The 56,867-nt window shown below is 66.7% G+C and carries 50 protein-coding genes and 1 pseudogene (2 of these 51 running past the window's edge); 24 read left to right on the top strand and 27 right to left on the bottom strand.

The genetic code is table 11. From position 1 onward, the window contains the following. The 4 genes from BMX96_RS06105 to BMX96_RS06090 form a co-directional block, all read left to right on the top strand. Window positions 1–1,573, top strand: the 3' portion of a protein-coding gene (locus BMX96_RS06105) for an Ldh family oxidoreductase (RefSeq protein ID WP_091844697.1). It extends 191 nt beyond the left edge of the window; 1,573 of the gene's 1,764 nt are visible here — the last part of the coding sequence; the start codon falls outside the window, past its left edge; its stop codon occupies window positions 1,571–1,573. A 31-nt stretch (window positions 1,574–1,604) separates the two neighbouring features. Then, entirely contained in the window at window positions 1,605–2,597 is a 993-nt protein-coding gene (locus BMX96_RS06100) for a sialic acid TRAP transporter substrate-binding protein SiaP (RefSeq protein ID WP_091844696.1), read from the top strand. Between the two features lie 94 nt (window positions 2,598–2,691). Next, entirely contained in the window at window positions 2,692–3,255 is a 564-nt protein-coding gene (locus BMX96_RS06095) for a TRAP transporter small permease (RefSeq protein ID WP_091844695.1), read from the top strand. A gap of 3 nt (window positions 3,256–3,258) precedes the next feature. Continuing rightward, a complete protein-coding gene (locus BMX96_RS06090; RefSeq protein WP_091844694.1) occupies window positions 3,259–4,536 on the top strand; it encodes a TRAP transporter large permease in 1,278 nt (425 codons plus the stop codon). A gap of 14 nt (window positions 4,537–4,550) precedes the next feature. Here BMX96_RS06090 and BMX96_RS06085 read toward each other — a convergent pair whose 3' ends face one another. Next, entirely contained in the window at window positions 4,551–5,318 is a 768-nt protein-coding gene (locus tag BMX96_RS06085) for an SDR family oxidoreductase (RefSeq protein ID WP_091844693.1), read from the bottom strand. A gap of 69 nt (window positions 5,319–5,387) precedes the next feature. On the opposite strand from BMX96_RS06085, the gene BMX96_RS06080 reads away from it, so the two are divergent. Then, complete coding sequence (locus BMX96_RS06080; protein ID WP_091844692.1) at window positions 5,388–6,317, top strand: 3,5-dioxohexanoate:acetyl-CoA acetone transferase; 930 nt, start codon at window positions 5,388–5,390, stop codon at window positions 6,315–6,317. Window positions 6,318–6,331: 14 nt separating this feature from the next. Here the strand turns inward: BMX96_RS06080 and BMX96_RS06075 are convergent, their stop codons facing one another. Continuing rightward, window positions 6,332–7,351 (bottom strand): four-carbon acid sugar kinase family protein, encoded by a 1,020-nt coding sequence (locus tag BMX96_RS06075; RefSeq protein WP_091844691.1) that lies wholly within the window; start codon window positions 7,349–7,351, stop codon window positions 6,332–6,334. Between the two features lie 95 nt (window positions 7,352–7,446). Between BMX96_RS06075 and pdxA the strand changes: the two genes are divergently transcribed. Together pdxA and BMX96_RS06065 are read left to right on the top strand one after the other, a co-directional pair. Next, window positions 7,447–8,418, top strand: a complete 972-nt coding sequence (pdxA, locus tag BMX96_RS06070) for a 4-hydroxythreonine-4-phosphate dehydrogenase PdxA (protein WP_091844690.1) — start codon at window positions 7,447–7,449, stop codon at window positions 8,416–8,418. Between the two features lie 109 nt (window positions 8,419–8,527). Further along, window positions 8,528–9,808, top strand: coding sequence for an MFS transporter (locus BMX96_RS06065; protein ID WP_091844689.1), 1,281 nt, complete (start codon window positions 8,528–8,530; stop codon window positions 9,806–9,808). A gap of 55 nt (window positions 9,809–9,863) precedes the next feature. On the opposite strand, the gene BMX96_RS06060 is transcribed toward BMX96_RS06065, so the two are convergent. Genes BMX96_RS06060 through BMX96_RS06050 form a run of 3 tightly spaced genes read right to left on the bottom strand, consistent with a single transcriptional unit; the run spans window position 9,864 to window position 14,219 of the window. Then, window positions 9,864–11,921, bottom strand: a complete 2,058-nt coding sequence (locus BMX96_RS06060) for an NADH:flavin oxidoreductase (RefSeq protein ID WP_091844688.1) — start codon at window positions 11,919–11,921, stop codon at window positions 9,864–9,866. After that, window positions 11,918–12,985: an FAD-binding oxidoreductase gene (locus BMX96_RS06055; protein ID WP_091844687.1), complete on the bottom strand. Its 1,068-nt coding sequence runs from the start codon at window positions 12,983–12,985 to the stop codon at window positions 11,918–11,920. Before BMX96_RS06055 ends, BMX96_RS06060 begins: the two co-directional genes overlap by 4 nt. A 4-nt stretch (window positions 12,986–12,989) precedes the next feature. Beyond that, window positions 12,990–14,219 (bottom strand): aromatic ring-hydroxylating oxygenase subunit alpha, encoded by a 1,230-nt coding sequence (locus BMX96_RS06050; protein WP_091844686.1) that lies wholly within the window; start codon window positions 14,217–14,219, stop codon window positions 12,990–12,992. Between the two features lie 145 nt (window positions 14,220–14,364). On the opposite strand from BMX96_RS06050, the gene BMX96_RS06045 reads away from it, so the two are divergent. Then, entirely contained in the window at window positions 14,365–15,246 is an 882-nt protein-coding gene (locus BMX96_RS06045; protein ID WP_073128633.1) for a LysR family transcriptional regulator, read from the top strand. A 171-nt stretch (window positions 15,247–15,417) separates the two neighbouring features. Next, entirely contained in the window at window positions 15,418–17,649 is a 2,232-nt protein-coding gene (locus tag BMX96_RS06040; RefSeq protein ID WP_091844685.1) for a calcium-binding protein, read from the top strand. A gap of 102 nt (window positions 17,650–17,751) precedes the next feature. On the opposite strand, the gene BMX96_RS19255 is transcribed toward BMX96_RS06040, so the two are convergent. Then, window positions 17,752–18,396: a response regulator gene (locus BMX96_RS19255; RefSeq protein ID WP_139209989.1), complete on the bottom strand. Its 645-nt coding sequence runs from the start codon at window positions 18,394–18,396 to the stop codon at window positions 17,752–17,754. Window positions 18,397–18,413: 17 nt separating this feature from the next. Between BMX96_RS19255 and BMX96_RS06030 the strand changes: the two genes are divergently transcribed. Then, entirely contained in the window at window positions 18,414–20,480 is a 2,067-nt protein-coding gene (locus tag BMX96_RS06030; RefSeq protein ID WP_175481668.1) for a sensor histidine kinase, read from the top strand. A 52-nt stretch (window positions 20,481–20,532) separates the two neighbouring features. Here the strand turns inward: BMX96_RS06030 and ligD are convergent, their stop codons facing one another. From ligD to BMX96_RS06005, 5 genes are all read right to left on the bottom strand, one after another. Next, a complete protein-coding gene (ligD, locus tag BMX96_RS06025; RefSeq protein ID WP_091844683.1) occupies window positions 20,533–23,007 on the bottom strand; it encodes a DNA ligase D in 2,475 nt (824 codons plus the stop codon). After that, the gene (gene ku, locus BMX96_RS06020) at window positions 23,007–23,858 is read right to left on the bottom strand and encodes a non-homologous end joining protein Ku (protein ID WP_091844682.1); all 852 of its coding nucleotides are present in this window, start codon (window positions 23,856–23,858) and stop codon (window positions 23,007–23,009) included. Before ku ends, ligD begins: the two co-directional genes overlap by 1 nt. A gap of 76 nt (window positions 23,859–23,934) precedes the next feature. Continuing rightward, the gene (locus tag BMX96_RS06015; protein ID WP_091844681.1) at window positions 23,935–24,672 is read right to left on the bottom strand and encodes a maleate cis-trans isomerase family protein; all 738 of its coding nucleotides are present in this window, start codon (window positions 24,670–24,672) and stop codon (window positions 23,935–23,937) included. Next, on the bottom strand, window positions 24,669–25,835 hold the full coding sequence (locus BMX96_RS06010; RefSeq protein WP_091844680.1) for a M24 family metallopeptidase: 1,167 nt from the start codon (window positions 25,833–25,835) through the stop codon (window positions 24,669–24,671). Before BMX96_RS06010 ends, BMX96_RS06015 begins: the two co-directional genes overlap by 4 nt. Beyond that, the gene (locus BMX96_RS06005) at window positions 25,828–26,874 is read right to left on the bottom strand and encodes a pyridoxal-phosphate dependent enzyme (RefSeq protein WP_091844679.1); all 1,047 of its coding nucleotides are present in this window, start codon (window positions 26,872–26,874) and stop codon (window positions 25,828–25,830) included. Before BMX96_RS06005 ends, BMX96_RS06010 begins: the two co-directional genes overlap by 8 nt. A 209-nt stretch (window positions 26,875–27,083) precedes the next feature. Between BMX96_RS06005 and BMX96_RS19900 the strand changes: the two genes are divergently transcribed. The 6 genes from BMX96_RS19900 to BMX96_RS05980 all read left to right on the top strand — a co-directional run bounded on the left by BMX96_RS19900 (window position 27,084) and on the right by BMX96_RS05980 (window position 30,384). Next, a complete protein-coding gene (locus BMX96_RS19900; protein ID WP_091844678.1) occupies window positions 27,084–28,391 on the top strand; it encodes an SH3 domain-containing protein in 1,308 nt (435 codons plus the stop codon). Window positions 28,392–28,436: 45 nt separating this feature from the next. Continuing rightward, window positions 28,437–28,775: a hypothetical protein gene (locus BMX96_RS05995; protein WP_091844677.1), complete on the top strand. Its 339-nt coding sequence runs from the start codon at window positions 28,437–28,439 to the stop codon at window positions 28,773–28,775. Between the two features lie 43 nt (window positions 28,776–28,818). Then, on the top strand, window positions 28,819–29,121 hold the full coding sequence (locus BMX96_RS19245; RefSeq protein WP_139209986.1) for a hypothetical protein: 303 nt from the start codon (window positions 28,819–28,821) through the stop codon (window positions 29,119–29,121). An 8-nt stretch (window positions 29,122–29,129) separates the two neighbouring features. After that, on the top strand, window positions 29,130–29,420 hold the full coding sequence (locus tag BMX96_RS05990) for a hypothetical protein (RefSeq protein WP_091844676.1): 291 nt from the start codon (window positions 29,130–29,132) through the stop codon (window positions 29,418–29,420). A gap of 7 nt (window positions 29,421–29,427) precedes the next feature. Next, window positions 29,428–29,613, top strand: a complete 186-nt coding sequence (locus BMX96_RS05985; protein WP_091844675.1) for a hypothetical protein — start codon at window positions 29,428–29,430, stop codon at window positions 29,611–29,613. A gap of 120 nt (window positions 29,614–29,733) precedes the next feature. After that, a complete protein-coding gene (locus BMX96_RS05980; protein WP_091844674.1) occupies window positions 29,734–30,384 on the top strand; it encodes a class I SAM-dependent DNA methyltransferase in 651 nt (216 codons plus the stop codon). 52 nt (window positions 30,385–30,436) lie between these two features. On the opposite strand, the gene BMX96_RS05975 is transcribed toward BMX96_RS05980, so the two are convergent. The 4 genes from BMX96_RS05975 to BMX96_RS05960 all read right to left on the bottom strand — a co-directional run bounded on the left by BMX96_RS05975 (window position 30,437) and on the right by BMX96_RS05960 (window position 34,804). Beyond that, on the bottom strand, window positions 30,437–30,724 hold the full coding sequence (locus tag BMX96_RS05975; protein ID WP_091844673.1) for a DUF1330 domain-containing protein: 288 nt from the start codon (window positions 30,722–30,724) through the stop codon (window positions 30,437–30,439). 139 nt (window positions 30,725–30,863) lie between these two features. After that, window positions 30,864–32,918 carry a galactose oxidase-like domain-containing protein gene (locus BMX96_RS05970; protein WP_091844672.1) on the bottom strand — a complete coding sequence of 685 codons (2,055 nt, stop codon included), beginning with the start codon at window positions 32,916–32,918 and terminating at the stop codon, window positions 30,864–30,866. A gap of 313 nt (window positions 32,919–33,231) precedes the next feature. Next, window positions 33,232–33,966: a transcriptional regulator NanR gene (nanR, locus tag BMX96_RS05965; protein ID WP_091844671.1), complete on the bottom strand. Its 735-nt coding sequence runs from the start codon at window positions 33,964–33,966 to the stop codon at window positions 33,232–33,234. Window positions 33,967–33,979: 13 nt separating this feature from the next. After that, a complete protein-coding gene (locus BMX96_RS05960) occupies window positions 33,980–34,804 on the bottom strand; it encodes a phosphogluconate dehydrogenase C-terminal domain-containing protein (protein WP_091844670.1) in 825 nt (274 codons plus the stop codon). A 90-nt stretch (window positions 34,805–34,894) separates the two neighbouring features. Between BMX96_RS05960 and BMX96_RS05955 the strand changes: the two genes are divergently transcribed. Next, window positions 34,895–36,151: a ribulose-bisphosphate carboxylase large subunit family protein gene (locus BMX96_RS05955; protein WP_091844669.1), complete on the top strand. Its 1,257-nt coding sequence runs from the start codon at window positions 34,895–34,897 to the stop codon at window positions 36,149–36,151. Next, window positions 36,151–37,464, top strand: a complete 1,314-nt coding sequence (locus BMX96_RS05950; RefSeq protein ID WP_091844668.1) for a four-carbon acid sugar kinase family protein — start codon at window positions 36,151–36,153, stop codon at window positions 37,462–37,464. The genes BMX96_RS05955 and BMX96_RS05950 overlap by 1 nt, the downstream gene beginning before the upstream one ends. On the opposite strand, the gene BMX96_RS05945 is transcribed toward BMX96_RS05950, so the two are convergent. Both BMX96_RS05945 and BMX96_RS05940 read right to left on the bottom strand, forming a co-directional pair. Then, complete coding sequence (locus BMX96_RS05945) at window positions 37,433–38,605, bottom strand: MFS transporter (RefSeq protein ID WP_236736982.1); 1,173 nt, start codon at window positions 38,603–38,605, stop codon at window positions 37,433–37,435. The two genes, BMX96_RS05950 and BMX96_RS05945, sit on opposite strands and share 32 nt — an antisense overlap. Next, window positions 38,602–39,009 carry an ester cyclase gene (locus BMX96_RS05940; protein ID WP_407944653.1) on the bottom strand — a complete coding sequence of 136 codons (408 nt, stop codon included), beginning with the start codon at window positions 39,007–39,009 and terminating at the stop codon, window positions 38,602–38,604. Before BMX96_RS05940 ends, BMX96_RS05945 begins: the two co-directional genes overlap by 4 nt. A 186-nt stretch (window positions 39,010–39,195) precedes the next feature. Between BMX96_RS05940 and BMX96_RS05935 the strand changes: the two genes are divergently transcribed. Then, on the top strand, window positions 39,196–39,999 hold the full coding sequence (locus BMX96_RS05935; protein ID WP_091844666.1) for a LuxR C-terminal-related transcriptional regulator: 804 nt from the start codon (window positions 39,196–39,198) through the stop codon (window positions 39,997–39,999). 173 nt (window positions 40,000–40,172) lie between these two features. On the opposite strand, the gene BMX96_RS05930 is transcribed toward BMX96_RS05935, so the two are convergent. Both BMX96_RS05930 and BMX96_RS19585 read right to left on the bottom strand, forming a co-directional pair. Beyond that, window positions 40,173–42,314: an esterase-like activity of phytase family protein gene (locus BMX96_RS05930; protein WP_091844665.1), complete on the bottom strand. Its 2,142-nt coding sequence runs from the start codon at window positions 42,312–42,314 to the stop codon at window positions 40,173–40,175. Window positions 42,315–42,439: 125 nt separating this feature from the next. After that, window positions 42,440–42,604: a hypothetical protein gene (locus BMX96_RS19585; protein WP_175481653.1), complete on the bottom strand. Its 165-nt coding sequence runs from the start codon at window positions 42,602–42,604 to the stop codon at window positions 42,440–42,442. Between the two features lie 9 nt (window positions 42,605–42,613). On the opposite strand from BMX96_RS19585, the pseudogene BMX96_RS20170 reads away from it, so the two are divergent. Then, window positions 42,614–42,729: pseudogene (locus tag BMX96_RS20170) on the top strand (IS3 family transposase); the annotation flags it as partial. Window positions 42,730–42,795: 66 nt separating this feature from the next. On the opposite strand, the gene BMX96_RS05925 reads toward BMX96_RS20170, so the two are convergent. From BMX96_RS05925 to BMX96_RS05895, 7 genes are all read right to left on the bottom strand, one after another. Then, window positions 42,796–44,223: an FAD-binding oxidoreductase gene (locus BMX96_RS05925; protein ID WP_091844850.1), complete on the bottom strand. Its 1,428-nt coding sequence runs from the start codon at window positions 44,221–44,223 to the stop codon at window positions 42,796–42,798. Between the two features lie 18 nt (window positions 44,224–44,241). Continuing rightward, window positions 44,242–45,411 carry a mandelate racemase/muconate lactonizing enzyme family protein gene (locus BMX96_RS05920; protein ID WP_091844664.1) on the bottom strand — a complete coding sequence of 390 codons (1,170 nt, stop codon included), beginning with the start codon at window positions 45,409–45,411 and terminating at the stop codon, window positions 44,242–44,244. 18 nt (window positions 45,412–45,429) lie between these two features. Beyond that, window positions 45,430–46,506, bottom strand: a complete 1,077-nt coding sequence (locus BMX96_RS05915) for a tartrate dehydrogenase (RefSeq protein ID WP_091844663.1) — start codon at window positions 46,504–46,506, stop codon at window positions 45,430–45,432. Between the two features lie 57 nt (window positions 46,507–46,563). Then, entirely contained in the window at window positions 46,564–47,049 is a 486-nt protein-coding gene (locus BMX96_RS19895; protein WP_091844662.1) for a tripartite tricarboxylate transporter TctB family protein, read from the bottom strand. Further along, complete coding sequence (locus BMX96_RS05905) at window positions 47,039–48,568, bottom strand: tripartite tricarboxylate transporter permease (RefSeq protein ID WP_091844661.1); 1,530 nt, start codon at window positions 48,566–48,568, stop codon at window positions 47,039–47,041. The genes BMX96_RS19895 and BMX96_RS05905 overlap by 11 nt, the downstream gene beginning before the upstream one ends. 60 nt (window positions 48,569–48,628) lie before the next feature. Continuing rightward, entirely contained in the window at window positions 48,629–49,588 is a 960-nt protein-coding gene (locus tag BMX96_RS05900; protein WP_091844660.1) for a Bug family tripartite tricarboxylate transporter substrate binding protein, read from the bottom strand. Between the two features lie 456 nt (window positions 49,589–50,044). Beyond that, window positions 50,045–51,061: a LysR substrate-binding domain-containing protein gene (locus BMX96_RS05895; RefSeq protein ID WP_091844659.1), complete on the bottom strand. Its 1,017-nt coding sequence runs from the start codon at window positions 51,059–51,061 to the stop codon at window positions 50,045–50,047. Between the two features lie 140 nt (window positions 51,062–51,201). Between BMX96_RS05895 and BMX96_RS05890 the strand changes: the two genes are divergently transcribed. From BMX96_RS05890 to BMX96_RS05875, 4 genes are all read left to right on the top strand, one after another. Further along, window positions 51,202–52,173, top strand: a complete 972-nt coding sequence (locus BMX96_RS05890; RefSeq protein ID WP_091844658.1) for a tripartite tricarboxylate transporter substrate binding protein — start codon at window positions 51,202–51,204, stop codon at window positions 52,171–52,173. 79 nt (window positions 52,174–52,252) lie between these two features. Continuing rightward, the gene (locus tag BMX96_RS05885) at window positions 52,253–52,726 is read left to right on the top strand and encodes a tripartite tricarboxylate transporter TctB family protein (RefSeq protein ID WP_091844657.1); all 474 of its coding nucleotides are present in this window, start codon (window positions 52,253–52,255) and stop codon (window positions 52,724–52,726) included. 7 nt (window positions 52,727–52,733) lie between these two features. Further along, window positions 52,734–54,245 carry a tripartite tricarboxylate transporter permease gene (locus BMX96_RS05880; protein WP_091844656.1) on the top strand — a complete coding sequence of 504 codons (1,512 nt, stop codon included), beginning with the start codon at window positions 52,734–52,736 and terminating at the stop codon, window positions 54,243–54,245. 33 nt (window positions 54,246–54,278) lie between these two features. Then, window positions 54,279–55,223, top strand: coding sequence for a 2-hydroxyacid dehydrogenase (locus BMX96_RS05875; protein WP_091844655.1), 945 nt, complete (start codon window positions 54,279–54,281; stop codon window positions 55,221–55,223). Between the two features lie 354 nt (window positions 55,224–55,577). On the opposite strand, the gene BMX96_RS05870 is transcribed toward BMX96_RS05875, so the two are convergent. Then, a protein-coding gene (locus tag BMX96_RS05870; protein ID WP_091844849.1) for a mechanosensitive ion channel family protein crosses the window boundary here: on the bottom strand, window positions 55,578–56,867 show its 3' portion. 39 nt of this gene lie beyond the right edge of the window; the window shows 1,290 of its 1,329 coding nt (coding positions 40–1,329); the start codon falls outside the window, past its right edge — the gene reads right to left on this strand; its stop codon occupies window positions 55,578–55,580.

The raw sequence follows: 56,867 nt of genomic DNA, 5'->3' as shown, positions 1-56,867 counted from the left end.
CGAGGGGCTCGTGGTGATGTCGCCCAACCGGTCGGCCCGCGTGATGCAGTTGAGCGCGGGGGACATGGGCGATCTCGCTCACCTGCGCGAGATGCTCGAGGTCGACGGGCTGCGCATGGCGATGGCGTCCGACGCCGCCGGGTTGGCCGCCGCGCTCGATGCCCAGGTCCAGGCCGGTGCCGCCGCGCTCGAGGCTGACGATATCGAGGCGTTCAGCCGGTCGGACAACGAATTCCACCTCGAGATCTTCCGCCACTGCGGCAACCGCTACCTGGAACAGACATTCATTCAGTTCGCGCCGCGCATCCAGGCCATGCGTACCCGCCTGGCCCGCGAGCGCGACCGCATCCGGACGTCGCACGCCACCCACACCGCCATCGTCGCCGCCGTGCAGGCGGGCGAATTGGAGCGCGCCATAGACCTGCTGCGCGATCACGTGCGCGACAATGCGGATGCTTATACCGATTTCTGCTCCGCGAGCCGCGAGGTCGGCGCTCCGCCCCGCGTCAGCTTGGCCGAGATGGAACGCTTCGCCCGCGCCGCGCTGGAGAAAGTGGGCGCCGACGCCGCCACGACGGAATCGGTCGTGCGCGCGCTGGCCCACGCGTCGGGCCTGGGCGTCGACACCCACGGCTACCGGCTGCTGCCCCATTACCTGCGAGGCTTCGCCGGGGGGCGGCTGAACACCACACCCAAGCTGAGCTTTCCGCGCGGAACCGGCGGGGCCGCGGTGCTGGACGCCGACGATGCCCACGGGGCGCGCGCCGGGTATGCCGCGGTCGATCGCGCCATCGAACTGGCCCGCGAATACGGTGTCGGGGCCGTCGCCATCCGCGCGTCGTCGCATTTCGGGGCCGCCGGTGCCTATGCAACCGCCATCGCCGAGGCCGGCATGGCGGGGCTGGCCGTGTGCAATTCGGATGCCTTCGTCCGCCTGCATGGCGGGGCCGAGCGGTTCCACGGCACCAATCCGATCGCCTTCGCCGCACCGACCGGACCGGGTCAGGAGCCTTGGCTCCTGGACATGGCGACGAGCGCGATCCCCTACAACAAGGTGCTGCTGTCGCGGTCGCTGAACAAGGCCCTGCCCGAGGGCACGGCCTCGGACGCGAACGGCGTTGACACCACCGCGCCCGGTATCGCCGAGATGCTGGCCCCGCTCGGGGCGGCCTTCGGCTACAAGGGCGCCGGGCTTGCGGGGATCTCAGAAATCCTGTCGTCGGCCCTGTCGGACGCGCCGCTCAGCCGCGAAATCGCGCCGATGGTCTCGGACGACATGTCGACGCCGCGCGGTCTCGGCGCCTTTGTCCTGGCCATCGATCCCGACGCCTTCATGGGGCGCGACGTGTTCCAGCGGGTCGTGTCACGCTACCGCGCCGCCATCCGCGCGTCGGACGCGGCGCCGGGGCAGTCGGTCATGGCCGCCGGCGACCGCGAATGGGAGGAGGGCCGTCGCCGCCGCGCGCACGGGATCACGCTGGACCCGACCACGATCAAGGAGCTGGCGGAGTTTGCCGCCACGCACGAAATCGCCCCGCTCGGACTCGATGAAGACGTCGGCCGGGCGGATTAGAACGGTCATTGAACAAAAGGGAGAGAGATTAATGACCAAGACCACCATGAGAATTGCACTGGCGGCCACCACCGCCATCGGAGTTGCCGCACCGGCCTTCGCGCAGGATGCGGACCGCGTCCTGAAGTGGGCCCACGTCTACGAGGCGAGCGAGCCCTATCACACCTGCGCCGTCGAGGCCGGCGACAAGCTGGCCGAGCAGACCGACAACCGCCTGGGCATCGAGGTCTTCCCGGCCTCGTCCCTGGGCAAGGAAGTCGACATCAACGAAGGACTTGGCCTGGGCACCGTGGACATCATCTGGACGGGCCAGCTCTTCGCCGGCCGGTCCTACGGGCCGATCGCCATCGGCGGCGCGCCGTTCATGTTCCGCGACTACGATCACTGGGATGCCTACCGCAACAGCGACCTGTTCCAGGAGATGCTGAACGGCTACGAAGAGGCGACGGGCAACCACCCGGTCACGCTGGCCTACTACGGCGCCCGGCACACGACCTCGAACGGGCCGATCCAGACGCCCGCGGACATGGAAGGCATGAAGTTGCGCGTGCCGAATGCGCCGCTCTACATGATGTTCCCGCGCGCGGTCGACGCCAACCCCACGCCCATCGCCTTCGCCGAGGTCTACCTCGCGCTTCAGCAGGGCACGGTGGACGGGCAGGAGAACCCGCTTCCGACGATCCAGGCCAAGAAGTTCTACGAGGTCCAGACGGATATCAACCTGACCGGCCATATCGTCGACAGCCTTTTGGGCATCGTCGGCGGGCCGACCTGGGGTAGCCTCGACGAGGCCGACCAGGAAACGCTGGCCACGATCATCGAGGAAACCTCGGACTGCGTGACAAGCCAGATCCGCGACGCCGAGGCCGAGTTGGCCGATTGGTTCCGCGAGCAGGGCGTGAACGTGAACGAGGTCGACATCACGCCCTTCCGCGAGGCGGTGATGGAGATGCACAACGGCGACATGGCGACCTGGGACCAGGAAACCTACGATCGCCTGCAAGCTATCGGCGCCGACAGCTAAGCTGTTCGCATAGGCGAAGGATGCGCGCGCGGCCCGGGGTCGCGCGCGCATCCCGCATGACAGCACCGACGCCACGCCAGCCAGGGGGACCGCGATGACCGACAAGCGCGACACGGACGAGCCCGAAGCCATCGTCTTCGAGGAGGACGAGATCAATCTCGATGACATTGCCTGGCTCGATTACCTGGTGCTGGTCATCTTCTGGGTGCTGGCCTTCGTCGTCTTCCTGCAGTTCTTCACCCGCTACGTGCTGAACGACTCGCTGGGCTGGACCGAGGAGATCGCACGCTTCCTGCTGATCGCCGTGACCTTCACCGGCTCGATGCTGGCCGCGCGCAAGAACAGCCATATCGCGGTCGAATTCTTCTACCGCTGGATCCCGCGGTCGCTGCGCCGCGTGGCGCAACTCGTCATCGACCTCATAACCACCGCGGCCTTCGCCGGGATGACCTGGCTCTGTATCCAGCTGGCGGGGCGGACGAACCAGCTGATGGTGTCCATCGAGGTCCCGAAATCCACCGTCTATTACTACGTCGCGGCATGCTTCCTCGGCATGACCCTGTTCGCGGCCTGGAACACCTGGCGCCACCTTCGCGACGGAACCAGCCGATTGATCGACCCCGACGCCCACGAAGACGCAACCCTGGGAGCCGATTGAGCCATGACCATCGGAATCATGTTCGTCATCCTGTTCGGCCTGCTGGTCATCGGCGTGCCGGTCGCCGTCGCGCTGGCCGGAGCCTCGGCGATCTTCATCCTGTCGGGCACGGTGCCGCCGATGGTGGTGGCGCACCGCGTCATCAACGGCGTGGACAGCTTCCCGTTGCTGGCGGTGCCGTTCTTCATCCTCGCCGGCAACCTGATGAACACCGCCGGCATCACCGAACGGATCTTCAACTTCGCGCTCGCCCTGGTGGGCTGGATGCGCGGCGGCCTGGGCCACGTGAACGTGGGCGCCTCGGTGATCTTCGCCGGCATGTCCGGCGCCGCGGTGGCGGATGCCGGGGGCCTCGGCTCGATCGAGATCAAGGCCATGCGCGATGCGGGCTACGATCCCGGGTTCTCCGTCGGCATCACGGCGGCGTCCTCGACCATCGGGCCGATCATTCCGCCGTCCCTGCCCATGGTGATCTATGGCGTCGTCTCGGGCGCCTCGATCGGGCAGCTGTTCGCGGCGGGCTTCATCCCGGGCCTCGTCATGGCGCTCAGCCTGATGCTGATGATCTTCTTCTTCGCTGGCCGCTACGGTTTCCAGCGCGACCAGCCCTTCGCCTGGGGCGTGCTGGCGATCACCTTCAAGCGCGCGTTCCTGTCGCTGCTGACGCCGGTCATCATCGTGGGCGGCATCCTGTCGGGCGCGTTCACCCCGACCGAAGCCGCCGTGGCCGCCTGCGCCTATGCCATGTTCCTGGGCCTGATCGTCTATCGCACGCTGACGCTGAAGCGGTTCCTGCGCGTGAGCTTCGACACCATCGAGACGACGGCGGTGGTGCTGTTCGTCGTCGCGGGCGCGGCGATCTTCGCCTGGATCCTGACATCGAACCGGGTGCCCGAAATGGCGGCGTCGCTGCTCTTGGGCGTGTCGGACCGGCCCTGGGTGATCCTGCTGATGATCAACCTGGTGCTGCTGGTGGTGGGCTGCTTCATGGAAACGGTGGCGGCCATCACCATCCTGACGCCCGTGCTGCTGCCGGTCGCGGTCGAACTGGGGATCGACCCGGTGCATTTCGGGGTCATCATGGTGCTGAACCTGATGCTGGGCCTGCTGACCCCGCCGGTGGGCATGGTGCTATACGTGCTCAGCCGGGTGTCGGGCGTGCCGTTCGAACGCTGTGTCGTTGCGACGTCGCCCTTCCTGATCCCGCTGGTGGCCTGCCTGCTGCTGATGACCTTCGTGCCTGCCATCGCCATGTGGCTGCCGACGCTGATCTACCGATAGGCGCAGTGCCGGGGTCAGGTCAGCATCTGCGTGTCGCCGCAAACCGAAATGGCCTGCCCCGACACCGCCCGGCCCAGCGGGCTGGCGAGATACAGCGCCTGATGGGCGATATCCTCGGGCGCGACATAGGCGCCGGTGGAGGTATAGCGCAGGGCGTCGGCCTCGACCTCGGCAAAGCTGCGGCCCTGCCGCTCGGCCTTCTGGGTCAGGACGCGCACCTGCCGGTCACCCGACACGATGCCCGGCAGGATCGCGTTGGCGCGCACCCCGTCCGGGCCCATCTCGATGGCCAGCGACTTGGTGAAGCCGATCACGCCCCACTTGGCCGCCGCGTAGGGTGTGCGCAGGCCAAACCCCAGCCGTCCCGCCAGGGACGAGATGTTGACGATGCTCGCGTTGTCGCTGGCCCGCAGCGCGGCGGCGGCGTGGCGGGTGGCGCGGAACTGGCTGGTCAGGCAGATCTCGATCGTGGCGGCCCAGTCGGCATCGTCGATTTCGTCCACCGGCGCGGTCGGCCCGGCGATGCCGGCGTTGTTCACCAGCGTGTCCAGCCCGCCCATGGCCGCGATGGCGCCCGAGACGAAGGCCTCGATCTGGACCGCGTCGCCCATGTCGGCGCGCGTGCCGGTGATGCCATCGGGCAGGGCGTCCAGCGCCGCCTGGTCGATGTCGCAGACATGCACCACCGCGCCCGCGTCGGCGAAGGCCCGCGCGGTGGCCAGGCCGATGCCCGCCGCGCCACCCGTCACGATCACCCGTGCGCCCGTCATTCCCCAGTCCATCTTCAATTCCTTCCCTGATTTCCATCCCTTCCTAGCGCGCCGCGCGACCGAACCGAAAGAGGACAGCCCATGCCAAGCTCCCGCAAAGTCATCCTGACCTGCGCCGTGACCGGCGCGATCCACACGCCCTCGATGTCCGACGCGCTGCCCGTCACCGCGCACGAGATCGCCGAGGCGGCGCTGGGCGCGGCCGAGGCGGGCGCGTCGATCGTCCACTTGCACGCCCGCGACCCCGAGGACGGCCGCCCCGACCAGACGCCCGAGGCCTTCGCCCCCTTCCTTCAGGTCATCAAGCAACGCAGCGACGTGGTCGTGAACATCACCACCGGCGGCGCGCCCACCATGAGCGTCGAGGAACGGATGCAACCCGCCGCCACCCACGCGCCGGAACTCGCGTCGCTGAACATGGGGTCGATGAATTTCGGCCTGTTTCCGATGCTGGGGCGGTTTCCCGACCTCAAGCACCAGTGGGAGCGGGACTACCTGGGCAACAAGGACATCCTGTTCAACAACACCTTCGGCCAGATCGAGAAGATCATCACCACGCTGTCGGAGAACGGCACCCGGTTCGAGTTCGAATGCTACGACACCGCGCATCTGTATAACCTGAAGTATTTCCTTGATGCGGGGCTGGTGAAGCCGCCGCTATTCATCCAGACGGTGTTCGGGCTGATGGGCGGGATCGGCGCCCATCCCGACGACGTGGCGCACATGAAGCGCACGGCCGACCGGCTGTTCGGCGACGACTGGCGCTGGTCGGTGCTGGGCGCGGGGCGCAACCAGATGAACATCGCCGCCATGGCCGCCGCGCAGGGCGGGCACGTGCGCGTCGGGCTCGAGGATTCACTCTGGATCGGACCGGGCGAGGCGGCCACGTCCAACGCCCAGCAGGTCGCCAAGGCGCGGCGGCTGATCGAGACGCTGGGGCTCGAGGTCGCCACCCCGGACGAGGCGCGCGCGTTGCTGGACCTGAAGGGCGCCGACCGGGTCGGGTTTTGACCGGCGCTCGTGCCCTAGGCGCCGCGCGCGATCCGTCGCAGCAGGTCGGATTCGCCGAAGCCGCCGGACTTGGTGGCGATCTGCAACGTGCCCCATGGCACGTGGGCCTCGCTGACGGGCACGCCGGGGGCGAGTTCAGCGCGGACTTGCAGCACGCCGATGCCCAGCCGGTCGAGGATTGCCTGCGCCGTCTCGCCCCCGGTGGCGAGAAGCCCGTCGGGCCGGGTGGCGCGCAAGTGGTCTGCGACCGCGTCGGCGAAATCGCGTGCGGCATCCTCCGGCGTCCGGCCCGCGCGGCTCTCGGTCATCTGGAAGACGGTGGTCCCGCCGGCGGGGACGTCCCCGGTCGCCCGCCCGTCGGGCAATGCGGTTATGGGCAGCAAGACGCGCAGCGCCTCGACCTGGTCAACGGTGATCGGGTCGCGCGAGCCGACGGCGAAGACCAGCGGATGCGCCAGTTGCCCGTTTACCGGATCGAGCGGACCGAACAGCCGCCGCGCCAGGGCAAAGCACAGGCCCCGCGCCCCCACCCACAGCACGCGGCCCTCCGCGGCGACGCAGGTGTCCAACTGCGCGTCCGTCGTGGCCTCGGGGATCGTCACCGGCCGGTCGAACAGCGGCGCCAGCGCGATGGGCGCGTCGATGCCGTCGCCCGTCACGGCGCCTTCCTTCTGGATCCGCCCCATCTGCGGAACGGCGGGCAGTGCGACGATCCGCTCGGGTGCCATGGCGTCGGCCAGCGCGGCGCATTCGACGCCGACATGGCCCTTGAGCCGCGAGTCCACTTTCTTGATCACGACCGGCACCGCACCCAGATCGAGCCGGTCGGTGCAAGCCCGCATCCGCGCCCGCGCGGTTTCGGCGTCGCCCTCGCGGCAGGCCAGGTTGACCGACAGCACATCCGGCGCACGCTCCAGCGCCTCGGGAATGCGGGCCACGTCGCGGGCCACAACCACGCTGCGCCCGCCACCGGTGAAGGCGACGGCGCTGTCCAGCGCTCCGGTCAGGTCGTCGGCGATGATGAGAACTTGCACGCGAACCTCGGCACTCGGACGCCGTTGATGCTATGCGCCGGTCCGGGCGGGCGCAACGCCCACACCGGGACCGCCAAGACGAAAGGAAAGACCCAATGACTGCTCCGATCCTGCTGACCATGGGCGATCCCGCCGGTGTCGGCCCCGAGATCACCGTCAAGGCGCTGGCCGAGCGCGACCCGAACCTCCGCCGGCGCGTGGCCGTCATCGGGGACCGCGACGTGCTGGTTCGCGCGGCCGAGGTTTCGGGCGTCGATCTGCCGGTGATCGATGTCGGGGCGGAGGGCGACGGCCTGCAGGTCGATCACCTCGCGACCGACGGTCTGCCCGGCCGGTTCGGTGTCCAGGACCCGGCCTGCGGCGAGGCGTGCTTCCGCTACATCTCGCGCGCCGTGGACCTGGCGCTGGAAGATCCGGCGCGCTGCATCGTGACCGCGCCCATCAACAAGGCGGCGCTGAACGCGGCGGGTCACCACTATGACGGGCACACGGGGATGCTGGCGCATCTGACCGGCTCCAAGTCGTCCTGGATGCTGCTGGCGTCGGAAAAGCTGAGCGTGCTGCACGTCTCGACCCATGTCTCCCTGCGCGAGGCCATCGGGCGGGCCACGACGGAAAGGGTGCTCGAGACGATCCGCATCGGGAATGCGCACCTCAAGAAGATGGGCAACCCCGAGCCGCGCATCGCCGTGGCGGGCATCAATCCCCATTGCGGCGAGGGGGGGCTTTTCGGCAACGAGGATGACGAGGCCATCGCCCCCGCCGTCGCCGCCGCAAGGGACGAGGGTATCGCCGTCGAAGGGCCGGTGCCCGCCGACACGGTCTACCACCGGGCCTATCGTGGTGCCTTCGACCTGGTCATCGCGCAGTACCACGACCAGGGGCACATCCCGATCAAGCTGGTGGCCTTCGATACGGCGGTGAACGTGTCGCTGGGGCTGCCGATCAACCGCTGTTCGGTGGACCACGGCACCGCCTTCGACATCGCGGGGACCGGGAAGGCGGATCACGGCAACATGCTGTCGGCGCTCGACTACGCCGAGAAAATCATCTCGGCCGGGCGCTGACCGGATCGGCAGTGAAGGCCGGCCGGGCCTTTGCCCGCCGCGCCAAGCCGTGTAGGGGTTCCCCGTGACCCGCCCTGACCCGTAAACCGACACGCGCCACGGTGCCGCCATGATCCGAAGCCTGTTCTCGCTTGCCGCCCTGCTGATGGGCTCTGCCTTTCTTCTGTTTGCCGGTGGTCTGAACAGCCTGATCCTGCCCATCCGGGGCGAGGCCGAGGGCTTTACCGCCGCATCGCTGGGTCTGCTCGGCACGGGCTGGGCGCTGGGCTATGTCGTCGGGTGCCTGCGAACGCCGACGCTGGTGGCGCGGGTGGGGCACATCCGGGCCTTCGGCGCCATGTGCGCCATCGCGGCCATCGCGGTGCTGTTGTCGCTGATCCTGATCACGCCGTGGGTCTGGATCCCGGTGCGCGCGCTGTCGGGCTTCTGTTTCGCGGGCGCCGCGATGATCGTGGAAAGCTGGCTGAACGAACGCACCGATGCGTCGTCGCGCGGGCGGGTGTTCGGAGTCTACACGATGGTGAACCTGGCCGCGACGACGGCGGGCCAGCTGATCCTGACGCTGGGCGACGCGACCGGCTACGTGTTCTTCGCGCTGGCGGCCATCGTCTACTGCATGGCGCTGCTGCCCACGGCGATCAGCGCGACGACCACGCCAGCGCCGCTGACCCAGGTGTCCCTGAACCTTCGCGCGTTGTGGCGCAATTCGCCCATCGCCGTCTTCGCGGTCATGATGGTCGGGGTGTCGAACGCGTCCTTCGGCACGCTGGCCGCCGTTTATGCCGCGCGCATCGGCATGAGCCTGAGCGAGATCGCGTTGTTCGCCAGCATCCCGATCCTGGCCGGGGCGGTGTCGCAGATTCCCGTGGGGATCGCGTCGGACCGCTTCGACCGCCGCAAGGTCCTGATTGGCGTCAGCCTGCTGGCCCTGGTCGCCGACGGTCTTTTCATCGCGCTGGGATCCATGGGGCCGCCGGTGGTGATGGCGCTGGCCGCGCTGTTCGGAGCGACCGTCTTCGCCATGTATCCGGTCATCGTGGCCCATGCCAACGACCACGCAGAACCGGGATCGTTCATCCAGGTCAGCGGCGGGCTGTTGCTGGTCTTCGGGATCGGCTCGATCTTCGGTCCGACGGTGGCGGGTTTCGCCATGACGTCGTTCGGGGCGGCCACCCTGTTCGCGGTCACCGGGGGCGCCCACGCGCTGCTGATCGCCTTCGCCATCCTCCGCATCGCCACCGCGCCCGCCGTCAGCCCCGAGAACAAGACCCGCATCCGCGCCAGGCTGCTGGCGCGGGGATCCACGCCCGAGACCCTGGCCATGGCCGCCAACCAGAAGGAATTCGATGCCCGGGACAAGGCCGCCGCGCCAGATTCGGCACCGGGCTAGGTCAGGGTTGCACCATCCGGTGGAAAGGTCGGCCCACCGGGGCGTGCCGCCGCCATCAGAGCGACCGTATCAACCGTAGCGCGTCGTAGATCGCGGCGTGCGTGTTGCGGGCGGCAACCGCGTCGCCGATGCGGAACAGCTTGTAGCGTCCGTCGGGGTTTCGCGTCACGGTCTGCGGGCGGCCGGCGATCAGCGCCTCGTGGTCCACCTCGCCACGGTTGCTAGAGCCCTCGCGCAGGTCGAAATACAGGTCGTCCAGCGGCCGGGTGCCGTGGTTGACCACGACCTGGTCGACGCGACGCTCGCGGGTGAAGGCGCCGTAGTCGCTGCCCAGCGTGGCGACCAGATGGTTGCCGTCGCGCCTCACGGCATCCACGCGCCAGGTGGGCGTGAAGGTCACGTCGTGGTCCTGCAGGATCCGCAGCGACGGCGTCAGCGACATCGCCATGACCTCGGAGACGATGGTGCGGTCGCGGGTCACGATCTCGACCCGCGCGCCGGTCCTGGCGATGCGCTCGGCGGCCTGCAGGGCCGGGTAGTCGCCCGCGTCGTCGTAGATCAGGACATTCTCGCCGGGCGCCACGTCGCCCGACAGGATGTCCCAGGCCGAGACGACCAGGTCGTCGCCGGTCTCCAGCACCTCGGTATGGGGCAGGCCGCCCGTGGCGATGATGACGGCGTCGGGGCCATCGGCCAGCACGTCCTCGGGGGCGGCGAAGCTGTTGTAGTGGAACCGCACGCCTGCGCGGTCGCACTCGGACACGCGCCAGTCGACGATCTGGATCATCTCGCGCCGCCGCTCGGTCTGCGCGGTCAGGCGGATCTGGCCGCCCGGCTGGTTCGCGGCCTCGTGCACCACGACGTCGTGCCCGCGCGCCGCCGCGACGCGCGCGGCCTCGAGCCCGGCGGGACCGGCGCCGATGACCATGACCTTGCGGGGCGTCTCGGCCCTGGCGATTTCGTGCGGCTGTTCCAGCTCGCGCCCCGTGGAGGGGTTGTGCACGCACAGGGCCATGCCGCCTTGGTAGATCCGGTCGAGGCAGTAGTTCGCGCCGACGCAGGGGCGGATGCGCGCCTCGTCCCCGCGCTGGATCTTGGCGACGATATGGGGGTCGGCCATGTGCGCGCGGGTCATGCCGACAAGGTCCAGCTTGCCCGACCCGATGGCGTGGCGTGCGGTGGCGACATCCTGGATCTTTGCCGCGTGGAAGGTCGGGAAGGCCGTGGCCTTGCGGATCTCGCCCGCGAAATCCAGGTGCGGCGCCGACCGCATCCCCTGCACCGGGATCACGTCGGTCAGGCCCGCGTCGGTGTCGATATGGCCCTTCACCACGTTCAGGAAATCCACCAGCCCGCTGTCTTTCAGGCGGCGCGAGATCTCGAGGCCGTCCTCGTTGGTCAGCCCGCCCGCCAAGTCCTCGTCGCCCGTGTAGCGCACGCCGACGATGAAATCGGGGCCGCAGGCCTCGCGGATCTTGCGCAGCACGTCGAAGGTGAAGCGCAGGCGGTTGTCCAGCGACGGCCCGCCGTAGGGCCCGTCGAGATCGTTGGTGAGCGGCGACCAGAACTGGTCCATCAGGTGGCCGTAGGCCTGCAGCTCGATCCCGTCGAGGCCCGCGGCCTGCATCCGTTGCGCGGCCGAGGCATAGTCGGCAACGAGGCGGGCGATGTCCCAGTCCTCGGCCTTCTTAGGGAAGGCCTTGTGCGACGGCTCGCGCTCGTGCCCCGGTGACACCACGGGCAGCCAGTCGCCCTTGTCCCAGCGCGTCCGGCGGCCGAGATGGGTAAGCTGGATCATCACCGCGCAGCCGTGGTCGTGGCATTCGTCGGTGAGCGCCTTCATCCAGTCCACGACCTCGTCCTTCCAGGCGAGGATGTTGTTGAAGACCGGCGGGCTGTCGCGCGACACGCTGGCCGACCCGGCGGTCATGGTCAGGCCGACGCCCGCACGCGCCCGCTCCACATGGTAGGCGCGGTAGCGCTCCTTCGGCATGCCGTCCTCGGGATAGGCCGGTTCATGCGACGAGATCATCAGCCGGTTCTTCAGGGTCAGGTGCTTCAGCTGGTAGGGCTGGAAAAGCGGATCCTGCGCGGTGGACGTTTGCGTGTTCATGCCTCGATCTTCACCTTGCCGATGGGGTTGGAGCAGCAGGCGAGGATGTATCCCGCCGCGATGTCGTCGTCGGTGATGCCGCCATTGTGGACCATGTGGACGTGGCCTTCGGCCTTCTTCACCTTGCAGGTCCCGCAGACCCCGAAGGTGCAGCCCGCCGGAAGCAGCGCGCCGGCCGCGCGGGCCGCGGCCAGCAGCGTTTCGGTCTGCGCGACCTTCACCTGCTTGCCTGAGACCGTGAACTCGACCTCGGCCATCTCGGCGTCGTCCAGCGTGACGTCTTCGGGCACCTGCGAGGTGTCGGGCAGGGGCGCATGGAAGCTTTCCTGGTGGTAGCGGTCCATGTCGTAGCCGAGACCGTAAAGCGCCTCGCGCACGGCCTGCATGAACGGCTCGGGGCCGCAGCAGAACACCTCGCGGTCCAGGTAATCGGGGGCGGCGAGGCCCAGGATCAGCTGGTTGAACGTGCCGCGATAGCCGGTCCAGGGCTGGTAGGGGTCCGTGCCCTCGACCACCCACGCCAGCTCGATCCCGGTGATACGGGACGCGATATGCTCCAGCCGCTCGCGGAAGATGATCTCCGACGGCCGCCGGGCGCAGTTGACGAAGACGATGTCCGGATCGCGCCCGGCATCGTACATATGCGCGGTCATCGACATCATCGGCGTGATGCCCGACCCGGCCGAGATGAACAGGTATTTCTGGGCCGGATGGTTCAGGTACGAAAACGTCCCGCCCGGCCCGGTCGCGCGCAGCCGCATGCCGGGCCGCAGGTGGTCGAGCATCCAGCGCGTGCCCAGCGACGCGTCCTGCGCCTTGACGGTGGTCGTCAGCGAGGTGGGCCGCGAGGGCGAGGACGAGATCGTGTAGGTCCGGTGCAGGGGCCCGCCGGCCACCGGCAGTTCCAGCGTGACGAACTGCCCCGGCTTGAACGAGAACAGCGCACCCGACGGCGCCTGGAAGGTGAAGGTCACCACGTTCGGCGCCTCGGGCAGGGTCGAGACGCATTCGAGCGGTTCTTCGTCGCTCCAGAAGGCGAGGCGGGGCTGGCTGTGGGTGTTCATCGCGTCACTCCGCCGCGACGGCGCGGGGGCCACGTGCGCGGCCCATGGTTGCCGCGTACCAGTCCACGAACTGGATCACGCCCGATTCCTCGAGACTGCTGTAAGGGCCGGGGGTGTAGGCGGGGGAATTGATGCCCTGCTGGTTCGCCTCGACGATCTCGCGGTCCTCGTCGTTGGTGTGCAGCCAGACCTCGGTCAGGGTCTTCAGGTCGTAATCGACGCCCTCCACCGCGTCGCGATCCACCAGCCACGTGGTGGTCACCTCGGTTTCCTGCGGGCCGACCGGCGTCACGCGGAAGGTCAGCGAGTGATCGGGCAGGAAGTGGCACCAGGTCGAGGGATAGTTGAACATCAGCAACGATCCCGCGTCGGGGATGGCCACACGGCCCAGCGGACGGCGCACCGCGGGCTGGCCCGTCAGCGTATAGCTGACCGCCCCTTCGTTCAGCGGCATCCGTGCGACGCGGTACTGCCCGTCGCCCTCCATCCGGAACTGGGCGGGGGCCCCGGCGGCGGCGCACTTGTCGAAATGCGCCTGAAGCTTGGGCGAGGCGCCGCCATCCGCCGTCACGCCGCCGATCTCGGGGTCGATGGGGAAGGACTGGCACAGCGACGGATGCGCGCCGCCGCAGTGATAGCATTCGCGGTTGTTCTCCCACACCAGCTTCCAGTTGCCCTTCTCGGTGATGGTCGTGGTGTGGGCCACCTTGGCGCGGTGCAGGTCGTGCACCTCGAGATAGGGGCGGGCCAGTTCGGCGAAACCGTCGAAATCGGGCGGCGTCTCGGCCAGGCAGATGAAGACCAGCCCGCACAGCTCGCGCAGGTGGACGGGGCGCAGGCCCCATTTCGCGGCGTCGAAATCGTCGCCCATGCCCCGTGCCCACAGTAGGCGGCCGTCCAGCTCGTAGGTCCACTGGTGATAGGGGCAGACCAGCTTGGCCACCTGCCCCTGCGACGCCGCGCACAGGATCGAGCCGCGGTGGCGGCAGGAGTTGTGGAAGGCCCGGATCTGGCCGTCCGCGCCCTTGACCACGACCACGTCGTAGGCGCCGATCCTGACCCGGACATAGGAACCGGTCTTGACCAGCTGGCAGGCGGGCAGGGCAAAGAGCCATTCGCGGTAGAAGATATCCTCGAGGTCCGCGTCGTAGATCGCGGGGTCGGTGTAGAACGGCCGCTCCAGCGAGAAGCCCGGCTGGCGGCGGTCCAGAAGGTCGGAAAGTGCGTGCGGCATTGGGCGGCCTCGGTGGCGGATCGGTTTACCTGATCTTGCCTGTTGGGCGCAAATAGGGCTAACGTTCAATAGCAGTAATTCTCAACTTGGGTTGAGATCAGATAACCTGATGCACATGCGGCATCCCGAAGGCGAAAAGCGACCCGTGTCCCGACCCTACGCCCTGCCGTCCTTCACCTCGCTCAGCTGCTTCGAGGCGGCCGCGCGCAACAACAGCTTCAAGGCCGCCGCGGCCGAGCTGAACGTGACGCCCGCCGCCGTGAGCCACCAGATCAAGGCGCTGGAGGCCGAGATGGCGCAGCCGTTGTTCCGTCGCCAGCACCGTGGGGTCGAACTGACCGAGGCGGGCGCCTTCCTGTTCGTGGCCGTGCAGCGCGGGTTCGAAGGGATCTCGGGCGCCGTGCGCGAAATCCGCGGCCGCCCCGAAGGCGAGGATGTCATCATTCACGCGACCACGGCGGTCAGCGCCTTCTGGCTGACGCCGCAGATCTCGCATTTCTGGAGCCACCATCCCGAGACGGTCGTCTCGCAGGTCGTCAGCGACGTCGAGCCGATGGAGGATCGCGTGGACCTGAGCATCCGGTACGGCCCGATCCCCGACGATGACGGCACCTATGTCACGCTCTTCACCGACAACATCGTCGCGGTCGGCTCGAAGGAATTCGCGCGGCGATATGCCGTCGCGTCGGTCGCCGACCTTGCCGCCGCGCCGCTGGTGCATGTCACGACCCGGCGGGTGGAATGGACCGGGTGGAAGGACTGGCTGGGCGCCTTCGGCGTCGAGGCGCAGACCGGCAAGCGGACGACCGTGAACAACTTCATGATCGCGCTGCAACTGGCGCAGGACGGCGTCGGCGCCGTGCTGGGCTGGGAACGGCTGATCGGCACGCTGCTGGAGCAGGAGGCGCTGGTCCCGCTGGTGCCCGATCACCTGGTGTCGCCGCATCCCTTCTACCTTCAGATCCATCCCCGCGCCTCGGCCGAGGCGCGGTTCGTGGCCGAGTGGATCGCCCGGCAAGCCGGCTGATCCGCGCCGGTTCCCGGGACCGGCTTCTCCGACCTCCTCGCCGATCGTCGGACCGCGCCGCAGGGCCAATTGAGGGATCCACCCCATAACCCCCGCCACCGGGGCACCGGTAGACCTGTCTGCATCGGATCACGAAGCAGGCGCGGGGCGCCACGGACAGGAGGAAAGATCATGGGTTGGACAACTTTCGGCAAGGTCGCGGACGTCATCGGCGTGGTGGTCAGCGGCATCGGCACTGGCATGACCGCGAAGGACATCATCGAGAACATCCTCGACCCCAGCGCCGGCCTGAACGACGCGGTCGCGGAACTCAGCGCCGAGATCGCCGAGCTGGGTCGCAAGATCGACGACCTGGCCGAGCAGCAGCGTATCGAGGCCCTGAACGACGGGCTGCAACTGTCGAAGCAGGCGTTCGACCGGGTCAAGGATTACCCCGAACTGGGCCCCAGCGAAATCCAGTCGGTCATCCGCGACGCCTTCAACGGGCTGGACGACGTGGTGAACACGGCGACGGGGATCATGGACCGCGATCCGACCCCCGAAGAGGTCCTGTCGGTCGGCAGCGCAGTGTCCTTCGCGATGCTGGTGCAGATCCAGTCCGCCGCGCTGTTCTCGGAGGGTGAATACCTGGGCCCCGACGCCTCGACCCAGGGGGGCGAACGTCAGCACGGCGGCCATCGCCGCGACTCGATCCGCGACAACCTGATCGAAGGGGTCCAGATCCTTCAGGCGCTGGACGAGGCCGCCGAACAGGCGCTGGACCTCGATGTCTCGCAGTCCACCACCACCTACTACGCCACCGACACTACGCTGGATTACAATGAATGGTGGACCCGGGCCGACGACGGCGCGCTGATCGACTTCCTCGAGTTCGCGGGCAACTTCAGCTTCGGCGGTGGCGGCAGCACCTACCGCGTTCCGTCCAAGACCATCACCACCTACACCATCAATGTCGACGGCGATGCGGATGGCGCCAAGATCAAGGCCGTCCTCGAGACCTTTTTCGGGGACGACTATCAGCTGCACGGTTCGACGCCCGGTGCGCCGATGACGGCCTGGGTGCCGACGGGCACCACCGTGACCATCCCGGCCGAGGCGACCGGCGGCGCCCCGCTGACGCTGACCAGCGGTTCGCATACGGCCCACACCATCTCCAACTACCTGGAAGACGCCATAACCCACGCGATTTACGGGGGCACGCCGCTGGACGGCACGGGCGAGACCTCCGCCGAACTGATCGCGCCGGTGATCGACCTGATCGACGGCCAGATGATCCGGAAGCACGACGGCGACGGCACCTTCCACGGCACGCGGTCGTCCACGGACCAGCGCGGCGAAAGCGACAACCCGTTCCTCAGCGCCGACGGCGACGATTTCATCACCAATGTCGGCAGCTACGACGGGGCGACCCTGCTGGGCTATGGCGGTTCCGACTATCTCAAGGGCGGGATCAACACCGACATCATGAAGGGCGGAAGCGGTAACGACGTCTATTTCGGCGGCACCGGCAACGACACGCTCTTCGACGACGAGGGCGGCCTGGACCGGGCGATCTTCGTCGGCGACAAGCAGGACTACACGCTGACCCTCGAGGTGGTCGACGATGCGCTCAGCGTGGTCGTCAGCGGGCAGGAGACGATCGTCGATGGCCAGACCGTCTACGCGCTCGACGGTCGGGATAGCCTCTACGGGATCGAGAGCGTCACTTTCGACGACGTGACGGTCGACCTGCGCACCGAAGACTTCGGAACCGACAAGATCGCCGATGGCGTGGCGACCTGGACCCTGGCCGAGGGCAGCACCAACCTGTTCGGCTGGATCGGCGACAACGATCTGACGGGCCGCGCGACGGATGACCGGCTGGTCGGACAGGACGGCCAGGACACGCTGTCCGGCCAGGGCGGGGACGACGACCTCGCGGGCAATGGCGGCGACGACGTGCTGCGGGGCGACGGTGGCAACGACCTGCTGCTGGGCGGCGCTGGGGCCGATACGCTGGAAGGCGGGCAGGGCAACGACACCCTGAACGGCGGCGACGGGGTCGACTGGCTGGAGGGTGGCGACGGCGCGGATGTGTTCGTCTTCGACAACATGGACGATGTCGACGTCATCACCGACTTCCAATCCGGCACGGACAAGATCCAACTGGACGGCGATGTCTTCTTCGGGTTCGACGGCGGCTTCGGCACGGACGACCTGGTCTTCGGAATGGATGTGAACCCCTCGTATTACGCGATGGCCCCGTGGATGTGGGGCATGATGGGCGCGTTCGACAACTCGATGGTCTACCGCGACGGGGCGCTCTTCTACGACGACAACGGCGGGATGTACGGGGGCGAGACGCTGATCGCTTTCCTGGAAGGCGCGCCCACCCTGGCGGCCAGCGATTTCGAGATCATCTGAGACGGTGCTGGCAACAGCGAGCGACCAATTCCGGGCGGCATGACACCTGAAGGTCATGCCGCCCGGATCGTGTCGCACGCCCGCATCCCGGTGCGGCCCCGTTCAAAGCTGCGACGACGGGTTCAGCAGCCCTTCCTTCAGAGCATAGGACAGAAGTTGCGCCACCGAGTGAACCTCCAGTTTCGCCATCAGCCGCGTGCGGTGGTTGTCGACGGTCTTGACGCTGACCGACAGCCGCTCGGCGATCGCGGCGTTCGAACATCCTTCCGCGATCAGGTGCAGGACCTGCCGCTCGCGCGGGCTGAGCTCGGGCTTGCCCGCATCGCGTTCCAGCCGCATCAGCACTTCCCGCGCGACGTAGGGTTCTCCCTGCAGCAGGACGCGAAACCCCTCGGCCATCTCGTCGGGGGGCGTGGTCTTCAGGAAGATCCCGTCCACCCCCGCCGCGACCCAGTCCGCCAGCACGCCTGTGGCATTGAAACCGGTGACGACGGCGATGCGCGTTTCGGGCACCCAGCGGCGCACCTCGCCGTAGACTTCCATGCCGCGCGCCTTGGGCATTCCGCTGTCCAGCAGCAGCAGGGTGGGCCGAAGCTCCCGCGCCAGGGCGATGGCTTCCAGCCCGTCCTGCGCCTCGCCCACCACGCTTGCGCCGTCGAGAGACTCAATGATGCTCTTCAATCCGTTGCGGACGAGTGCATGATCGTCGGCGATAACCACGGTGGCGGCAGGACATGGCTGTGACATTCTCACCCTCCCGGAGCATGATCCTGTTGGCGGCGCTGTTCTTCAGTGCCCTGTTGCTGCTCGTCGTTCAAGTTCTGGACGAGGACGATGATGACGACTCGCGGCCGGGTCTCGCGGGCCGGGGGGCGGTTCTGTCCCTGCAGCCGGGCGAAACGGTCGAGGACCTGTTCCGGGTGATGCGCCTTGCGGACGGTGCCGCGGGGCCGTGCGCGGCGGGCGACGCGGCGCCCCCGCTTGCGGACGCCGCCGTCGGGCCGGGCGCGTCGGGCTGCGTGCGGTTGCGCAACGCGCGCGATGCACCCGGCCTCTGGCGGATCGACTTCGAGGGGCCGTTTTCGGCCGGCTATACCTTCGAGATGGAAGGGGAAGACGGCGCGCAGGTCGTGCTGGACCAGCCCCCGGTGGGCGGACCGGCGGGTCGCCCGGTCCTGGCGGACAGCAAGAGGGTGGCGTCCCTGCCGATCGTCCTTCCACCCGGGGGCGCGTCGGTCCTGCGCGTGCGGATCGACGATCCTGCGGACCTGGCGGATGCCGATCCCGTCCTTCGGCCCGAGGCGGAATTCGACCGGGCGATGCGCCGGGACGCACAGGGCATGGGGGCGCTGCTGGGCGCCGGCGCGTTGCTGCTGGCGGTCCTCGCGACCACTGCCCGGCTGGTTCGGTCGCGCCCCGCGGGACATTTCGCGGCCTATCTCGGGGCGACCCTGCTCGCCGCCGCCGTGAATGCCGGATATCTGAACGGGGCGTTTCCCGGGAATCCGGCCCTGCCGGCCGGGGCGTTGGGCCGGTTGTTCGGGGCGGTGCAGCTTGCCGCGCACATGTCGTTCATGGCGGCCTTCGTGGACGAAGCGTTGCCCGGTGCGGCGCTCGCTGGACGGTTGCGGCGTGCCGGTCTCATGGCAGGAGCTGCGCTTCTGCTGCTGGCCGGCGGCACGCTGGTGCTGTCGGATCCGGCGGATGCCGCCCGGTTCCTGGACCTGGGGTTCGAGCTGGACCCGCTGATCGAAGATCCCCTGGCATCACTGCCCGCGGTGCTTGCGGCCGCCATCACCCTTGGTTGGATCGGCAGCATCATCGGCGTATCGGCCTACCTCCTGAGACGCGAGGTGTCGGGCAGCCGGCTGTTTGCCCTCGGCGGCGGGGTACTGTCCTTCGGGCTGCTGTCGGCCGGCTTGGGGATCGACGCCTTCGACCCGTTCGATGACAACCCGTTCGGCCTGCAATTCGTGCTGCTGCTGGACGGGCTGATCTTCGCGGCCGCGATGACGCGGCAGGCTTTCGGCTTGAGGGGCGAGCGGGACCGCGCGCTGCGCAAGGAACTTGAGGCCACGCGCGAAAGGCAGGCCATGGCAGAGCGTCTGCTGAAGGCGCGCAAGGATGCCGACCGCAGCCGCACGCTGGCCGAGACCCATCGCAACCGCCTGGCGCTGACCGGTCACGACCTGCGCCAACCCCTGACCTCGCTCCACCTGGCCGTGCGAGAGGTCGAGCGGACCAACCCCCCGCTCAGCAAGACCCTGCGGACCAGTCTCGACTATATCGGCTCGGTTCTGAACGCGACGGTCGACGACACCAGGCCCGATGACCTGTCCGAGGATGAGGGGCAATTCCACACCGAGACGGACCCCCGCGAGGCCATCGAGGTCGCGCTGCTGCTGCAAAACGCCGTGCGCATGTTCGCAGACGAGGCGGCGACGAAGGGGCTGACGCTGACGCACGAGTCGTCGGATCTGGTCGTGGAGACCGTTCCCGTGACTATTATCCGGATCCTGTCGAACCTCGTGTCGAACGCGGTGAAATATACCCAGAATGGCGGCGTGGTGGTGCGCGCCCGGATGCAGGGCGACACGGCGACGATCGAGGTGCAGGATACGGGCGCCGGTCTGAGCCCCGAAGAAATCGAACGGATCCAGCAGGACTATACCCGAGGATCGGCTGCCGCGGGGGTGCACGGCGACGGGCTTGGCCTTTCCAGCGCCCGTGATTTCGCCGCCGAGCTGGGGCTGTCACTGAAGATCCGCAGCACGGTCGGCGAAGGGACTTGCGTTTCGATCGAGGGGCTTCCCCTGGCGCGGGTCGACTGATGAAACGCCCGCCTCCTCGTTCGAAGCTCCCGGGTCGGGCGGATCCGTCGGCCTAGTCCTCCAGCCACGCCTCCAGCCGCGCGACCGTGTCTTGCGTGATGGATTGCAGTTCGCGTGACACATCCAGGTAGGGACAGGGATCTTCGAGCCGCTCGCGGGCGTCGCCCATCGAAAAGGCGTTGGCCGCGTCCAGGCGCTTCAACTCGGACCACGTGACCGGCATCGCCACCGCGGCCCCGTCGCGGGCGCGCAGGGAATAGGGCGCGATGGCCGTCTGGCCACGGGCGTTGCGGAACCAGTCGATGAAGATCCGACCCTTGCGCTTGGACTTCGACATGGTCGCGGTGAAGCGGTCGGGCTCGGCGTCGGACATGGCGTGGGCCAGGGTCTGGGTGAATCCGCGCACCGTGTCCCAGCCGTGGCTCCGCCGAAGTGGCACCCACACATGCAGCCCCTTGCCGCCGGTCGCCAGAACGCCGGACGCGATGCCCAGGTCCGCCAGCCGGTCGCGCAAGTCGAAGGCGGCGGACCTGGTGTCGTCCCAGTCCAGCCCCTCGTCGGGATCCAGGTCGAACACCATGCGGTCAGGCCGCTCCAGCCGGTCGGTCCGGCTGCCCCAGATATGGAACTCGATCGTTCCCATCTGCGCCGCGGCCACGAAGGACCCGGGGCGCGTGGCATACATGTAGGTCGCGGTCTCGCCGTCCTCCTCTTCGATCTCGATCTCCTGGATCGCGTCGGGAAACCCGTCGCCCGCGTGCTTCTGGAAGAAGGTCTGCCCGCCGATGCCCTTGGGTGCACGCAACAGCGACAGCGGACGGTTCCCCGCGATCTCGGTCATCCGCTCACCGACCCGTTCGTAGTGACGCGCCACGTCCAGCTTGGTGCAGCCCATGCCGGGAAAGACCTCGCGATCGGGCGAGCTGATGCGTTGCCCGGCGACTTTCCCGCGGCGGTCATCTTCCGTCCCGGCGCTGTCGGCCTGCTCGGGCGTCTCTAGTCGGACCGCGTCGGCGGCCTTGTCATGGCGTGTGCCCTGATAGGCGCCATGCCGGATGTGGCCATCGGCGGTGAACTCGGTGAACTCGACCTCGATCACGGTGTCTGGCGTGACCCATCGGGCGTCCCGTTCGATATCGCGCGGCACCTCGGCAAAAGGCGATGTCTTTCGCTCGCTGAAGCCGCTGGACAGGGAGTCGAGGTCGTCCTGCGCGAACCCGGTGCCGACCCGCCCGCGATAGCGCAGCGCGCCATCGGACCCGTATTCGCCGACCAGCAGCGAGGCGAAGGGCCGGTTCTTCTGGGACGGGGCGAAGCCGCCGACGACGAATTCCTGCCGGTTCGTGCATTTCACCTTGCGCCACGCCTTTACGCGGCGGCCCTTGTAGGCGGCCGACAGTTTCTTCGAGATGATGCCTTCGGCCCCGCGTTCGCAGGCGGCCCGGAACACCTCGGGGCCGCGGCCCACGACCTGGTCGGTCACGCGCAGGGGGCCATCCTTCGGGACGCCGCGGAACAGCTGCTCGAGCGCCGCGCGCCGGTCCGACTGGCTTTCGCCCGTCATGTCGGTGCCGTCCAGAGACAGGATGTCGAAGCAGTAGAACACCAGGTCGCCCCCGTCGGACAGCGCGCGCTGGAGCGAGGAGAAGGGCGAGCCGTCGATCTTCGCCGCCATCACTTCGCCGTCCAGCAGGCATGCATCGCAGGGCAGGGGATCGAACGCCCCCGCGAGCGCGGCGAACTTCTCGGACCAGTCCTTGCCGTTGCGGGTCCAGAGCGTCACGCCGCCCTTTCCGATGGACGCGAGCGCGCGGTAGCCGTCGAACTTGGTCTCGTGCACCCAGTCGTCGCCCTCGGGCGCGTCCTCGACCAGGGTCGCAAGCTGCGGCTTGCGGAACCTGGGCGCGCGCCGGTCGCGGTCGGGACTGGTGCCGACCATCGCCTCGGCGTCGGCGTCGGCGTCGGCGTCCTCGGCGATGGCCTCCATGTCGCGGCCGGTGGCGACGCTGGTCGTGAAGGCCCCGGTCAGGGAGCCGCTGTCGCCGGTATAGCCGTCCTTCTCCTTGATAAGCAGCCACGCGCGGTCGCCGCCCTTCTTGAAGCGCACCAGGGCATAGCCACCGCGCATCCGCTCGCCCGCGATGTCCATCTTGAGATTGCCGTTCTCCAGCATCTTCGCGACGTCGCCGCGGGGGCTCCAGGTCCCGCGGTCCCACAACATGACGGTGCCGCCGCCGTATTCGTCCTCGGGGATCGTGCCCTCGAAATCGCCGTAGTCCAGCGGGTGATCCTCGGTCCGCTGCGCCAGCCGCTTGTCGCCGGGGTCGGGCGACGGGCCTTTCGGAATCGCCCAGGACAGAAGAGCGCCATCCCATTCGAGCCGCAGATCGTAATGTAGCGACGACGCGTCGTGCTTCTGCACCGAGAACCACAGGGCGTCCTCGCGGCTTTCGCCCACGACGCCCTTGGGCTCGCGGGTTTTTCGGAAGTCGCGCTTGTCGTTGTAGTCCTTCAGCCGGTCCGCCATCACGACGCCTTCTTCTTCTTGCCGGAACTCTTCTTCTTCTTCGAGGATCCGCCGCTGGCCTTCTCGTCCTTGTCGAGGCTGGCCTTCAGCGCGCTCATCAGGTCGACCACGTTCTCACCGCCCCCACTGTCCCCGTCATCGGCCAGGATGCGGTCGGTGTCCCCATCCTCGCGCTTGGTCTCGATCAACGCGCGTAGCGCCTGGTAGTAGCTGTCGGAATAGGCCGAGGCGTCGAAGGGCCTGGTCTTCTTCTCGATCAGCTGGGTCGCCAGCTCCAGCATGTCCTCGTCGGTCTCGTCATCCGAGATCTCCGAGAACATCGGGTCGGCCTCGCGGATTTCCTCGGCATAGCGCAGGGTCTCGAGCAGCAGGCCGTCGCCGCAGGGCCGGATGGCGGCCAGGTGCTCCTTGCCGCGCAGGGTGATCTGGCACAGGCCCGACTTGCGCTCGGCCCGCAGGGCGTCGCGGATCACGCGATAGGCATCCTCGGTCCCGCTGTCCTTAGGCACCATGTAATAGGGCCGGTCGTAGTACAGCGGCGCGATCTCGTCCTGCGCCACGAACTGCACCAGCTCCAGCCGCTTGGACGTCTCGACCTTCAGCTGGTCGATCTCGTCGGGATCCAGAAGGATGTATTCGCCGTCATCGGTCTCGTAGCCCTTCACGATGTCGTCGCGGTCGACCGGCCCGACGCCTTCGACGACCTTCTCGTAGCGCACGCGCTTGCCGCTGGGCTTGTGGATCTGCCGCAGGGACAGGCGCGGCCCCGAACTGGTCGCGGCGTAGAGCTCGACGGAAATGGCGACCAGCGACAGGCGAAGCTGTCCGGTCCAGACGGCACGTGGGGCCATGGCAATCCCTCCTTGACGCCAGGATAACGGGCAGGCCGGCCAAGAGTTGCAGCAGCGCGGGGCGGGATTGATCCGCCTACACCGTCAGCAACCGCGCCGCGACTGACCCCGAGAGATCTAGCCCGGCCCGGCGCGCCATGTCCCAGGCCAGGGCCAGGTTGCTGCTGACCACCGGAATGCCGAGTTCCACCTCCAGTCCCGGTATCACGTCTAGCGTGCGCAGGTTCGTGCATGAGAGGAAGATCGCACCGGGCCGCACCCCTTCGGCCACGTGGCGCGCCGCGGCGATGACCGAGGCCGCGTCGATCCGGGCGACCCGGGATTCGATCTCCTCGCCGAAGGAAACCGATCGCGTCACATCGATCCCTGTTTTCTCGAAAGCCGCGCGAATGGGCTCGGCCACAGCTGGGATGTAGGGCGAGACCAGCCCGATCCGGTCAACGTCCAGCGCGCGCATCGCCGCGACCGAGGCCGTCAGCGGATCGGTCACCGAGTCGGTCCCGCATCCTGATTTCACCAGTGCGGCCACCTTGTCCGCGCCGATCAGGGTGGTGCCTGATGTGCAGGCATAGGCCACCACCTTGAAGTCTGCCGCGGGCGGGAGCATGGCAGCCGCCTCGGGCAGGCAGGCCTCCATCGCGGCGATGGTATCGGGGGTCAGCTCGGCGCCCGAGGCAATGCGCGTGACATGGAGGGGCGTTGCGGGATCGAACAGGCGGCGGAAATCGCGTTCGATCGTTTCGTCCACCTGAAGGACGATCAGGCCAAGCGTGCGCGCGTCCCCCTGCGGCTCCAGACGGTAGCGAAACTTCATGCGGACAGCTCCGGCAGCTCGGCTGGCGCGCGCGGCGACAAAAGCTCGCAGCCATCCGCCCGCAGCACCACGTTCTCTTCGTGCACCAGGATGCGCCCCGGCGCCACGACCGCCCCCGGCTCGATCGCCAGGACCATGCCCTCGCGCAGCACGGTTTCATCGCGCGCGGTGAACGAGGGCCACTCGGTCAGCGCCACGCCTACCCCGTGACCAAGCCGCCCGCCCGCCGGTTCCGCCCCGTGTCGGGTGATGCTCCGTGCCAGCATCGCGTGCATGTCGCAGGCCCGCATGCCGGGCCGGATACCGGTCAGCGCCTCTTCGGTCGCCCGCCACAGGGCGTGATGGGCGCGGCCAGCGTCGGCGCTGGCGGGGCCGACCGCGAAGTTCCTGTCGAAATCGCAGTAATACCCGTCGCGGACCACGCCGGTGTCGAGCATCAGGACATCCCCCGGAACCAGCGGACCGGTGGCGGCGGCCGAGATGACGTTGCCGTAGCCGCCCTGTCCGGCGGCGCCCGCGATGTAGCCGACCCAGCCGGCGCCTGCCTCCAGGAGCGCGATCTGGAACGCGCCGAACACGTCGCCGATGGGCATGCCCGCGTGGACGAAGTGCGGCACGCGATCGAAGGCCCGTCCGGCGACGTCGCAGGCGGCGCGGATCTTGTCGATCTCGGCCGCGCTCTTGATCTCGCGCACCCTTTGCACCGCGGCGGTGGCGTCGACCAGACGGCGCGGCGCGATCGCATCTTCCAGGCGAAACAGGTCCGCTCTGGGCATCCGCACATGCGTCTCGGGTCCCGAGGGAAGCCCGATGGCTGCTCCCGGTCCGGTCAGTTCGGCAAGCGTATCGGCCAGAAGCGTCACGCCGTCGTCGTCGGGATCGGGAGAGTCCCACGTGCGAATGTCGTCGATCCAGGTCTGTCCCATCAGGTCGGCCCCGATGGAAGGGATCACCGCCACGGGGTCGCCCGCGCGCGGTACGACGACGAACCAGGGCCGGGTTGGGCTCTCCCAAAAGCGCGTGAGGAATCCAGTGACGTAGAAGATGTCGGCGGGCGTGGTCAGCAGGATTGCGGCGAGGTCGCACTCCGCCATCTGCCTTTGCAGCCGGTCGGCGCGGCCCTCGAATTCGCTGGCCCGAAACGTCATGGAGCGTCTAGCCATCCACCGCGCCTTCGGTGACGAAGGCCAGGACGCGCGCCTCCGGTCCCAATTTCAGGCCGCACAGCAAGGCGGCCAGCCCCGCGCCGCCCGATGGCGACGTCTCGAGCCCCCCGGCGGCCAGCGTCCGGATGGCCTCCTCGACCTCGTCATCGGCCAGCGTGACGAACTGGTCGGCATCCCGCGACAGGCCGGCGAGGGCGATGAGCGATGGCGTCTTGCAGTCGAGCCGCCCCATGCAGGAGGGCGGGCCCCGTGAGGTCACGACCCGCTCGCCCCGGATGCTGTCGAGAAGGGCCGGCGCCGTCGCCGGTTCGATGATGACGATCCGCGGAGCATCGCCCCAGACCAAGCGCAGATGAGCGGCGACCGCCGCCGCCATGCCCCCGACCCCGGCCTGAAGCAGAACGTGCGTCGGCGGAGCGGCGATCTGCCCGACCGCTTCGGCCGCCATTTGCAGGTACCCCTCCATGACCCGCCGGGGCCAATCGGTGTAGCCCGGCCAGGACGAGTCCGAGAGCAGGGTCCAGCCGTTGTCCGTGGCCACCTTTTCGGCGGCCTCCATCGACTCCTCGTAGGTGGCGCCAGCCCTCACCGGCTCTGCGCCTTTAGCGGCAAGCGCGGCGGCGAAGCTGTCGGGCACGGTTCGCGCCAGGAACACGACCGCCCGCGCACCGAAGACGCGGGCGCCCGCAGCTACCGAAAGGCCATGGTTCCCCGCGCTCGCGGTGACGAAGACATGCCCTTCCAGCGCCCGCGCCCAGTCGCCCCCCTCGACAGTCTCCGCGGCGGCGCGGGCGATGGCGTGTGCGGCGCCAAGCGCCTTGAAACTGCCCAGCCCCATGCGCGGGCGTTCGTCCTTCACGGACACCCGGTCGACCCCGGCCCGGCGGGCGAGCCCGGGCATCTCGAACAGCGGGGTCTCGTTATGAACAGGGCATCGCGAAAGAAGCCTGGCGACGCCATCGGTCGTGCTGATTGGAAGCGGCCCGAGGCCAGGCAGGCCCCGCCCGCGAAACGGGTTGTCGATCCGATCCTGCATACATTCGTCCCCGCGGTGCCCGATGCGCGCATCCCATGTTAGCCCGCGCAGGAGCGCCTGTCCCGCTTGAACGCCCCGATGATCGAAACCGGCTGCCGGCGACGGCAACGTGACCGCCACCGGATCGCGATGCAGAAAGTCCCGAATTGGAAGCGTTTTGCGTGGTATCATCATCGGCAAAGGAACGATTCGATGGAGGTTTCGCCGTGATGGTGAGCGCCCGGACATCGACTTCCCTTCGGCAGGCGGTCACCGGCGCGCTGGCGCTGTGGCTTGTTGCAACGCATTCGCTTTCGGCCCAGGACCGTGTTGCCGTGAGTTTCGCCGCCGGTGCGTCCAGCGCCGAGATCAACGGCACGATCACCGGTCACGAATACATCGATTACATCGTCAATGCCCGCGGCGGGCAGGAGATGGTCGTCTCGCTTGCCGCGACCGGCACGAACGGCCACGGCAGCGCTTTCTTCAACATTCTTCCGGCGGACTTGGATTTCGGCGGCCCCTACATCGGCAGCGAAGATGATGACCGCCGCGCCGAGGTCATCGTGCCCCGCGACGGGGACTGGGCCATCCGCGTGTACCTGCTGGGCAACGACAAGGATGCGAACAGGACAGTGGGTTATTCGATCAATGTCTTTATCGGACCCGGTTCGGGCGGTTCGTCGGGGAGCAGCGCGTCGGGTCCCGACCTGCTTCCCGAGGAAGATATCTTCGTGGTGCGCCTGTCCGACGCGAACGGGCGCCTGAACATCCGGGACGCCCCGCGCCCCTCGGCCCGGTTGGTCGGCACACTGGCCAATGGCGTCAGCGTCGCCAATGTCGGCGGCTGCACGATATCGGACGGTCGGCAATGGTGCGAGATCCAGGCCGAGAGCGGTGGGTTGCGGGGGTGGGCCTCGGCCCGCTACCTGGCCTTGCCGAGGCTGGGCGCCCCGGCCCCGGCACCACCGCCCGCCGCATCGGGCGAGGTCGTGACCATCTGGCACGTTCCCCCGAACGACATTCTGAACGTGCGCGCCGGTCCGGGAACCGGGAGCCCGATCGTCGGGGCGCTTGGGAACGGTGACCGGGTCGTTGCGCTGGGGTGCGAAACCCGCGGCCAGTCGCGCTGGTGCCAGATCGAAATGCTGACGGATATGCAAGAGCGCGGCTGGATCAATGCGCGGTACATATCGGGGCATGGCGCCACGGCGCCGGCGGCCGGTGCGTCCGGCGCGACGCGGATTAGCTTCGGCGCCGGAACGGCCGGCACGGAATTCTCCGAGCGTCTCGGTCCGGAAACGAGCGTCGGCTACCTGCTCGGGGCCATGGCAGGGCAGGATCTTTACCTGCGGGTTGCATCGTCCGGAACCGGCGTGGCGTGGCGTCTGCTCAACCCCGATGGAAGCCTGCTGGATGAGGGCACGGCCGCGAAGGGGTATCGCGGGCAGCTTTGGCAATCCGGCGACCACAGGATCGAGGTCAGCAACAGGGGGGGAGGGCCTGAAAGGTTCAACGTGATCGTCGGTGTCGAATAGCGGCGATCATCCGTGAATTATGAGAAACAGCAAAAGGATTTCAGAATGTCCCGTTTTCAGAATGTCGCTTGCGGTTCAGTCGCGCTCTTCGCCCTTGCAGGGTGTGTCGAGGACACGGGCGGATCGTCCATGCCGGTCGCGTCCAGTTCGCCGCCCTTCATCGAGGGGTCGTTCGGTGCAAGCGACGCCGCAGTTGCCGCTTGCCGCCAGCAATTGAGCGCGCAAACAACCGGCGGGGTCAGGGTCGTCGGCTCCGAGTTTTCGGAAGCAAACTCTGCCGTCTACATGCGTGTCGGCGAGAACGGAGCCCCTTGGCGGTGCCTGGTCTCCGACGACGGCACCAACCCGTCGCTGATGTTCATGGGCAGCGAGGGCGCGCTCTGATCCAATCGCGGTTTACCGCATCGCCAACATGGAGGAGCTTAGGATGACCGAACGCCTGTCACGTGCGGTTCGACTTTTTGCTCTCGTCGGGGTGCTTTCCGGCTGCATCGTGGAGGGGCCGCCCATATCTGGCCCGGTGAGCACCCCGCCCGGAATGAAAGAGTCGTGTATCGCGCAAGCCGTGCGCCTGACCGGCGCGCCGCAATCCGCCATTGTCGCCCGCGCGCCGATCAGCGTCGGCCCCGAAAATCGACCGTTCATCGGATTGAACGTCGCGGGCGCAAGCTACGGATGTCGCATCGAAGACGACGGCAGCTACACCGTGTTCAGCGAGTACGCGAACTGAGCGCCGAGATGGCCGGGATATGCAAATGGCTGCTCGGTCTCTTCGGCGCCCTTTATTGCATGGCGTTGGCCTTGTTCCTGATCGGAACGTTCGGCCTGCTCGGCCAGGCGCGCGATCCTCTCGCGGGCGTCTTCCTCATGCCGCTGGGCCTGCCGTGGATTTGGTTCACGGGCGGCGCGCCGGAGGGGGCAAGGTCGTGGCTGGCGGTCCTCGCACCGGCCCTGAACCTTGTCATCCTCTACGTCCTCTGCCGGTCCTTCGGCGGGGCCGGCCGTATTGGAAATACCAAAGAAAGGTAGAAACGCCATGGTCTTCGATATTCCGCAAATGATCGCGACGGGCTTGATCGTCCTCCTGATTCTTTGGATCGTGGATCACACCGCGGCATTCGAAGGCGCTTCGAAGGGCCGCAAGACGCTCTACAAATTCGTGGGTATGTTCATCCTGCTGTTTATCCTTGGTCTAATCTGGCCCTACGGAACGGGCGCCTGACGAACAGATGGGCGCGGCCGGTCAGGTGGCCTGTCAGCCGCCGGAGCCACGATCATCGACATTGCGGCCCCGCCGATTGCGTGGGACCCTCCGGGAGAACTGGAATGGTAGGACCATCAGATGGCATCCGAGAAGTCCGAACGTGCGCAGTCGTTTGACCTGAGGAACGGCTCAACGGATGTTCATGCGGTGTCCGGCTACTACGACGACTGGGCCGCGACCTATGACGACACGCTGAAGGCCTGGAACTACCAGGCGCCGTCTGTCGCCGCAGAACGTCTCGCCGTCCACCTGACACCGGGCGACGCCGTCCTGGACGTGGGCTGCGGAACCGGGCTGTTCGGTCAGGCCATGGCCCGACAAGGCGCGTTCCGGATGACCGGGTTGGATATCTCGGCCGAAAGCTTGCGACGGGCGGGGGATCTGGATCTCTACGAGCGGCTGGTCGCGCATGATCTGCAAAGGCTTCCGCTGCCTGTCGAGGGCAACGCGGTGGCCGCCGCCGCATGCATTGGCGTGTTGACCTATATCGAAGACGCGGCCGATCTGCTGCGCGACATGTGCCGATGCACACGCCCCGGCGGCGTCGTCACGTTCACCCAGCGGACCGACCGCTGGGCGGAACGCGACTTCGCCAAGGCCATCGAGGCGATCGCCACTGAAGGCATCTGGACCGTGCTCGAGATCAGCGAGCCGATGGACTATCTTCCCGGAAACGACGATTTCGGGAAGGAGATAAAGGTCATCCACACGCTTTGCAGGGTGAGCTGACCCCTGCAACCGCTGGGCCAACGTGCCGCCACGGCGAGCGCAAGGCGGTTGTTCAAAGACCTTCTACCAGGATGAGATCCGTGTCCGCGATCTTCTCTCTCACGGCCCGCGCCTCGGTATAGGCTTCGGACTCGTAGAATGATCGGGCGGATGCAAGGTCTTCGAATTCGATCACGATCGCCAATCCCTGTGCGCCGCCCTCCCGATGGTCGGGATCGGGGTTTCGAACCAGAACCTTGCCGTTATGGGCCGCGATGGCGGCGCCTGAGAGCTTCTTGAACTCTTCGAATGCCTCGCTGTCGTGAACCCGGATATGTGCAATCAGATACCCCTTGGCCATGTCGGCGCCTCCCCTGTTTTGATGGTCCGGACCAATGGTCGCCAGATCGATATTCTATCATAGATGCGCACCGGTCTGCCGGGTGTCCGACACGGATTCGTGGGTGCGGTTGCCGTGACGGGACCGCACGACATGCCGTTCAGTTCAGGATCACGAAGGGTGCCTGCTGGCAGGGCAGGTCCCCCTCGGCGATGATCCAGAGCATGTAGGGCCCGGGCGGCGCGATCGTGCCGTCGGGCGGTGCGGTCAGGCGCAGGCCGGTGCTCGTGACGGAAAAATCGAGCCCGACATAGCGCTGGTCGCCGTCCCATGCGTGGGTGACCGTTCCGCAGCGCATCAGCGCGGCGCGTTCGATGCGGTCGCGTGCGGTCGTGTCGATATGGAACTCCTCGCCATACGAAATGCTGCCCGGCGCGTCGTCAATCTCCGGGCGGCCCGTGTCCCAGAACCACGGCGGCGAATAGGTTTCGATCTGGAACTCCTTCAGATGGTCGCCCCCTGAGCTGCCATCAACGTTGGATCCTGCAGTCAGAACCCGTCCGTTGGGCAGAAGCAGCGCGACGGAATGGTAATTGCGCACGACCGAGGCCGGCGCGACGGTCCGCCAGCTTTCGGTGATGGCAGGACCGTCCGCTTCTTCCTCGGGGACCACGATCCTGTCCGCTTCCCAGTCGATCGCGGGGGTGTAGACTTCGCCCTGAAGCGTCGCGTTCTCGTTGCTCAGGCCCGCCTCGCCCTCCTCGTTGATCCCGCCGGAAAAGAAGACCTCGCCCGTGGGCAGCAGGGTCGCGACTCCGTGGTGACGCAGCGGCGGCGTGCCGTCCCAATCGCGCGGGGCGGTCGCGACCCATTCGGGCGGGTCGGCGGTGGCAAGATCTTCGAGAGGGGTGCCGCCCTCGAGATCGGGGCGCGGCAGGGAAATGCGATAGCTACCGGTGTTGTTCATCATCAGCACGTGGGGGCGGTAGTTGTCGCCCGGCAACAGCGGTAGAAGGACGGCGGTGTGGTTGGTCTCGCGGTAGAGGATGCCCGCATTGTCCGGCGGGTCGATCTCGGGGCCTGAAAGAAGGCCCGTGCCGGTATCATAGAACCGGCTGAAGTCGTCGTTGGGCGAAGCGAGGAATACACGGCCGCCGGGAACCACGAAGATTCGAGGATAGTACAAATAATTGACCGAGCGGTTGGCGTTCGTCGTGGGTCGGTCCTGGCCATCCGGGAACTCCCACAACTCCTGAAGCTGGCCATCGTCGTCGAGCACCGGATCGAAGATCTCCTCGCCGTCTTCGTCCAGGACAGGGTTGCCCTCCGCATCCTCGCGCCTCTCGCGGATGACCTCGACATCCCGCCAGTTGACGTAGATCCAGTATCCACCCACGTAGCTCCAGGTGTTGGCGACGGGATCGTAGATTTCGGGCATCCAGGCACCGTGACGCTGGTCGGAAATGCTGGGATGCCCCCCGACTGCGAGGATGCGGCCATTTGGAAGCGTGATGAGTGTGGGATACCAGCGCCCGCCGCCCACGTTTCCTTCGCGATCTGGCTGAGGCAGCATGTCGGAGCGTGCGGCCCATTCGTAATTGAGACTGTAGCTGGCAGATTCGCGCGCGCCGCCCCAGTGATCGCGCGGCTGTTCATGCGCGCCGGCATGGTGGCCGCGCCATAGCTCGGTGCCCCCCGCGACGAAGGGGTGCCCGCTCGACAGGAACGCGTGACCGCAGCAGAACAGATCGACGTCGGGGGACTCGCTACTCAGGATCCGGTTCGATGCGATGTCGTAAACGCGCGTATTCCGCCAGGCGCCGATGTCCGACAGGCTCATATCGTGCTCGTCGCCTCCGAATATCAGGACCTGCCCTTCCGGTCCGTGCGGGACCAGGCAGGCGTGGATCGCGAAGATCTCGGTATGGGTGATGGGAATGTCCCAGGCCGGCGGCAGGAAGCTTTCGAGGTTGTCGAGATTGTTGGCTTCGGAAATATCCGGCCGGGTCCGCAGGTGATGACCTGAAGGGGCTTCGACGACGATCACGTCCAACCGATTGCCACCGGTTCCGTGCACGAAGTAGCTGTGACGCCTGAGCAGGAGATCCTGGATCGCCCACCGCGCGTCCCGCGCCCATCCTTCTTCGCTGTTGCCGATGACAAGGATGTCGCCATCCGTGTCGCGCAAAGCATGCGTAACGTGTCGGTCCGCCATGAACCCGCTCCCTGAATTGATTTTTGAAATGCGGCGCGAGTGTACCACCGGCGGCGCAGTTCTCAAAAAGCGGAGATCAGGCCGTTATGGATTCCACAGTTGCTGGCATCTGGTCCGTCATGACGGCAGCGGATGCTCGCAATGCCACGGTCCCGGGATGAAGCTGCCGCCCAAGCGCGATGGTGGCGTGTCCGACGACTGATTCGGGTCGATTTTTCAAGCGGTTGAGAAGTCGCTCAACATCACAGAAGCCAACCGTTCTCCCACGACTTATTCGCGCTGGCGCAATGCTCGGTCTGCTTCGCGCTGAAAATCACTCGGTAAGACGGTAGAGGTCGGAAGAACGCTCCAGATGGACTTTCATCGCGTCTCTGGCCGTCTCGGACGAACCGACTTCAAGCGCATCCACGATCGCACTGTGTTCGTCGAGGGTGGTCGTTTCGTTTCCCGTCCAGCGCAACAGGTGCACGTGGTAGGCCGACAGCCACGTCAGGATCGCCTCGCTCAGGGCTGCGTAAATCGGATTGCCCGAGATTTCCGCGATCTGACGGTGGAAATCCATGTCGCAGTAGATGAATTCCTGCGCGTCGGGGCTGGAGATCTTGGAGCGCTGCATCTCGATATTGTCCCGCAGCACCGCGATGTCATCGGCCGTCGCCCGTTCGGCCGCCGTTTCGACCATCCCCAGCTCGAACCGGATCCGGGCCTCCTTGAGGTGATCGAGATAGTTCGGAAAACCCGAGATCAGCATCCGCGCCACGGCGTCCATGCTGCGCAGGGCGGTGTCGGCGGCGATCTCGTTGACCCGCGCGCGGCCACCCTGCGACACCGAGATCAGCCCCGCGTCATGCAGGCGCTGCATCGCCTCGCGCACGGCGGGACGGCCGACGCCGAACTCCTCCATCAACTCCCGTTCCGACGGCATCTGTTCGCCCGGCGACAGGACGCCGGAGGCGATACGCTCTTGCAGCCGTTCGAGCACCTGGTCGGACAGCCGCGTCCGGACGATCTTGGTGCCGGGGTTCTGGGGGCGACCGAAACCGCTCATGGCTCCCTCCGTTTCAGGTGATGCGACGGATGCTGTCCGCGATCTCGTCGGGTTCGAAGAGGCCGAGCCAGTCGTCGCGCAGGATCCGCGGATACCCGTTCTCGATGGCCTTGTTGCAGGCATCGGAGAAGACGCCGTCCACCTCTTCCATGATGACCGCGCCGAGAATGTTCATGTGTCCCAGCAGGAAATCGCGCGCGGCGACCTTGTCGACGCCACGGCGGACAACCTCGTCCATCGCGTCCTTCATGGCAACCAGCAGGGTGGCGCAGACCGTCTCGGACAGGCCCGGCTCCAGCATGGCCATCTGCTCCACCGTGACCCTGTGCGACCGCAGGATCGGCTGGAAGATCGTCCTGGCGATGCCCTCGCCCAGGGCGAAGTGTTCTTCCGGTCCCTGCATGAGGGCGCTGACGATCGCCTGGCGTGCGGCGACGCCGCCGAAGAAGTCGCGCTTGGCGGCGGGGTCCGTCTCGTCGTTGAAGATCGGCGGATGGCAGGGGTGGGTCACGAAATAGGTGATGTCCGAACGCTCGGGCAGGTGTCCGGCGGCGGGGGCGGCCGCGTCGAGGATGACCACGATGGTTCCCGGCGCCAGATCGTCCACCAGCCCCGCGCTGACCTTGCCGATCATCGTGTCCGGCACCGCCAGGATCACGGCATCCGCGTCCTTCAGGGCCTCCGCCTGCGGCACGCAGTCGGCGCCCACCGCGGCCTTCAGCCGCTCGCGCCCGCCCTCGCTGACCTCCACGTGGGCCACGTCGTAGGACGACCCCTCGAGATTCAGGGACAGGCGAACGCCCATTTTTCCGCCGGCGCCAATGAGTGCGATTTTCATGCTCGGTCTCCAGAAGGCAGAGGTTGATTTCCCTCCGCTTATAATCTTATCAACTTGTATGACAAGATGATAAGGTGACGGGCAGGCGCCATGGGCAGGATCTACGCTGAATACGAACTCGAAAGCCCGGTCGCGCTCGAGCGGGCGGCCGAGGTCATCGCCGGTGAACAATCGTCGGGGACCTTCCTGAAGCTGCCGGGCGAGACCGATGACCTCCGCGCCCGGTCTGGCGCCGTCGTCGAGCGGGTCGAGTTGCTGGACACGCGGTCGGCGCCCTCCTTGCCGTGCCGCATCGAAAGCGAGTCTTTCCAGCGGGGCCGCATCCGGCTGTCCTGGCCGGTCGAGACGATGGGGCCGTCGCTGCCCAACGTCCTGGCGACCGTGGCCGGCAACCTGTTCGAACTGGCCGAGGTCTCGGCGCTGCGGCTGCTGGATGTCTCGTTCCCGCCCGAGTTCGCGTCGGCCTGCCCGGGACCGGCGTTCGGCGTGGCCGGCACGCGGCGCCTGTGCGGTGTCGAAAGCGGGCCGCTGATCGGGACCATCATCAAGCCGAGCGTCGGCCTGACGCCCGACCAGACGGCGGACGTGGTCGAGGACCTGGCGCGGGGCGGCATCGACTTCATCAAGGACGACGAATTGCAGGCCAACGGCCCGGCCTGCCCATTGCCCGAGCGTGTCGACCGGGTCATGCGCGTGGTCAACGATCACGCCGACCGGACCGGCAAGAAGGTGATGGTCGCCTTCAACATCACCGGCGACCTGGACGAGATGCGGCGCGGCCACGACATCGTGCGCGCGGCGGGCGGAACGTGCGTGATGGTGTCGATGCACTGCATCGGCCTGGCCGGCATGACGGCGCTGCGGCGCCACGGCGACCTGCCGATCCACGCCCACCGGGCCGGATGGGGGCTGTTCTCACGCTCGCCGGATATCGGGATCAGCTATGTCGCCTGGCAGAAATTCTGGCGGCTCGCCGGGGCGGACCACTTGCACGTGAACGGGCTCGGCAACAAGTTCTCCGAGCCTGATGACAGCGTCACGGCCTCGGCGAAGGCCGTCCTGTCGCCGCTGTTCGACGACGGTCCGGCCTTCGAGGCGATGCCGGTCTTTTCCTCGGGGCAGACGGCGCTGCAGGTCCCCGGCACGGTCGCCGCGGCGGGTTCGGACGACTTCCTCATCTGCGCGGGCGGCGGGATCATCGGGCACCCGGGCGGCATCGGTGCTGGTGTCGCCAGCATGCGGCAGGCCGCCGAGGCCGCCGCCCTGGGCCGCAGCCTGCCCGACCATGCGCAACAGAACGAGGCGCTTGCACAGGCGATCGCCGCCTTCGGGAAGCGGATGGCCTGATGCTGGACCTCACCTATTACGGGGACGACTTCACCGGCTCGACCGACGTGATGGAGGCGCTGGCCGGCAACGGCGTTCCGACTGTCCTCTTCACCCGCATCCCTACCGCGGATCAGCTTGCGCGGTTTCCCGATGTCCGGGCCATAGGCCTCGCCGGGGAGAGCCGCAGCCGCGATCCCGACTGGATGGACGCCCATCTGCCCGGCGCTTTCGAGTGGCTGAAAGGGCTGGGCGCGCGGCATTGCCACTACAAGACATGCTCGACCTTCGACAGCGCGCCGCGAAAAGGATCTATCGGTCGCGCGCTGGAAATCGGACTGGAGGTCTTCGGGCAGGAGGTCGCCAGTCTCGTAGTTGGCGCCCCGCAACTGCGCCGCTACACGATGTTCGGCACCCTGTTCGCCAGCTACCAGGACCAGGTCTACCGCATCGACCGTCACCCGGTGATGAGCCGCCATCCCGCCACGCCCATGGCCGAGGCGGACCTGCGGATGCACCTTGCCGCGCAGACGTCTCTGCCCATCGGCTGCGTGGGTCCGGACGCCACCCGCAAGACGACCGGCCTTGCCGCGCTGCGGGCGAACCGGCAGGCGGGCGAGCGGGTTTCGATCGTCGACGTCTACGATGCTGCGTCGCAGATCAACGCCGGGGCCCTGATCGAAGACGCGCTGGAAGAAACCGGCCCGTTCATCGTCGGGTCGTCCGGCGTGGAATACGCGCTGCTGGGCCACTGGTCCGCCAAAGGCATGGTTCAGGGGGCTGCCGACATCCCGCCACTCGTGCCCGAGACGGTGATCGCGGTCGTCTCCGGCAGTTGCTCTCCGACGACGGAGCGTCAGATTCGCGCGGCCTGCAGCGCGGGTTTCGCCGGGATCGAGGTCGATTTCGCGGCGCTGGCGTCGGGGCAGGGCGTGGATGCCGCCCTGTCCTTGGCCTTTCAGAACGCCTGCGCTGCCATAAAAGAAGGCCGGAGCCCGATCCTCTATACTGCACTTGGGCAAGTCTCGCCCGACGTGTCACAGGACTCCGCGGATCGGGTGGGCCTGGCGCTTGGCGGATTGCTCCGCCGGCTCACCGACAGGTTCTCGCTCGGCCGGGTCGGCGTCGCGGGTGGTGACACGTCGAGCCATGCGCTATCGGCCCTCGACATCTTCGCGCTTACCCTGCGCTATCCGTTGCCGGACAGCCCCGGCTCACCCATCTGCCAGGCCCATCGCAACAGCGGACAGTCGTTTGAGATCGCCTTGAAAGGCGGCCAGGTTGGCGGTGACGACTACTTCATCAGGCTGCGCGACGGATTCCCGGCGGGATGATCTTGAGACGGCGGAACGCGATCGTCGCCGGAAATACCGCAGCGAAGAGCGCCGCGCCGAACGCCATTGCGTTTTCGGGCGCGCCGGTGCGGTCCAGCAACCACCCGGCCAATGGGGGGCTGGCGGACATGATCGCGTAGTAGATGGTAAAGAAGATCCCCATCCCGAAGGCCCGCCGCTCGGGCGCCACGGCCTGGCCGGCCAGGGCCATGATCACACCGGCCGGCGCCATGCCGATCAACCCGAACAGCAGGCTCGCCGTCAGCCCGGCGCCGGGCACCGACAGCAGCATCATCGCCACGATGGCCCCGGCCATGCAGACAGCGATGACGATGTCGCGTCGCCCGCGCCTGTCCACGAATTGCCCGCAGAAGGCCCCTGAGACGATCATCACCCAGCTTCCGACGCTGATGACCGACGCGGCGGCCAGCGTGCCCATGCCTTGCGCCTCCAGCAGCGTGGGCCCGAAACTCAGATACACCACGTAGCCTGCATTGAAGACGCCCCAGGCCGTGCCGGCCGCCACGATCAGCCCCCATTCGCGCCGCAGCAGGCCCGTCATCCGGACCGCGCGGCGCGAAGGAAGGTCCCGCGGTGTCCTGTAGAAGGCGATCACGGCGAAAGCTGCGACCGCGCACCAGGCGGCGGCCACCACGAAGGGCGCTCGCCAGCCGTGTAGATCGGCAAGCCAGGTGTGACCGACCTGTCCCATCGCGATGCCGAAGGGCCAGCTCATGACCAGCACGCTCATGGCGGTGGCGATCTCGCGCCCGTCGAACCAGTCGGCCACCATCTTGGTGAAGTAGAGGGTCGTGAACAGGAAACCGGCTCCGCACAGAACCCGCCCGGCCCCGATGCCGAACGGTCCGGCGGCCAGCGCGGACATCAGGCTGCCCACGGCGAGGGCGGCAAGGCCCAAGCCGGCCAACGTTCTGTCCGAGGCGAAGCGACCGATGATCCCCGCCGGAAGGGCGAGGAACAGACCCGGCGCCATGAACAGCCCGATCATGAACCCCAGGTCGGCGTTATCGAGCCCGAAGGCATCCGTCAGATCCCCGCCGACCGCGCCCATGGTCTGGAACTGAAAGCCCAGCCCGACGCGCGCGGCGAAGAGCAGCGCGAGGATCCGCCAGCGCATCATGCCCAGCCCAGCTGTCGCAGCGCGTGGCCATCGTTCCAGATCTTGGTCATGCTGGCGATGCGGTCGCCGTCGAAGGCCATGACATAGGCATAGTCGGATGCGACGGTCTTGCCTGTCGGCGCGGCAGGCCCGCCCGGTCCGGTCTGGGTCCCGCGGAACACGGCCGCCGCGACCACGGTCCTTCGCTCGGTATCGACCGCGAAAGCCGTGAGATCATAACGGCCGTCCGGGATCGGGGTCAGCAGCCCCTTCATCCAGTCGGCATATGCCGCAATCGTCGTCACGTCCGCCAGCGCGTCGGCCTGGCAGTGAAAGCGCGCGCCGTCGTGGCAGAACGGCGCGCAAGCCTCCCAGCCGCCGCCGGTTTCGCACGCTTCGAAAAAGGTCCTGGCTGTCTCTTCCATGCGCATCGGATCACCTCGTGTCTGTCGATGCGGCCAGGATGACGCGACGGGATGATCCGCGGTATCGGGCATCTGCAGTAAACGGCGCCTGCGGCCTGCTGTATTCATCTACAGCATCTGCAGGATTGCCCGGAAACAGCCGCTGCCACAGGATCGGGGGCATCAAACCCGAACGGTCGCCCCACCATGTCACCCGAAGACATCCTCAGTCACCGCGAGATCGAGATCGCCCGAGCCTATGCCAAGGGCGACACTTACCAGGTGATCGCCGCCCGGCTGTGCATCGCGCCCTCCACCGTGCGCACGCACCTTGCCGCGATCTATCGCAAGCTCGAGGTGTCGTCGAAGCTGGATCTGCACGCGCGCCTGGATGGCGCGGCACCGCAGGCAGACATCAAGATCGACCACGCGGCGGTGATTTCCGAGCTGGCGCTCAGCCTGGAGGAAGCACTGCGCCGCGAGCAGGCACTGGCCGAGGTCCTGAGGATCATCAGCCGGTCGGACGGTGAAATCGACGCGGTCATGTCGGCGATCCTCGGGTTCGCGCTGGAACTGTGCGAGGCGGAGTTCGGTATCCTGTTCGCCTATCACGGCGCGGGCCGCTACGAGGCGAGCCACATGCGCGGGATCCCCGGGCCCTTCCGGGACTGGCTGGAAGGGCAGGGCGTCTTCGAGCCCGGCCCACAGACCGGGCTTGGCCGCCTGGCGATGAACCGGGCGGTGGTGAACATCTTCGACGTCCGGGCAGAAGAGGTGTTCCAGACCGACGATCCCCTGCGCTACGCCACCGCCATCCTGGGCGGGGCCCGCTCGTTCGTGGCGATCCCGATGATGTCGGGTGAAACGCTGGCGGGCGCCTTCACGATCTATCGGCAAGCCGTGCGGCCGTTCAGCGCCCAGGCCACCGGACTCGCCCAGACCTTTGCCGATCAGAGCGTCATCGCGCTCGAGAACGCGCGCATGGTCGGTGCGCTGCGGGGCTTCGGCTGAGGGGCGGGACATGTGTCGCACACGCGTGAATGTGTGTTCCCGCGTTTCGCACCGTATCGGGCGATCCTGCCCGGCAGCGGAGCGTTTCGCCACCCGCCGGACAGGTTACACGTTTCAGCTTCGTTCCGGACAGCCTGAAACGTCTCAAGCTCCGGCCGGGGACGCGGGCTCGCCTACTGGGCCGCGATCGGGAAGAACATCGTCTCGCCCGAATGGTCGTCGACGCCGTCATTGTCGGTCGACACCCACATCGTGCCATCCTCGGCGACCGCGAGCCCCTCGACCTTGTCGAGGACGTAGCCGCCGGTCGAGCGCAGGTGGGGCAACAGGTCCACCACGACTTCCGGTTCCAGCACCGCCGGGGTTTCGTCCAGCCCAACCATCCGGTCCATGGCGCTCAGCGGGACCCGGGTGATCTGCTTGGTCACCGCGCGGGCGTCGTGCTGGTTGTCACGCTCAATGAAATAGACCGAGTCCCCTTGCGCCACGATCTCCGACAGGCCGACCCAGCCCGCGTCGGGCGCTGTCAGCGGGTAGTGGATCACCGACCATTCCTCGCTGCCCAGGTCGTATCCCAGGACCTTGGCGTGGTTGTCGGGATCGTCGCGCCACTCGCGCTGCACCGCGATGTAGAGCATGTCGTCGATCCGCGTGATCCCTTCGAATCCGAAGCGACGCTCGACGGCCAGAAGCTCGTCGGGCAGGGCGATGTAGTCCTCGATCTCGCCGTCGGCGCCCACGTGGTATATCGCGTGCGGCACCAGCCGGTCCGAACGTCCCTCAGACGCGATCCAGAAGCCGCCATCGCCGTCCAGCGTGATGCCTTCCATGTCCATCAGCTGGGCCGGTTGCCCCTCGCGCGTCACGCGGATCGCGTCGACGATGCGCGCCGGCTTTTCCGACACGTCGATATGGAAGATGGTGGGCTGCATTCCGTAGAAGCTGTCCGAAACCGCGTAGATCGTGCCGTCCTCGGCCATGACCTGGCCCGAGATCGCGCCCCAGCCCGTCAGCTCGTCCATGCCGGCCGATGTCAGGTGCGGATAGACCGCCGGCGCGTTCTGGTATTCGAACAGCATGACGTGGGCGCGGGCGCCGGCATCGTCCGTCTCGTTCGCCGAGATCAGCAGGTTGCGCTCGGGGATGGTGACATAGCCCTCGGGTCCGGTCCCCGACGGCAGCAGCTGCCGCAGCACTGGCGCGGCCGGATCGGTCACGTCGTAGACGCCGACCACCGATGCCCGCTCGGCGCCCACGAAGACGAACGGCGTTTCGCCGAAGGTGTCGATGGTCACGCTTTCGGGCTCCACGCCCTTGTTGCCCGAGCGTTCTTCCGGGTAGTGGCCGATCTGGATGATGGCGTTCTCGAAATCCATGCCGGACTCGTAGACGACGTCGCCATCCTGGCTGAATATCGTCCAGCCACGCGATCCGCCGTCCATGTCGCCCTCGTTGGCGGTGGCGAAGTGGGTGTCGTCGATCCAGGCGATGCTGTCGGGCTCACGCTGGACGGTGATGGTGTCTTCAAAGACCAGCGCCCCTTCTTCGCTCGTGTCGACGTTGTCGAGCTTGACCTCGCCGGCGGAGAAATGGCTGATCACCGTGCCGTCCGACGAAAGCACTACGATGTGGTTGTTTTCCTGCAGGGTGACGACGACCTCGTTCTCGGTGTTGATCGACACGAATTCCGGCTCGGGGTCCTCGGGCGCGACCTCGGCCAGGCCGGTGACGTCCGCGATGCGAGCCGTGTCACAATCGATAAGCCCGTCTTCGGTCAGGTCCACCATGAAGACCGTACCGGCGGGCATCTGGCCCACACGGCCGTCGCCGAGATCCTCATCGCGCTCGTTCTCGATGGCCACGGCAAGAAACGATCCGTCGGGTGCGATGCCGACGCTGTCGGGCTGACCGGGCAGGTCGCAACGGCCCACTTCCTGCCGCGTCGAGACGTCCACCTCGACCAGATAACCCGACGGCGCGGTGAAGCTTTCCGAGGTGTTGACCCCGGCGAGGGCATGGTTGCCGATCACGGCCACGGAGGTCGGCTCGCCCTCGGGCATGAAGACGCCAGCCGCGGTCGGATTGGCCGGGTCGGTGATGTCGATGAACCCGATCGAGCCGCCGGGGCTGTCGGTATAGACGAGCGTCATGCCGTCTTCGGTCGCGGCGATGATCTCGGCCGAGGTCTCTTCGGCGTCGGGCAGGTTGTCGGCGACGCGGAAGGACGCGATGCGGTTGAAGTTCATGTCCTGCGCGAATGTCGGCGCTGCAAGACAGACGAGGGCCGACGATAGCGTCAGCGCGCGGTAAGCCATTTGATGTCTCCCCAGTGGCGATATGCGGGCGGAGCGCGCTTCGGCGCGCAGCCGCGCCCGTTATGCCCACGCCTGTGTGACAGTTCCGCGACGTGACCCGAGGGAAATCGTCCTGGGCTCTAAGACTACATCTGCGCCCGCTTGGCGCGCGTGCTGTGGATGACAGCCCAGGCGGCGAGCAGGGGGACGCAGGCCGTCGCGGTGACCAAGCCGGCGACCCGTTGGATCTCGGCCCAACTGACCGGCGCTTGCGGCAGGTCGGTCCGCGCAATGGCACCGGTGGCGGACAAGGTCTCATCTTCAGCCGGGATTACCTGGCCACGGTCGTGGACACTTCGATCTCTGGCCCCCGTGTCGCCCGCGAACTGGACCGGATCGCCGAGATGCGCGCTTCCCCTGTGTGGTGGCCAGTAACACCCTCAGTCCAACGGTCGGAACAAGACCGAACCCTGGACTGAGTCAACTTACAGACGCGAACTTTTCAGGGGAGCAGGTCAGAAAAGAGTGCACCCGGGTTCATGATGTTGTTCGGATCCATGGCCCGCTTGATCTGGCGCAGGGCGGCCATCTTGCTGGCGCTGGAATGTCTTTGCAGATCGTGGGGCTTCAGCCTTCCGATCCCGTGTTCCGCACTGATCGAGCCGCCGAGCGGCAGGGTTGCCTCGTTGATCGCCTCGCGCACGCGGGCCGCGATGCCGGGATGGGCGTCGAGGAAGTCGGTCTTGCCGACCCCTTCGGGAGGAAAGACGTTGTGGTGGATATTGCCGTCGCCGATATGACCGTAGCTGTTCGTCCGCAGGCCGTCGTGGACAGCGGCAATCGCCGCGTGTGTCCTGGACACGAAGGCAGCTATCTGGCCGATCGGCACAGAGGTATCGCTGCTGCAGAAGGCGCCGGTCTTCTTGTTGGCATCGGGCGTATTCTCGCGCAGCGACCAGAGCGCGTCGCGTTGCGCCTGTGACTCGGCGATCACCACGTCGGTGACGAAGCCTTTCTCGATACACCCCGCCAGAGCCGTCTCGGTTTCGTCGCGCAGTCCGGGATTCCCCGCGGTCTCGACTAGCAGGTACCAGGGATACTCGTCCCGAAAAGGATTCTTCAGCGTCGGGAAGTGTTCGCGGACAAGCCGTACTCCCAAGCCGCTCATCAATTCCATGCCGTCGAGACGGTCGCCAATGGTGCTGCGCAGCGCGCGCAGGGTCATCAATGCGTCGGCTGGCGAGGCGATGGCGCAGAAGGCGGTCACGGTGGCGCGATCACGCGGCTTCAGCAGCAGGCTTGCTGCCGTGATGACGCCAAGCGTGCCCTCACTGCCGATCAACAGATGCCTGAGATCATAGCCCGTGTTGTTCTTTCGTAGCGGGCTCAGTTCTTCCAGCACATCTCCGGACGGCAGCACCGCTTCGATCCCGACGCAAAGATCGCGCGCATTGCCGTGGCGCAGCACCTGTATTCCGCCCGCGTTGGTGGCCAGGTTGCCACCGATCGTGCAACTGCCCTTCGACGCCATGCTGAGGGGAAACATCATGCCGTGCCGCTCGGCCTCGGCGTGGATGTTTTCCAGCACGCAGCCCGCTTCGGCAACCATGACGAAATCATCCGTCGAAACGCCGCGCACACGGTTCATCCGCTCCACCGACAGGATGATGGCATCGCTGCTTTCGAGCGAGAGCTGACCGGCCACCACGCCCGTGCCGCCACCATGGGGTATGATCGGGGTGCCGGTTTCGTTGCAAAACCGGACGATCCGTGACACCTGCCCGGTCGTCTCCGGCAAGACGACGCGGCACGTCTTTCCGGTGAAACTGCCGCGCGGATCTTCGTAATACCGCGCTGCATCCGTGCCGGACTTGCAGGCGGCATCGCCGACGATGGCTCTCAGGCCTTCCGAAATCGTGTCGATCGACATCTTGAAAGCCATCCGAAATCAGCCGAGCAGTTCACGCTTGAAAAGAGCATAGAGCGCCGATTTCGCCTCGAACCCGACGCCCGGCACATCCGGAAGGCCGACCTGGCTGTCCCTGACCTCGACCGTATCGGCAAAGCCGCCGAAAGGCTGGAAGACGTCCGGATAGCTTTCGTTTCCACCGAGATGCAGACCGGCCGCGATGTTGAGAGACATCTGGTGGCCGCCGTGGGGCACGACGCGCCGGGACGACCACCCGTGTTCCGCCATCATGTCGAGCGTCCGCATGTATTCGACCAGCCCGTAGGACAGGGCACAGTCGAACTGAACGATGTCCTGTTTCGCGTTCATGCCACCGTACCGGATGAGATTGCGGGCGTCCTGCATCGAGAACAGGTTCTCACCCGTCGCCATCCGGCCGGAATAGCGGCCGGAAAGCTCGGCTTGCAGCGCGTAGTCCAGCGGATCGCCGGCTTCCTCGTACCAGTACAGGTCGTAGGGCTCGAGCGCATCGGCATAGGCGATCGCGGTTTCCAGATCGAACCGGCCGTTCGCGTCGACGCAAAGGTTCTGGCCTTCGCCGACGACCTCGAGAGCGGCCTCGATCCGCCGTAGGTCGTCCGCGAGCGGGGCAAGGCCGATCTTCATCTTGCAGACCCGGTAGCCGCGGTCGCGATAGGACTTCATCTCGTCCTTCAGGCCCTCGATCTCCTTCCCGGGATGGTAGTATCCACCGGCGGCGTAAACCCAGACGCTGTCGTCCGCCTGACCCTGGTGATAGCGGTCGGCCAGAACCTGGTAGAGCGGCTTGCCCTCGATCTTCGCGACCGCGTCCCACACCGCCATGTCGATGGTGCCCACGGCGACCGAGCGCTCTCCATGGCCGCCGGGTTTTTCGTTCGTCATCATGGTGTTCCAGATGGCGAAGGGGTCGAGGTTGTCGTGGGCTTCGTCGATCAGCGAGGCCGGATCGGCGTCCATCAATCGCGGGATGAAGCGGTCGCGCATCAAGGCGCCCTGGCCATATCGCCCGTTGGAATTGAAACCGAAGCCGATGATCGGCTTGCCGTCACGCACTTGGTCGGTGACGACGGCGACGACCGAGCAGGTCATCTTGGAGAAGTCGATGAAGGCGTTGGCGATCGGGCTGGCGATCGACACGGTCCTTTCGCGGATTTCCGTTATGCGCATCTGGATGCCCTTCCTGCCTTACCGGGACGCGATGACACTGGCGATGGCCTCGCCGCATTCCGCGGTGTTGGCCTTTCCGCCCATGTCCTTCGTGCGCGATGCCGGATCCGCGATAACCTCTTCCATCGCGTCGATCACCGATTGCGCGGCCTCCGGATGACCCAGGTGGTCGAGCATCATCGCCGCCGACCAGATCTGCCCGATCGGGTTGGCAATGCCCTGGCCCGCGATGTCCGGCGCCGAGCCGTGGACGGGCTCGAACATCGAGGGAAAGTCGCCCTCGGGGTTGATGTTCGCCGATGGTGCGATCCCGATCGAGCCGGCAACGGCAGGCCCGAGATCGGAAAGAATGTCGCCGAAAAGGTTCGAGCCCACCACGACATCGAACCAGTCCGGATGCTGCACGAAATGCGCGGTAAGGATGTCGATGTGATACTGGCTGGTCTCCACGTCGGGGTAGTCGGCCTTGACGGCTTTGAACCGCTCGTCCCAGAACGGCATCGTGTGCACGATCCCGTTGGACTTGGTGGCCGAAGTGACGTGCTTGCGCTTCCGGGTGCGGGCAAGCTCGAACGCATAGCGCATGACCCGGTCGGTGCCGCGGCGGGTGAAGATCGCCTCCTGGATCGCGATCTCGTCCTCCGTTCCCCGGTAAAGGCGGCCACCGGCCTCGGAATACTCTCCCTCCACGTTCTCGCGCACGACGTAGAAGTCGATGTCTTCGGGGCCGCGGTTGGCAAGCGGGCTGGTCGTGCCCTTCAGCAGGCGCACGGGGCGCAGGTTCACGTATTGATGGAACTCGCGGCGGATCGGGATCAGCAGACCCCAGAGCGAGACATGGTCCGGCACGTCCGGCCAGCCGACCGCGCCCAGAAAGACGGCATCATGCTGCTTGAATTGCTCCAGAGCGCCGTCCGGCATCATCCGGCCCGTCTTCTTGTAGGTGTCGCAGCTCCAATCGACCTCGTCGAACTGGAACGCGATGTCGAACTTGCGGCCGACCGCCTCGAGAACACGCATCCCCTCGGGCACGACCTCGCGGCCGATCCCGTCACCTGGAATGGTCGCGATCTTGAAGGCGTTGGTGGTCGTCATGGGACAGTACTCCGGGCAAGAAACAGGGCTTTGAACTATGGGCAGTCCGAACGCATGTCAGAAAAGGTGACCACGCGGCATCGGGATCAGCAGAACTTCCGTCATCAGCAGGTAGAAGCCGGCCAATATCGCCACGCCAAGCACGATCAGGAGCGCGATCTGCTTGAGAGACATCCGCTCGTGCATCGCGACGACCATCACGGCGAAATACCCGGCGATACTGGCCAAGAGGAAACCGATCACCGGGATCAGCGCGATCCAGGCAATCATCGCTCCCACGAAGAAGGCGCGTCGCGCGTTGGATCCCCCGGTGGCCGGTGCCTCGTCCGACTGCGCCTCGGACCCTCCGCGTCCGCGCAGGGTCAGCACCAGATTGCGCAGTATCAGAACGGCGGAGAACACGATGAGCGCAATCGAGATCGTCGTCGGAAAGACCGACCCCATCGCGGTCATGCCGCGCGTCTCGAGCGCCAGTGCAATCCCGAGGATGACGAACAAGGACGCAACGAATGTGCCGGCGGGGTCGTGAAATCTACTTTGCACTGCGGCTCTCCACGGTAGCGTTGGTGGGCGAGATGCGTCGCTTCGAGATGGCCCCGGACACGATCGGGTAGAACAGGGCGATCACGGCAAAGGCGACGATCGCCAGCGAAATCGGTCGCCCGAAGAACATCCCGAGCACGTTGCCCTGCGCATTGCCGATCAGGTAACTCTGAACAAAGCCTTGCTCGGCGATCTGCCCCAGAACCAGCCCCAGAACGATAGGTGACGGCGCATATCCGGCGCGGTTCAGCACCCAGCCGACGATCCCGAGCGCCAGCATCACAGCCGTGTCGTGCAGATTGTTGTGGATCGCGAAGGATCCCACCACGGTCATGAAAGCGATCGTCGGGACAAGCGCCGCCTTGGGAATGGCGATGATGCTTTTGTATGCGTAGCGACCGACCATCAGACCGACAGGCAGCATCAGGATGGTGCCGATCAGCAGCCCGAAAATGAAGGTGTAGACGATGCCCCCCTGTTCGGAAAAGAGGCCCGGGCCCGTCTTGATCCCTTGAACGAAAAGCGCGCCGAGGATCACGGCATCGGGTGGCGTGCCCGGGATGCCGAGAACCAGGGTCGGAATGAAACCGCCGCCCACGGTCGCGTTGTTCGCCGCCTCGGTCGCGATGATCCCTCCGGGTTCACCCTTGCCGAAATTTTCCGGGGTCTTCGAGGCGCGCCGCGCTTCTGCGTAGGAGACGAGACTGGCGACCGAACCGCCGGCGCCGGGCAGGATGCCTACCACGGTGCCGATCACGGCGCTGCGCACCATGTTGAATTTCTGCCGCGAGGCGATTGCAAGGGACTCGGCCAGCCTGAACCCCGAATTGGTCGCGACCTTCAGGTGCGGGTCCCTGGTGGCCACCAGGTCGATCAGGACCGGTATGCAGTAAAGGCCGATCAGTCCTGCGACGATGTCGATCCCGCCAATCAGGGTCTGGCTGCCCATGGTGAAGCGGACATCGGCTCCGATGACAGCGACGCCGACCATGGACAGGATGAGCCCAAGACAGGCGCCGATCATTCCCTTCAGAAGGTTTCCGACCGACAGCGCCGAGATCAGCGTGAGGCCGAAGACCGCCAGCCAGAAGTACTCCGGAGGACCGAAGGCCAGCGCGACCTGCGCCAGCGGTGGCGCCAGGAACATCAGCATCAGCGCGCCCACGAGGCCGCCCACCACAGAGGCCAGCGTGGCCAGGGACACGGCAAGTGCGCCGTCGCCGCGGCGGGCCATGGGGAACCCGTCGAACGTCGTGGCAATGGCCGAGGGTGTGCCGGGGGTATTGACCAGGATGGCCGAATAGGAGCCACCGTAGATCGCGCCGTTGTAGATCGCGCCCAGCACGATGAGACCGGAGGCCGGGTCCATCGCGAAGGTGAACGGCACGAGAACCGCCACCGCCATCGTGGCGGACAGACCGGGCAAGGCACCGATCACGATCCCTGCCGCCACGCCGCAAAAGGCCAACATCAGGTTCGTGAGGGTCAGCGCCTCACCGAGATAGATGAGCTTATCCATGGAGACCCGCCGATTGTGGATCCGGGCGCCGCGCGAGAGGTCCCGCGGCGCCCGCCGTCATCAGTTCGTCGACTCGATCCCCATGAGAGGCGCGACATTCTCGTATTCGGCGCGCCGCTCGTCCATGAAGGACGGCACTTCGCTGTAGGGCACGTCGATCACGACGAACCCCCCGTCTTCCATCTTCTGGATGAATTCGGGGTCCTTGTTGACCGCGTCGAGCGCATCCGAGATCTGCGTGCGGACCTCTTCAGGGGTGGCGCTGGGAACGCCGACGCCGCGATAGGCGCCGCCGACCATGTCGTAGCCCGCCTCGCCAAAAGTCGGGACATCCGGGAAGCTCGGAACGCGCTCGTCCGCGGCCACGGCGAGAACGCGCACGGCATCGCCCTGTTGGATCGCTGCGGTCGTATAGCTGAAGGCCGCCTGCACCTGGTTGCCGAGAAGCGCGGTCATCGTCGGTGCCGTCCCCGAGAACGGGATGTAGGTCGTGTTGATCCCGGCCAGTTCGTTCAGCCGAACCGTCGCGACATGATTGGCCGAGTTGGTGGCCGATCCCGCGACCGTCACTGCACCCGGATTCTCCGTGGCATAGGTCACGAAATCCTCGAGTGTCTGGAACTGGCTGTCGGCCGGAACCAGCAGCGCATCAGGCGTATACTGGAAGAAGTAGACGTTCGAGATGTCGTCAGTCGTGTAGCCCACGTCCTGGGCCATCGGCTGCAGGATGATGTGCGGCAGGTTCGTGCCCATCACCGTGTAGCCGTCGGCCTCCATCCCGTTCAGCTGTGACCACGCCTGCGCACCGCCCGCGCCGGCCATGTACTGGATCACCATGTTCTGGCCCGTCAGGCGCTCGAACACGGGTTGCTGAAGCCGCGCGGCGATGTCCGACTCGCCACCTGCGTTGAACGGGATGATGTAATTGACCTGCTTGGACGGATACTCCTGCGCGATGCCAGCGACGGCCGCGAGCGATAGCCCGGCGCCCAACAGGGCGCCTCTGAATAGTGACTTCATTATTAATATTCCTCCCATTGAATGCGACGCGCCAAGCCAGGTCTCCCTCTTCTGGGGAGCGTGCGGACGGGTCGAACTCAAGGCTAGGAGCAATTTTTTCATCGGGCAAGCTTGTCGGGGGACGGCTGTGCCGCAAGGGAAGGCCGCTGAACAAACCACCCGCCGAACGTGCGTGCTGCGTGGGGACCCGACAAGGACCGGACTGGGAACGGGCTCGTCGTGGCGGATGATCGACCGTTTGGTGCCTGAAACCCAATCCCGAGGTTGTCCGCTTCGCTAATGAGGGTCGGTAGCCGAGGGGCAAGTCGCCGGACGGGTTCGGATCGCGAGCGGCGACCCCTCGGGATCACGGATCAAGATGGTCCGGCCGGGCGAACGCATCGCGGCACAAGCAGCCATTGCTCAAGCGGCCGGCGATCGACGGGCGAGTCCCCGAGGCTTCTGGATCCCGTCGGATCAGCCCACGTCGCGTGCGGCATCCTGCGCAGGCGCGGCGTATCTGGCGGCCCGGGTGCGCAGGATATCGCAGAATTCCAGCGCCGCCTCGCTCAATCCTTCCTTGGAACGAGTGACCAGACCGAACCCCGTCAGCAGCACCGCCGGCCGGATCTGGATGGCGCGCAGAAGCCCCGCCCGGATCGGGGCGTGCACCACCGCCTTGGGCAGCAGGGCCACGGCATCCGACACCTGCACGAGGTTCAGCAGCAGCAGGATCGAGGAACACTCGATCGTGTCGGTCGGCCGCGCCATCCCGGCGCGGTCGAAGGCCGCCTCGAGAACCTGGCGCGTCGGGTTTGAGCGGGGCTGCAATGCCCAGGCACAGCGATCGAGCTGGTCCAGCCCCGTGATGCCCTTGTCCGCGAGCGGATGATCGGCGCGCACGACAAAGGCCAGATGCTCGTCGGCCAGGGGCTCGAAATCGAAGATGTCACGGTGCCGCTCCGTGCTGAACCGGCCCACCGCCAGGTCCAGCCCGCCCACTTCGAGCTGGGCCAGGATGTCCTCGCTGGTTTCGCCATGCAGCGTGACCATCAGCTGCGGGCGCTTGCGCTTGATCTCTGCCACGGCATGCGCAACGAAATCGGGCGCGGCGCCGGTGATGGCGCCCACCGTCAGCGTGCCGTAGCCGCCGGCGCGCAGCACTTCGAATTCGTCGGCGAACCGCCTGAGCCGCGACAGCTGCCGACGCGCGCCCCGGATCGCGAAATCGCCCAGCGGCGACGGCACCAGACCCCGTGGGCCCCGTTCGAACAGCGTCGCGCCCAGCACTTCCTCGATGTCGCGCAGCATCTTCGACGCCGTCGATTGCGTCATGTTCAGCGCATCGGCAGCGCGGTGCGTTGTGCCGTGATCGGCAAGCGCCACGAGCAGCGACAGATGCCGCATCTTCAGGCTGGACAGGATTCCCGGGTCGATGGTGTTCGCTCCCTGCCGGTGATCGCAATTCGCGATCGCAGAACGTTTTTTATTCATTGGAACGGTATCACCGGCCTGTCTATCGTCAATGGCGAGACGGGGGGTCGGACCGGCGAAGACCGGGCTTGAAATACCGTCAGATCGGCGGGCCGCCTGCGCGGACCGTACGGCACATAACGACTGGGAGGACGAGACGAATGAATTTCCTGAAGACAGCGACGGCCCTCGGCGGGCTGGTTCTGATGACCGGCACGGCTTTCGCGCAGAGCTATCCCGACCGACCGATCCAGTTGATCGTGCCCTGGGGCGCGGGCGGCGGCACCGACGCGGTGGGCCGGCTTCTGGGCGGGCAGATCTCCGAGGAACTGGGCGTGCCCGTCAACGTGGTGAACCGCACCGGCGGGTCGGGCGTGGTCGGCCACAGCGCCATCGCCAATGCCGAACCCGACGGCTACACCATCGGCATCATGACGATCGAGATCGACATGATGCACTGGCAGGGTCTCACCGATCTGACATACGAGGACTTCGACATCCTCGCCATCGTGAACACCGATCCGGGCGGCGTCATGGTGTCCGCCGACAGCGAATACCAGGACATCGAATCCCTGCTCGAGGCGATCAAGTCCGAGCCCAAGGGCACGTTCAACGCGTCGGGGACCGGACAGGGCGGCATCTGGCACGTGGGCCTCGCCGGCTGGCTGATCTCCGAAGATCTGCCGCCCGACCAGGTGACCTTCGTGCCGAGCCAGGGCGCCGCGCCGGGGCTAGCCGACATGGTGGCGGGCGGTGTGGACATCGTGCCCTCGTCGCTGGCCGAGGGCCGGTCGATGATCGACGCCGAACGGGTCGTGCCGCTGGCCACCATGTCGGCCGAACGGCAGAACGCGTTTCCGGACGTGCCGACGCTGGCCGAAACCACCGGCTCGGACTGGACCGTGGCGGTCTGGCGTACCGTGGCCGCCCCGGACGGGCTGCCCGATGACGTGAAGGAGACGCTCGAAGCGGCGGTCGAGGCGGCCTACAACTCCGAGGAGTACCAGACCTTCATGCAGGAGCGTGGCTTCGGCCTGCGCTGGGCCGGCAGCGAGGAGGCGACACAGATCGTTGCCGATGACGACGCCGCCTTCGGCGAGGTCATGAAAGAGGCCGGCCTGGCGGCCGAGTAACCGCCGGGTTCCGACCTTCGGGGCGGCACGGGTGAAATGTACCGTGCCGCCCCGTTCCGCTTTTCCAAGGGGGGCGCATATGCGCGTGACGGATCTGACGCTCGGGATACTGACGCTGCTGGGTGGTCTCGCGATCTTCTGGTCGGCGCGGAATTTCCAGGTGATACCGGGACAGTCCTATGGCGCGGGCACGATGCCGCGGGCGGTAGCCTTCGTCACGGTTCTGGTAGGGCTTTTCATCATCGGGCGCGCGCTTTGGGAGCGGCGGCTGGCGCTGGGAATGCAGCTTGCGCCCTGGGCGCGAAGCGGCGCCGCGCTTGGCCGAGTGGCCATGGTGCTGGTGCTGATCGTGGGCTACGTGCTGGTGTCACCGGTGCTGGGCTTCGTGCCCACGGCTTTCGCCGTCATGACGGCGTCGATGCTGATCCTCGGGACCAGTCCGCTGCTGGCCCTCGCCACATCCGCGGTCGCGACAGTCGCCATCCAGCAAAGCTTCGGGCGGCTGCTGCTGGTGCCGCTGCCGCGCAGCGATTTCCTGCCCTTCCTGTGGTGAGCAGCCAATGGACACGATAGTCGCTGCCGCCGCACTGGTCTTCCAGCCCTACGTGCTGATGGTCATTTTCGGCTCGGCCGCCTTCGGCATGTTCGTGGGCGCCATACCGGGCCTGACCGCGACGATGGCGACCGCGCTTCTGGTGCCGGTCACGTTCTTCATGGACCCGGTGCCCGCCATCGCCGCCATCGTCACGGCGACCGCGATGGCGATCTTCGCGGGCGACATTCCCGGCACGCTTCTGCGGATGCCGGGGACGCCGGCCAGCGCCGCCTACGTGCAGGATGCCTTCGCGTTGACGAAGAAGGGCGTGCCGGAACAGGCGCTGGGCGCGTCGCTGGTCTTCTCGGCGCTGGGTGGCATTTTCGGGACGCTGGTGTTGATCACCTCGTCTCCGGTGCTGGCCGAGATCGCGCTGAAATTCTCGTCCTTCGAATATTTCTGGCTGGTGGTGCTCGGCCTGTCCTGCGCGGTTTTCATTTCGCCCGGATCGCCGGCGCGGGGGCTTATTTCGCTGTTCATCGGGCTGTTCGCGGCCACCATCGGGCTGGAAAATCCGGCGGGCGCGCCGCGCTACACCTTCGGCAGTGTCGAACTGATGGCCGGCGTTCAGTTCATCCCCGCGATGATCGGCCTCTTCGCCGTGTCCGAGGTGATCCGCGGCTTCATCCATCGCACCGATCCGGGCAAGCCACCCAAGACATCGGGCCGGGGGATAATCAGCCAGCAATGGCAGAACCTGAAACGTTACCCGAAACAGGCGTTGCGCGGATCGGTGCTGGGCACCGCCATCGGCGCGCTGCCGGGCGCGGGCGCGGACATCGCGGCGTGGATCTCCTACGCGGTGTCCAAGAAATTCTCGAAGACGCCCGAGAAATTCGGCGAGGGCCATGTCGAGGGGCTGGTTGAAGCGGGGGCGTCCAACAACGGCGCCATGAGCGGCGCGTGGATCCCCGCGCTGGTCTTCGGCATCCCCGGCGACTCGATCACCGCGATCGTCATCGGCGTGCTCTACGTGAAGGGGCTCAATCCCGGTCCGATGATCTTCATCACCCAGCCGGAAATGATCTACGCCGTCTTCATCGTGTTCCTTCTGGCCAATCTCATCATGCTGCCGCTTGGCTGGATCGCGATCATGTCGGCGCGGAAGGTGCTGTCGATCCCGACGCGGGTGCTGATGCCGATCATCCTGATGTTCTGCATCGTGGGATCATTCGCGATGAACAATTCGGTCTTCGGCATCTGGATCATGCTGGTCTTCGGGGTTATCGGGTTCCTGATGGAGGAAAACGACATCCCCATCGCGCCCGCGATCCTGGGCCTCGTGCTGGGCCCGATGCTGGAGCAGAATTTCGTCACCTCGATGATCAAGTCGCAGGGCAGCTTCATCGCCTTCTTCGAACGGCCCATCGCCGCCGGGCTTGGCATCTTCACCATCGCCGTCTGGATGCTGCCTCTGATGCTGTTGCTGCTGCGCCGGCGGCGCGCGGGCCGGACCGACGCCGCCTCGGCCAACTGAGGCACCTTATCGACCAACAAGGAACGAACTCTCATGTCGAAACCCGATCTTCTCGTCCTTTGGGACCTGGGGCCCCACGCGCTCGGAGCGTTGGAGCAGGATTTCACGCTGCACCGACACTTCGAAGCCGATGACAGGGATGCTTTCATGGCCGATTTGCCCGGGGGCGTGCGCTTCGTGGCGACCGGCGGCGGCACCGGCTGTTCGCGCGAGATCATCGAGGCGTTGCCGGATCTCGAGATCATCTCGTCCTTCGGCGTGGGCTACGACGCGGTCGACGTGACGGCCGCGCGCGAACACGGCGTGCGCGTGACCAACACGCCCGACGTCCTGAACGACTGCGTGGCGCAGGTGACCATGGCGCTGATGCTGGCGCTCGCCCACCGCCTCCCCGAGGCCGACCGCTACGTGCGCGAGGGCCGATGGGAGACCGAGGGCAATTTCCCCCTGACGGACGAGCTGACCGGGAAGACCGTGGGCATCATCGGCCTGGGCCGGATCGGCAAGGCCATCGCCAGGCTCGCGCAGGCCTTTTCCATGCGCGTGGTCTATCACGGTCGGACCGACCAGCCACACGAGCCATATGTCTGGTACGACGACCCGAAAGCGATGGCCCGGGACGTGGACTGGCTGGTGGTCATCGCCCCGAGCACCGACCAGACGCGCGGCATCGTCAGCAAGGACGTGCTGGACGCGCTCGGCCCCGAGGGGCGCCTGGTCAACGTGGCGCGCGGCGACCTGGTGGACGAGGAGGCGCTGATCGCGGCGCTCTCATCGGGCGGGATCGCGGGCGCCGCGCTCGACGTTTTCGCGCAGGAGCCCCATGTCCCCGAGGCGCTGCGCAAGCTCGACAACGTGGTTCTGCTGCCGCACCAGGGCAGCGCGACGGTCAAAACCCGCCGGGCGATGGGCGACCTTGTGGTGCGGAACCTGCGGGCGCATCTGCGCGGCGATCCGGTTCTGACGCCAGTCGCCTGAGTTGGGCGCCTGTTTGGGCTCGTCAGTCGGAACGGGCGCGCGCGCCGCGGTCGCGTAAATTGCACGGCCTCGGGTCCGAGGCGGTCGCGGCGACACCACCGGACTGTTGGTGGGATGGGCCTCGTGGACCGGCAGACCGTTTCGCCAAAGAGGTTGCCTTGCCACCTGCGCTCGGGACGTGGAGGGGCCGGGCGGTCGCGATCAATGGATGCAGAAGGGGCGCGCCCCGGTCCTCGGCGAGGTGAGAGATTTCCCGTTCTCCATTCACCCGCGCGGTCGGCAGATCGATCGAGAGCAACTGTCGCGCATCGGCGCCAATCTGTCCTGAGTGCAGGCTGGCGCCTGACGTGCAAGCTATTCCCGAGGCGCGTCTCTTGCGAGCAGGTCGTCAGAGCCTTGGCGCTCCGTGTCCACGAGAGGGATCAGCGCCTTTTCCTCCGATTGATGGATTGACCGCTCCTTCTCGGCAGTGGCCGCTCGTGGGGCAGGCTTATCGGCGGACGGGCTCGGCGCGGACGTGCCAAGGGACACGCCAGTCCCCTCGAGACGGATGCGGTAGGTGGTATCGGGAATTGCTACGCCTGCCTCCTCGATGGCAGACTTGACCAAGCGGATGGCGTCCCCTCGGGCTGTCGTGAAACCGGTCGCGTTCTGGTCGATCCAACCGGTCACCCTCAGGATCGCGCCGGACTCGGTGATGTTCTCGATCCAGACCAGTTCCTCGGGTTGATCGAGCACGAAGGGCAGCTCTTTCAGGGTGTTCTGCGCAAGGGCACGTGTCGCTTCGAGATCTGCGTCAGGATCGATGCCGATGTCGAACATGAACCTTCGGGCGAGGTTCTGCGTGTAGTTCACGATCCGGCCTTTGAACACGGTGGCATTCGGTATGCGGATGTGATTGCCGTCAAGCGACAGCAGGATCGTCGCGCGCGAGGTCAGCCGGATCACGCGGCCCACGTCCCCCTCGATCTCGACCAGGTCGTTTGGCCGAAAGGGTTGGCGCAGGCTCAGCATGATGGAGGCGACGAAGTTCTCGACCGTGTCACGGACCGCGAAGCCGACGGCCAGTCCAACGATTCCGGCAGCCCCGAGTACGGTGCCCAACAGCGCTGCCGCCCCCATGATATCAAGCGCGACAACGATGCCGATGATCCCGCAGGCGACACGAAATGCTTGGCGATAGATGCCCGCGATGAAGGCATTCGGAGAGATCCGGTCCCAGAAGCGTAAGCGCGCCAGTAGAATACCCACGAGCAAGACTACCGCGAAGGCGGCGAGCGCGAAAAGGACGAGCGGCAGGCGCGCGATCAATTGATGTATCCGCGCGCGAAAGCGGTCGAAAGCGGGGTTGATCTGCTGTGCGATATCGTCCGACGCGGCCAGAGTATTTCTCACCGCGACAACGCCCTCAAGGCGCTCGGCAATACCTTCGATCCGGCGGCTTGTCGATGGATCTGCGATGTCGCCCGTGAGCGTGACCACCCCGGCTTGCACGGTGACCGCGATTCCGTCCTGCTCGAGCGCGTCGATGATCGAGCGCAGTCGGTCTGCAATGGCCGTGTCGGACGGGGCATCCGCCACGGAGACGGGAGGCCCAGCATCGCCTTCCGTCCCGGCGCCTTGGGTGGAGGCCTGACCTGTGGC

Source organism: Palleronia pelagia (genome assembly GCF_900110115.1).
Taxonomy (GTDB): domain Bacteria; phylum Pseudomonadota; class Alphaproteobacteria; order Rhodobacterales; family Rhodobacteraceae; genus Palleronia; species Palleronia pelagia.
The sequence above is the reverse complement of the archived record's forward strand: the minus strand, read 5'-3'. Positions and strand labels throughout refer to the sequence as shown.

Coding starts and splice junctions, on each gene's coding strand:
- BMX96_RS06100 (WP_091844696.1), top strand. CDS start 1,605: ATGACCAAGACCACCATGAGAATTGCACTGGCGGCCACCACCGCCATC.
- BMX96_RS19255 (WP_139209989.1), bottom strand. CDS start 18,396: ATGTCACAGCCATGTCCTGCCGCCACCGTGGTTATCGCCGACGATCAT.
- BMX96_RS19900 (WP_091844678.1), top strand. CDS start 27,084: ATGGTGAGCGCCCGGACATCGACTTCCCTTCGGCAGGCGGTCACCGGC.
- BMX96_RS06060 (WP_091844688.1), bottom strand. CDS start 11,921: ATGAACACGCAAACGTCCACCGCGCAGGATCCGCTTTTCCAGCCCTAC.
- BMX96_RS05990 (WP_091844676.1), top strand. CDS start 29,130: ATGGCCGGGATATGCAAATGGCTGCTCGGTCTCTTCGGCGCCCTTTAT.
- BMX96_RS05915 (WP_091844663.1), bottom strand. CDS start 46,506: ATGACGACCACCAACGCCTTCAAGATCGCGACCATTCCAGGTGACGGG.
- BMX96_RS05995 (WP_091844677.1), top strand. CDS start 28,437: ATGTCCCGTTTTCAGAATGTCGCTTGCGGTTCAGTCGCGCTCTTCGCC.
- BMX96_RS05950 (WP_091844668.1), top strand. CDS start 36,151: ATGCTGGACCTCACCTATTACGGGGACGACTTCACCGGCTCGACCGAC.
- BMX96_RS05900 (WP_091844660.1), bottom strand. CDS start 49,588: ATGAAGTCACTATTCAGAGGCGCCCTGTTGGGCGCCGGGCTATCGCTC.
- BMX96_RS05955 (WP_091844669.1), top strand. CDS start 34,895: ATGGGCAGGATCTACGCTGAATACGAACTCGAAAGCCCGGTCGCGCTC.
- BMX96_RS05960 (WP_091844670.1), bottom strand. CDS start 34,804: ATGAAAATCGCACTCATTGGCGCCGGCGGAAAAATGGGCGTTCGCCTG.
- BMX96_RS05920 (WP_091844664.1), bottom strand. CDS start 45,411: ATGCGCATAACGGAAATCCGCGAAAGGACCGTGTCGATCGCCAGCCCG.
- BMX96_RS05905 (WP_091844661.1), bottom strand. CDS start 48,568: ATGGATAAGCTCATCTATCTCGGTGAGGCGCTGACCCTCACGAACCTG.
- BMX96_RS05970 (WP_091844672.1), bottom strand. CDS start 32,918: ATGGCGGACCGACACGTTACGCATGCTTTGCGCGACACGGATGGCGAC.
- BMX96_RS05940 (WP_407944653.1), bottom strand. CDS start 39,009: ATGGAAGAGACAGCCAGGACCTTTTTCGAAGCGTGCGAAACCGGCGGC.
- BMX96_RS19245 (WP_139209986.1), top strand. CDS start 28,819: ATGACCGAACGCCTGTCACGTGCGGTTCGACTTTTTGCTCTCGTCGGG.
- BMX96_RS06040 (WP_091844685.1), top strand. CDS start 15,418: ATGGGTTGGACAACTTTCGGCAAGGTCGCGGACGTCATCGGCGTGGTG.
- BMX96_RS06030 (WP_175481668.1), top strand. CDS start 18,414: ATGATCCTGTTGGCGGCGCTGTTCTTCAGTGCCCTGTTGCTGCTCGTC.
- BMX96_RS06010 (WP_091844680.1), bottom strand. CDS start 25,835: ATGGCTAGACGCTCCATGACGTTTCGGGCCAGCGAATTCGAGGGCCGC.
- BMX96_RS05890 (WP_091844658.1), top strand. CDS start 51,202: ATGAATTTCCTGAAGACAGCGACGGCCCTCGGCGGGCTGGTTCTGATG.
- BMX96_RS05925 (WP_091844850.1), bottom strand. CDS start 44,223: ATGTCGATCGACACGATTTCGGAAGGCCTGAGAGCCATCGTCGGCGAT.
- BMX96_RS06050 (WP_091844686.1), bottom strand. CDS start 14,219: ATGCCGCACGCACTTTCCGACCTTCTGGACCGCCGCCAGCCGGGCTTC.
- ligD (WP_091844683.1), bottom strand. CDS start 23,007: ATGGCGGACCGGCTGAAGGACTACAACGACAAGCGCGACTTCCGAAAA.
- BMX96_RS05895 (WP_091844659.1), bottom strand. CDS start 51,061: ATGAATAAAAAACGTTCTGCGATCGCGAATTGCGATCACCGGCAGGGA.
- BMX96_RS05980 (WP_091844674.1), top strand. CDS start 29,734: ATGGCATCCGAGAAGTCCGAACGTGCGCAGTCGTTTGACCTGAGGAAC.
- BMX96_RS05975 (WP_091844673.1), bottom strand. CDS start 30,724: ATGGCCAAGGGGTATCTGATTGCACATATCCGGGTTCACGACAGCGAG.
- BMX96_RS05930 (WP_091844665.1), bottom strand. CDS start 42,314: ATGGCTTACCGCGCGCTGACGCTATCGTCGGCCCTCGTCTGTCTTGCA.
- BMX96_RS05885 (WP_091844657.1), top strand. CDS start 52,253: ATGCGCGTGACGGATCTGACGCTCGGGATACTGACGCTGCTGGGTGGT.
- BMX96_RS06065 (WP_091844689.1), top strand. CDS start 8,528: ATGATCCGAAGCCTGTTCTCGCTTGCCGCCCTGCTGATGGGCTCTGCC.
- BMX96_RS05945 (WP_236736982.1), bottom strand. CDS start 38,605: ATGATGCGCTGGCGGATCCTCGCGCTGCTCTTCGCCGCGCGCGTCGGG.
- BMX96_RS05985 (WP_091844675.1), top strand. CDS start 29,428: ATGGTCTTCGATATTCCGCAAATGATCGCGACGGGCTTGATCGTCCTC.
- BMX96_RS06080 (WP_091844692.1), top strand. CDS start 5,388: ATGCCAAGCTCCCGCAAAGTCATCCTGACCTGCGCCGTGACCGGCGCG.
- pdxA (WP_091844690.1), top strand. CDS start 7,447: ATGACTGCTCCGATCCTGCTGACCATGGGCGATCCCGCCGGTGTCGGC.
- BMX96_RS06090 (WP_091844694.1), top strand. CDS start 3,259: ATGACCATCGGAATCATGTTCGTCATCCTGTTCGGCCTGCTGGTCATC.
- BMX96_RS06095 (WP_091844695.1), top strand. CDS start 2,692: ATGACCGACAAGCGCGACACGGACGAGCCCGAAGCCATCGTCTTCGAG.
- BMX96_RS06085 (WP_091844693.1), bottom strand. CDS start 5,318: ATGGACTGGGGAATGACGGGCGCACGGGTGATCGTGACGGGTGGCGCG.
- BMX96_RS05875 (WP_091844655.1), top strand. CDS start 54,279: ATGTCGAAACCCGATCTTCTCGTCCTTTGGGACCTGGGGCCCCACGCG.
- BMX96_RS05935 (WP_091844666.1), top strand. CDS start 39,196: ATGTCACCCGAAGACATCCTCAGTCACCGCGAGATCGAGATCGCCCGA.
- ku (WP_091844682.1), bottom strand. CDS start 23,858: ATGGCCCCACGTGCCGTCTGGACCGGACAGCTTCGCCTGTCGCTGGTC.
- BMX96_RS06055 (WP_091844687.1), bottom strand. CDS start 12,985: ATGAACACCCACAGCCAGCCCCGCCTCGCCTTCTGGAGCGACGAAGAA.
- BMX96_RS05880 (WP_091844656.1), top strand. CDS start 52,734: ATGGACACGATAGTCGCTGCCGCCGCACTGGTCTTCCAGCCCTACGTG.
- nanR (WP_091844671.1), bottom strand. CDS start 33,966: ATGAGCGGTTTCGGTCGCCCCCAGAACCCCGGCACCAAGATCGTCCGG.
- BMX96_RS06005 (WP_091844679.1), bottom strand. CDS start 26,874: ATGCAGGATCGGATCGACAACCCGTTTCGCGGGCGGGGCCTGCCTGGC.
- BMX96_RS06015 (WP_091844681.1), bottom strand. CDS start 24,672: ATGAAGTTTCGCTACCGTCTGGAGCCGCAGGGGGACGCGCGCACGCTT.